The 41,146-nt window shown below is 59.4% G+C and carries 42 protein-coding genes, 1 tRNA gene, 2 pseudogenes and 1 other annotated feature; of the genes and pseudogenes, 19 read left to right on the top strand and 26 right to left on the bottom strand.

Translation table 11 applies throughout. From position 1 onward, the window contains the following. Nucleotides 1–156 precede the first annotated feature (156 nt). Both petD and petB read right to left on the bottom strand, forming a co-directional pair. Complete coding sequence (petD, locus tag NW845_RS04455) at nt 157–669, bottom strand: cytochrome b6-f complex subunit IV (RefSeq protein ID WP_414365321.1); 513 nt, start codon at nt 667–669, stop codon at nt 157–159. Nucleotides 670–736: 67 nt separating this feature from the next. After that, complete coding sequence (petB, locus tag NW845_RS04450) at nt 737–1,384, bottom strand: cytochrome b6 (protein ID WP_011430625.1); 648 nt, start codon at nt 1,382–1,384, stop codon at nt 737–739. 207 nt (nt 1,385–1,591) lie between these two features. Between petB and NW845_RS04445 the strand changes: the two genes are divergently transcribed. From NW845_RS04445 to NW845_RS04425, 5 genes are all read left to right on the top strand, one after another. Next, entirely contained in the window at nt 1,592–2,905 is a 1,314-nt protein-coding gene (locus NW845_RS04445) for a S41 family peptidase (RefSeq protein ID WP_414365324.1), read from the top strand. 105 nt (nt 2,906–3,010) lie between these two features. Continuing rightward, a complete protein-coding gene (locus NW845_RS04440) occupies nt 3,011–3,565 on the top strand; it encodes a phycobiliprotein lyase (protein WP_414365326.1) in 555 nt (184 codons plus the stop codon). A 12-nt stretch (nt 3,566–3,577) separates the two neighbouring features. Continuing rightward, nucleotides 3,578–4,099 (top strand): hypothetical protein, encoded by a 522-nt coding sequence (locus NW845_RS04435; RefSeq protein WP_414377064.1) that lies wholly within the window; start codon nt 3,578–3,580, stop codon nt 4,097–4,099. Nucleotides 4,100–4,281: 182 nt separating this feature from the next. Continuing rightward, the gene (locus NW845_RS04430) at nt 4,282–5,613 is read left to right on the top strand and encodes a hypothetical protein (protein WP_414377062.1); all 1,332 of its coding nucleotides are present in this window, start codon (nt 4,282–4,284) and stop codon (nt 5,611–5,613) included. Nucleotides 5,614–5,680: 67 nt separating this feature from the next. Then, nucleotides 5,681–7,726, top strand: a complete 2,046-nt coding sequence (locus tag NW845_RS04425) for a hydantoinase/oxoprolinase family protein (protein ID WP_414377060.1) — start codon at nt 5,681–5,683, stop codon at nt 7,724–7,726. 23 nt (nt 7,727–7,749) lie between these two features. Here the strand turns inward: NW845_RS04425 and NW845_RS04420 are convergent. Further along, nucleotides 7,750–7,822 (bottom strand) — tRNA-His (locus tag NW845_RS04420). 72 nt (nt 7,823–7,894) lie between these two features. On the opposite strand from NW845_RS04420, the gene NW845_RS04415 reads away from it, so the two are divergent. Then, nucleotides 7,895–8,683 carry a photosystem II S4 domain protein gene (locus NW845_RS04415; protein WP_414372176.1) on the top strand — a complete coding sequence of 263 codons (789 nt, stop codon included), beginning with the start codon at nt 7,895–7,897 and terminating at the stop codon, nt 8,681–8,683. Between the two features lie 46 nt (nt 8,684–8,729). Here NW845_RS04415 and NW845_RS04410 read toward each other — a convergent pair whose 3' ends face one another. The 14 genes from NW845_RS04410 to NW845_RS04345 all read right to left on the bottom strand — a co-directional run bounded on the left by NW845_RS04410 (nt 8,730) and on the right by NW845_RS04345 (nt 18,025). Beyond that, nucleotides 8,730–9,641 carry a homogentisate phytyltransferase gene (locus NW845_RS04410; protein ID WP_414377059.1) on the bottom strand — a complete coding sequence of 304 codons (912 nt, stop codon included), beginning with the start codon at nt 9,639–9,641 and terminating at the stop codon, nt 8,730–8,732. A gap of 53 nt (nt 9,642–9,694) precedes the next feature. After that, the gene (locus tag NW845_RS04405) at nt 9,695–10,198 is read right to left on the bottom strand and encodes a YceD family protein (protein ID WP_414365337.1); all 504 of its coding nucleotides are present in this window, start codon (nt 10,196–10,198) and stop codon (nt 9,695–9,697) included. Between the two features lie 72 nt (nt 10,199–10,270). Further along, nucleotides 10,271–10,906, bottom strand: a complete 636-nt coding sequence (locus tag NW845_RS04400) for a protein jag (protein ID WP_414377058.1) — start codon at nt 10,904–10,906, stop codon at nt 10,271–10,273. A gap of 77 nt (nt 10,907–10,983) precedes the next feature. Then, a complete protein-coding gene (gene yidC, locus NW845_RS04395; protein ID WP_414365341.1) occupies nt 10,984–12,174 on the bottom strand; it encodes a membrane protein insertase YidC in 1,191 nt (396 codons plus the stop codon). A 281-nt stretch (nt 12,175–12,455) separates the two neighbouring features. Then, on the bottom strand, nt 12,456–12,869 hold the full coding sequence (rplL, locus tag NW845_RS04390; RefSeq protein WP_414377056.1) for a 50S ribosomal protein L7/L12: 414 nt from the start codon (nt 12,867–12,869) through the stop codon (nt 12,456–12,458). 72 nt (nt 12,870–12,941) lie between these two features. Then, nucleotides 12,942–13,505 carry a 50S ribosomal protein L10 gene (rplJ, locus tag NW845_RS04385; RefSeq protein WP_414377055.1) on the bottom strand — a complete coding sequence of 188 codons (564 nt, stop codon included), beginning with the start codon at nt 13,503–13,505 and terminating at the stop codon, nt 12,942–12,944. Between the two features lie 73 nt (nt 13,506–13,578). After that, nucleotides 13,579–13,734: a sequence feature (ribosomal protein L10 leader region), on the bottom strand. 89 nt (nt 13,735–13,823) lie between these two features. Further along, complete coding sequence (gene rplA, locus NW845_RS04380) at nt 13,824–14,534, bottom strand: 50S ribosomal protein L1 (RefSeq protein ID WP_414365347.1); 711 nt, start codon at nt 14,532–14,534, stop codon at nt 13,824–13,826. 76 nt (nt 14,535–14,610) lie between these two features. Further along, nucleotides 14,611–15,036 (bottom strand): 50S ribosomal protein L11, encoded by a 426-nt coding sequence (gene rplK, locus NW845_RS04375; protein WP_011430609.1) that lies wholly within the window; start codon nt 15,034–15,036, stop codon nt 14,611–14,613. A 9-nt stretch (nt 15,037–15,045) separates the two neighbouring features. Further along, the gene (nusG, locus tag NW845_RS04370) at nt 15,046–15,717 is read right to left on the bottom strand and encodes a transcription termination/antitermination protein NusG (protein ID WP_414377053.1); all 672 of its coding nucleotides are present in this window, start codon (nt 15,715–15,717) and stop codon (nt 15,046–15,048) included. A gap of 95 nt (nt 15,718–15,812) precedes the next feature. Further along, nucleotides 15,813–16,040, bottom strand: a complete 228-nt coding sequence (secE, locus tag NW845_RS04365; protein WP_414365355.1) for a preprotein translocase subunit SecE — start codon at nt 16,038–16,040, stop codon at nt 15,813–15,815. 146 nt (nt 16,041–16,186) lie between these two features. Next, on the bottom strand, nt 16,187–16,534 hold the full coding sequence (locus NW845_RS04360) for a hypothetical protein (protein ID WP_414377052.1): 348 nt from the start codon (nt 16,532–16,534) through the stop codon (nt 16,187–16,189). Further along, nucleotides 16,525–17,286 (bottom strand): tRNA (guanosine(37)-N1)-methyltransferase TrmD, encoded by a 762-nt coding sequence (gene trmD / locus NW845_RS04355; RefSeq protein ID WP_414365353.1) that lies wholly within the window; start codon nt 17,284–17,286, stop codon nt 16,525–16,527. The genes NW845_RS04360 and trmD overlap by 10 nt, the downstream gene beginning before the upstream one ends. Before the next feature lie 5 nt (nt 17,287–17,291). Next, nucleotides 17,292–17,696, bottom strand: coding sequence for a hypothetical protein (locus NW845_RS04350; RefSeq protein ID WP_414377050.1), 405 nt, complete (start codon nt 17,694–17,696; stop codon nt 17,292–17,294). Nucleotides 17,697–17,830: 134 nt separating this feature from the next. Next, entirely contained in the window at nt 17,831–18,025 is a 195-nt protein-coding gene (locus NW845_RS04345; protein WP_414377048.1) for a hypothetical protein, read from the bottom strand. A gap of 99 nt (nt 18,026–18,124) precedes the next feature. Here NW845_RS04345 and NW845_RS04340 point away from each other — a divergent pair, with 99 nt between their 5' ends. From NW845_RS04340 to NW845_RS04325, 4 genes are all read left to right on the top strand, one after another. Next, on the top strand, nt 18,125–19,330 hold the full coding sequence (locus tag NW845_RS04340; RefSeq protein WP_414377046.1) for a 5-(carboxyamino)imidazole ribonucleotide synthase: 1,206 nt from the start codon (nt 18,125–18,127) through the stop codon (nt 19,328–19,330). Next, nucleotides 19,294–19,707, top strand: coding sequence for a hypothetical protein (locus NW845_RS04335; RefSeq protein ID WP_414370844.1), 414 nt, complete (start codon nt 19,294–19,296; stop codon nt 19,705–19,707). Before NW845_RS04340 ends, NW845_RS04335 begins: the two co-directional genes overlap by 37 nt. 6 nt (nt 19,708–19,713) lie before the next feature. Beyond that, nucleotides 19,714–20,250: a ribosomal protein S18-alanine N-acetyltransferase gene (gene rimI, locus NW845_RS04330; RefSeq protein ID WP_414377044.1), complete on the top strand. Its 537-nt coding sequence runs from the start codon at nt 19,714–19,716 to the stop codon at nt 20,248–20,250. A 340-nt stretch (nt 20,251–20,590) separates the two neighbouring features. Beyond that, nucleotides 20,591–22,117, top strand: a complete 1,527-nt coding sequence (locus NW845_RS04325; RefSeq protein WP_414377042.1) for a mechanosensitive ion channel — start codon at nt 20,591–20,593, stop codon at nt 22,115–22,117. A gap of 185 nt (nt 22,118–22,302) precedes the next feature. Here NW845_RS04325 and cydB read toward each other — a convergent pair whose 3' ends face one another. After that, nucleotides 22,303–23,352, bottom strand: a complete 1,050-nt coding sequence (gene cydB / locus NW845_RS04320; protein ID WP_414377041.1) for a cytochrome d ubiquinol oxidase subunit II — start codon at nt 23,350–23,352, stop codon at nt 22,303–22,305. A 193-nt stretch (nt 23,353–23,545) separates the two neighbouring features. Next, nucleotides 23,546–24,979: a cytochrome ubiquinol oxidase subunit I gene (locus NW845_RS04315; protein WP_414377039.1), complete on the bottom strand. Its 1,434-nt coding sequence runs from the start codon at nt 24,977–24,979 to the stop codon at nt 23,546–23,548. Nucleotides 24,980–25,382: 403 nt separating this feature from the next. On the opposite strand from NW845_RS04315, the gene mfd reads away from it, so the two are divergent. The 4 genes and pseudogenes from mfd (at nt 25,383) to NW845_RS04295 (ending at nt 31,539) form a co-directional block, all read left to right on the top strand. Next, nucleotides 25,383–28,850, top strand: coding sequence for a transcription-repair coupling factor (gene mfd / locus NW845_RS04310; protein ID WP_414377066.1), 3,468 nt, complete (start codon nt 25,383–25,385; stop codon nt 28,848–28,850). 230 nt (nt 28,851–29,080) lie between these two features. Beyond that, nucleotides 29,081–29,855, top strand: a pseudogene (locus NW845_RS04305) (RNA-guided endonuclease TnpB family protein); the annotation flags it as partial. A 112-nt stretch (nt 29,856–29,967) separates the two neighbouring features. Beyond that, nucleotides 29,968–30,960 carry a GntR family transcriptional regulator gene (locus NW845_RS04300; RefSeq protein ID WP_414370850.1) on the top strand — a complete coding sequence of 331 codons (993 nt, stop codon included), beginning with the start codon at nt 29,968–29,970 and terminating at the stop codon, nt 30,958–30,960. 144 nt (nt 30,961–31,104) lie between these two features. Next, nucleotides 31,105–31,539 (top strand): hypothetical protein, encoded by a 435-nt coding sequence (locus NW845_RS04295; RefSeq protein ID WP_414377038.1) that lies wholly within the window; start codon nt 31,105–31,107, stop codon nt 31,537–31,539. Between the two features lie 42 nt (nt 31,540–31,581). Here NW845_RS04295 and ribB read toward each other — a convergent pair. The 6 genes and pseudogenes from ribB to NW845_RS04265 all read right to left on the bottom strand — a co-directional run. Further along, nucleotides 31,582–32,730: pseudogene (gene ribB, locus NW845_RS04290) on the bottom strand (3,4-dihydroxy-2-butanone-4-phosphate synthase); the annotation flags it as partial. A gap of 123 nt (nt 32,731–32,853) precedes the next feature. Continuing rightward, nucleotides 32,854–34,011 (bottom strand): molybdopterin-synthase adenylyltransferase MoeB, encoded by a 1,158-nt coding sequence (moeB, locus tag NW845_RS04285; protein WP_414365096.1) that lies wholly within the window; start codon nt 34,009–34,011, stop codon nt 32,854–32,856. Between the two features lie 2 nt (nt 34,012–34,013). Further along, nucleotides 34,014–34,295, bottom strand: coding sequence for a MoaD/ThiS family protein (locus tag NW845_RS04280; protein ID WP_414377036.1), 282 nt, complete (start codon nt 34,293–34,295; stop codon nt 34,014–34,016). Nucleotides 34,296–34,513: 218 nt separating this feature from the next. Further along, the gene (locus NW845_RS04275) at nt 34,514–35,002 is read right to left on the bottom strand and encodes a M67 family metallopeptidase (protein WP_414377034.1); all 489 of its coding nucleotides are present in this window, start codon (nt 35,000–35,002) and stop codon (nt 34,514–34,516) included. A 129-nt stretch (nt 35,003–35,131) separates the two neighbouring features. Then, the gene (locus NW845_RS04270) at nt 35,132–35,254 is read right to left on the bottom strand and encodes a hypothetical protein (RefSeq protein ID WP_414377032.1); all 123 of its coding nucleotides are present in this window, start codon (nt 35,252–35,254) and stop codon (nt 35,132–35,134) included. Between the two features lie 80 nt (nt 35,255–35,334). Next, nucleotides 35,335–35,622, bottom strand: coding sequence for a DUF6464 family protein (locus NW845_RS04265; protein ID WP_414365101.1), 288 nt, complete (start codon nt 35,620–35,622; stop codon nt 35,335–35,337). Nucleotides 35,623–35,994: 372 nt separating this feature from the next. Between NW845_RS04265 and hslO the strand changes: the two genes are divergently transcribed. Together hslO and NW845_RS04255 are read left to right on the top strand one after the other, a co-directional pair. Next, nucleotides 35,995–36,954 (top strand): Hsp33 family molecular chaperone HslO, encoded by a 960-nt coding sequence (gene hslO / locus NW845_RS04260; protein ID WP_414377030.1) that lies wholly within the window; start codon nt 35,995–35,997, stop codon nt 36,952–36,954. A 60-nt stretch (nt 36,955–37,014) separates the two neighbouring features. Beyond that, the gene (locus NW845_RS04255) at nt 37,015–38,013 is read left to right on the top strand and encodes a glycosyltransferase family 2 protein (protein ID WP_414377029.1); all 999 of its coding nucleotides are present in this window, start codon (nt 37,015–37,017) and stop codon (nt 38,011–38,013) included. Here the strand turns inward: NW845_RS04255 and NW845_RS04250 are convergent. After that, nucleotides 38,006–39,229, bottom strand: a complete 1,224-nt coding sequence (locus NW845_RS04250) for a YcjF family protein (RefSeq protein ID WP_414377027.1) — start codon at nt 39,227–39,229, stop codon at nt 38,006–38,008. The genes NW845_RS04255 and NW845_RS04250 overlap by 8 nt on opposite strands. 240 nt (nt 39,230–39,469) lie before the next feature. Here NW845_RS04250 and NW845_RS04245 point away from each other — a divergent pair, with 240 nt between their 5' ends. The 3 genes from NW845_RS04245 to NW845_RS04235 all read left to right on the top strand — a co-directional run bounded on the left by NW845_RS04245 (nt 39,470) and on the right by NW845_RS04235 (nt 41,019). Further along, a complete protein-coding gene (locus NW845_RS04245) occupies nt 39,470–40,021 on the top strand; it encodes a Dps family protein (protein ID WP_414335135.1) in 552 nt (183 codons plus the stop codon). 139 nt (nt 40,022–40,160) lie between these two features. After that, on the top strand, nt 40,161–40,433 hold the full coding sequence (locus tag NW845_RS04240) for an Asr1405/Asl0597 family protein (protein WP_414377025.1): 273 nt from the start codon (nt 40,161–40,163) through the stop codon (nt 40,431–40,433). Then, nucleotides 40,417–41,019, top strand: coding sequence for a (2Fe-2S) ferredoxin domain-containing protein (locus NW845_RS04235; RefSeq protein WP_414377023.1), 603 nt, complete (start codon nt 40,417–40,419; stop codon nt 41,017–41,019). The genes NW845_RS04240 and NW845_RS04235 overlap by 17 nt, the downstream gene beginning before the upstream one ends. The last annotated feature ends 127 nt before the right edge of the window (nt 41,020–41,146 follow it).

Raw genomic sequence — 41,146 nt, 5'->3', positions numbered from 1 at the left:
GGGCAGAAGAAGAGACAAAAGCTCTGCTGTCAAGCGGGTGAGGAAACCCCACCCGCCTACGCGGTGGGGTAGTTCATTAAAAAAGTGCAGCTCGGCCATCAGCCTGCTGCACTTAGAGTTATCAACCCACAAAAACTAGAAAAGATATTCCGCTCTCTAGAACAGGCCCAGGGTGACCCACTTATCCAGAGGCAAGGTGGCTCCGATGCCCAAATAGAGGGTGACCAGGGTCCCGATCAAAAACACCGTCGTTGCTACGGGGCGGCGCAGCGGATTCTGGAACTTGTTGACGTTTTCGATGAAGGGCACAAACAGAAGGCCGACCGGAATGGCCGACATCAGGGCAATGCCCAGCAGCTTGTTGGGAGCAATGCGCAAAATGTGAAACGCGGGGTAGAGATACCACTCTGGCAGAATTTCCAGCGGCGTGGCAAAAGGATCCGCCGGCTCGCCCACCCCCGCCGGATCCATGACCGCCAGGCCGACAATCACGCCGATGGTGCCTAGGATCACCACCGGGAACATAAAGAGCAAGTCGTTGGGCCAAGCGGGCTCACCGTAGGTCATGTGGCCCATGTTCTTCTTCAGCTTGGCCAAAACTTTGGGGTTGTCCAGGTCAACTTTGCGTGTAATGACCTCAGTTGCTATTACTTGCTTCGAGACAGGCATAGCCGTTCTCCTTGTCTGGGGTAAAAAGGCTTAGCAAGAGGAACTTGGGGATCGAACCGGCCTGGGATCACAAGGGTCCAGAAATGCCCTGGCGGCGGATCATCAGAAAGTGCATAGTCATGAAGACCGCCGTCAGCCAAGGCAACACAAAGGTGTGCAGGCTGTAGAAACGGGTGAGGGTGGCTTGGCCAACGGCCTCGCCGCCCCGGATAAGCTGGACTAGGGCATCACCCACCACCGGAATGGCACTGGGCACGCCGGAGACGATCTTGACCGCCCAGTAGCCCACTTGATCCCAAGGCAGGGAGTAACCCGTAACCCCAAAGGAAACTGTCAGTACTGCCAAGATCACACCGGTTACCCAGGTCAGCTCGCGCGGCTTCTTAAACCCACCGGTTAGGTAAACCCGGAAGGTGTGTAGAATCATCATCAACACCATCATAGAAGCACTCCAGCGGTGGATGGAGCGCAGCAGCCAGCCAAAGTTGACCTGGGTCATGATGTAGTTGACCGATTCAAAAGCCTCGGCCACCGTCGGACGGTAGTAAAACGTCATGGCAAAGCCGGTGGCAAACTGAATGAGGAAGCACACCAGCGTGATGCCGCCGAGGCAGTAGAAGATGTTAACGTGGGGCGGAATAAATTTTCCGGTTGCGTCATCGACGAAAGGCGTGATCTCCAGCCGCTCGTCTAGCCAGTCGTAAACTTTGCTCATGATGCCTGCAATTTTTAGAGTTGGATATCCAGGGGGGGACGGGCCCACTCCACACAGCACTGTAACATAACTCGTTAACACGATCATGAAGTCGGGCTCAGCTTTGACACAGGGATCCCTATCCCAGCAGCCCAAACGCCTGCTGATGTCTCATCTTGTTCACGCTTCTTAGTATTTCTTAACTTCTTCCTTAGTCAAGATCCTCCGATGATTGCGCAGAAGCCGAGGTCTGGGGAAAGCAGTTGGAGAGGGTTGGGGATCGGATGGGCGTTACGCCAGGCTGTCCGAGTCTTGTTGTTGGGGTGCCTGCTCTGGGCGGGCCTGAGCCTTGGCGCCTGTCAGGTGCAGGCCAGCCGCTGGGGGGAAGAGCAGCAACTGCTGGCCCAGGCTTGGGCCTATGTGGATCGGGCCTATGTGGATCCGGAGTTCAACGGGCAGAACTGGTGGCAAGTGCGGCAGCGCTTTCTCTCTCGGCCCCTCCAGGATCGGCAAGAGACCTACCGGGCCATTGAGGAGATGCTGGCAACGCTGGGGGATCCCTACACGCGCTTTTTGGATCGGGAGCACTACCTCAGCCTGCAGACTTCTACGGCTGGGGAGCTGAGCGGTGTCGGCCTCCAGATTGCCATCGACGAGCAGGGAGCGGTGCGGGTTATTGCCCCGATGGAGGGGACTCCTGCCGAGCGGGCGGGGATCCAACCTCAGGATGAGATCCTGGCGGTGGATCAGGTGCCAGTAGCAGGCCTGAGCCTGGACGAGGTGGCCGAACGGATGCGGGGTCCCAGTGGCACTCCGGTCAGTCTGCGGCTGAAGCGGCAGGAGCGCATTTGGGAGGTGGAGCTGGTGCGCCAGTCCATCCTGATCAACCCGGTGCGCACCGGTTTTTTCAAGCTGCCCCAGGGGGAGGTAGCCTACATCCGCCTCAGCCAGTTTAACGGCAATGCCGCCGCTCAAGTGCGTCAGGCCATCCAGGCCGCAGAAGCGCGAGGAGTGCAGGGCTACATCCTCGATCTGCGCAACAACCCCGGAGGGCTATTGCAGGCGGCCATTGAGATCGCCCGCTTCTGGATCCCCAAAGGCGACATCGTGCGGGTGACGGATCGCTATGGCATTCAGGACAGCATTCCCGCCACTGGCGAAGTTCTCACAGCAGCCCCCTTGGTTGTCTTAGTAAACCAGGGCAGTGCCAGTGCCAGCGAAGTCTTGGCGGGGGCGTTGCAGGACAGCGGGCGGGCACAACTGGTGGGAACGCGCACCTTCGGCAAGGGGCTGATCCAATCCCTGCTGGAGCTGGCGGACGGCTCCGGGCTGGCCGTGACCACTGCCAAATACCTCACCCCCAACGGCCACGACATTCACCGCCAAGGGATCCAGCCGGATGTGATGGTGGCCGAGGGCCCTCTTCCCCTAACGGCAGAAACCCTGGGCGGCCCTGAGGATGGGCAGTTGCAGCGGGCTTTGGAGGTGTTGGGGTCAACTTTGGCCGTGGCCCAGGGGATCCCAGCGGCAGCCAATACCTGAGGTGAGGAAGGGGGGCAGGGGGGTCTATCGTCTCCGGCGGGGATGGGCGGGCCTATTTGTCTGCAATTCGTTTTAGGATTGGGTTGAGCTGTCAGTCGCTCTGGCATGAACGCCCTCCAGCAATTTCACTACTTCTTTAACTGTTGCATTGGCGCCTGGCACACCGAGCGCACCTACCACTACTTGGATCGCGGGGAGGTGGAGCGCTCCCGCACGGAGTTCACCATTCGCACCCTCACCCCTGAGCTTAAGGAGAAGGTGCTGAGGGACAACAACTACCCCAACCACGGCGTCGACGGCTTCTTGGGCTTCCACCTTGCCTTTGAGACTGTCTCTGAAAAGGGAGAGGAGGTGGGGCAAGAGCTGAACATGCTGTTTGTGCCCCGGCGAGAGAGCGCCCGCGGTCTTGAAGGCGACTATCTGCGCGATCGCGCCTATGAAGAGGAGCGGCCCATGGTGGCCGACTTCCGCTTCGATCCGCAATCCCTGCAACTGGTGATGACCACCACCTACACGCGCGTCGTTGCTGTGGATACCATCACCCTGCTTAACCCGCGCCTGCGCCTGCGGCAGATCCTCACCTACCAACGCCCCCCTCACGGTCAGCCCCTAGAGGAGCTGCTGCTGGTGGGGTTTGGGGTGGAGCAAAAGCTCACCTAGGGGGGTTCATCGGTGGAGCCGGAGTTGATCCCTCCCGAAGACTTGCGCCTGCCCCAGCATTTGGCCCGGATTCAGGCCAGCTTTGAGCGGGGACAATACCGCCAGGCTCTGGAACAGGTGAAACAGGCCCAAAGCCGCTACCCGCAAGCGGGCAAGCTGCGGCTCTGGCAGGCCTTGGCCCAGGAGGCCCTTGGAGAGACCCAGGAGGCGATCCGCTTGGTGCAAACCTTGCTGGGCAACCCGGATCCGGAGGTCGCTCAACAGGCCCGCTACGTGTTGGGCATCTGGCAGGCACCTCGTCTGCGGCGACCAGCAGAGTGGTTGCTCGAAATCCCAGATCTCAGCCACCTGGAAGAGGCCAAGCCGGGGGAACGCCGTCTGGTCTATGAGCGCCTCCGCCGTCCAGCTTCCCTGCCGAAAGTCGCTGATCCCAGCCGCAGCGAGACTGCTCCCCCCTTGAATACCCAACGGCTGACGTGGGTGTTGATCGGGATCCTCTTCGCTCTGCTGGTGGCGATGGCCTGGCTGCCCTAGCCCAGCCCTGGGTTGGTGCAGAGACAGGCCGCCTGACCCAAAAGCAGCAACAGCCGCCCTCGTCGCCCCTGAGTTGAAGAGAGATACTGGGAATAGGGATGGCTGTAACCCTTGGCTGCAGATGCTGGGCGAGCGTCCCAGTCGGATCCCGGGCAACAGTAGGTAACCAGCGGAGGTTGAGAGTGGCTACACAAACATTGGTCATGGATGCGGTAGAGCAGTTGGGCCTGCGGGTCACTCTGGGAGACATTGCCTCCAGCACAGGCCTGGCCCTAGAGGAGGCCAAACAGGAGTTGCTGCAGTTAGCCCAAAAGGCTGGGGGGCATCTCCAGGTTTCGCGGCAGGGGGAGATCGCCTACGTTTTCCCGCCCGACTTTCGCGACATTCTCAAGCGCAAGGAGCAGCAGGATCGGCTGGCGGTTTTGCGACGCAAGCTGTGGGGGGGGTTTCTCTACGGCCTACGCATCTCCTTTGGCATCCTGTTGGTGGTGTCGATTATCCTCATCACCCTGGCGTTGATGGCTCTGCAGATGGCCAGCAGCCGTGAGGAGGACAACCGCAGCCGCTCGCGGGGAGGGGGGGTCTTCTTCTATTTTCCCGACCTCTGGGTGGGCAACCCCTTCTGGAGTCCCTACCCCTACTACGGGGGCTATTCCGGTCGGGCGCAACCCCGCCGGGAAAAATCGGAGATGAACTTTTTGGAGGCGGTGTACAGCTTCCTGTTTGGGGACGGGGATCCCAACGCCAACCTGGAAGAGGAGCGCTATGCCTTGATTGGCCAGCTCATCCGCGCCAACGGGGGGGTGATCGCCGCCGAGCAGGTGCTGCCCTACCTGGACGTGGAGCCGGGATCCCCGGCCCTGGAGTATGAAGACTACATGCCGCCGATTCTGCTCAAGTTCGACGGCCAGCCGGAGGTAAGCGAGGACGGTGATATCGTCTATCGTTTCCCAGAGCTGCAGGTAACGGCCACAGAAAGCCCCCAACAGCAGCTTCCTGGGATGTTGCAGGAAAAACCCTGGGTGTTTAGCCGCGCCACCCCTGAGCAACTGACCCTGGCTGCTGGCCTAGGGGTGCTCAATTTCTTCCTGGCAGCCATTCTCTATGGGGCGCGGGAGGAGGTGGCCGCCGCCGGGAGCAACGCCTTTCTGGCGTTTATCTACCCGCTGATTGGATTCCTCTTCCTCTATGGCACGCTGTTTTTGGCGGTGCCTGCAGTGCGGTGGCTGACGTTGCAATTCCGCAACCAGGGGGTGGAGCGGCGCAACCGCATCCGGCGGTTCTGGCAAGAGCGGCTGAAGCGTCCCTCCGAGGTGCTGCTGCGCAAGCTCGACTTTGCCCGCCGCTTCCGCCGCCAAGAGGTGGTGCAGGAGGCGGACACCATCTACTCTACAGATCGGGATTTGATCGAGCAGCGGGACTACCGGCTGGACGAGCCGGCCTTTCGCCAGCTTTTGCAGCAGGAGCAACCCCTGGCAACTGAGTCGGAAGAGGTGCCCCGGCGTCGTCTCTAGGGAGGGGTTGAAATTAGAAGCGCAGGGGCGGGCCTGCACGAGAGCCTTACGAGAGCCTTATTGAGCAATGTCCAACACCAGGAGCGAGCAAGCCGAGCAACAGGATTGGAGGCAGGAGGGTTTGGTCCGTCTGGGGATCGATGTGGGGGGGACTTTCACCGATCTAGTGCTCCTTCAGGAAGGCCAGATCCGGACGGCCAAGGTGCTCTCCACCCCCAGCCCAGAAGAGGGGGTCTTTGCCGCCTTGGACAAGCTGGGCGCGGTCAAGGTAGACGTGTTCTGCCATGGTATGACGGTGGCCACCAACGCCCTCCTGGAGCGCAAGGGATCCCCTACCCTCTTTTTGACCACGGCGGGTTTCCGGGATGTGCTGGCCATTGGCCGCCAAAACCGCCCCTCCCTCTACGACCTCACCCAGCCCAAGCCGGAGCCGGTGGTGCCCCGCCACCACTGCCTAGAGGTAAAGGAGCGCTGCAGCGTAAGCGGCGTGTTGGAGCCGCTGACGGAGGAGGAGATCCAGCGCGTCATCCGGGAGGTGGGAGAGCGGGTACGGCGGGATGGGATCTGCGCGGTGGGGGTGGGGTTTTTGTTTTCTTTCCTCTACCCGGAGCACGAGCAGCGCCTGGGGGCGGCTTTGCGCGAGGCCTTGCCCGGCTTGCACGTTTCCCTCTCCTGCGAAGTGACACCGGAGTTTCGCGAATACGAGCGCTTCAGCACCACAGCCATTGATGCCTACCTCAGCCCGGCGCTGGCGGGCTACCTGCACCGCTTGGCCCAAGGTTGTCGGGAGAGAGGGATCCCCGCCCCCCTGATCATGCAATCCTCCGGCGGCGTCACCTCCCTTGCTCAGGCGGCAGCCCACGCCTCGGTGGCACTGCTTTCGGGGCCGGCGGGCGGCGTTTACGGAGCGGCCTATGTGGGCCGTCTGAGCGGCTATTCCCATCTGCTCAGCCTGGACATGGGAGGAACCAGCACCGATGTGGCCCTCATTCAAGACGGCCTCCCTCAGGTTACCTCGTCAGCGGTAGTGTGCGGCCTGCCGGTGCAGCAGCCCCAGATTGACATCCACACGGTCAGTGCCGGGGGCGGATCCCTGGCCTACCTGCTACCCGGCGGGGGGCTGCAGGTGGGGCCGGAAAGTGCCGGCTCCAACCCTGGGCCGGCCTGCTACGGGCGGGGAGGAACGGCTCCCACAGTAACCGACGCCAACCTTTGGCTGGGCTACCTGCCGGATGGGGGCTGGCTGGGGGACTCTGTTTGCCTGCGACGGGATCTGGCTGGCCAGGCTATTGCGACGCTGGCGGAGCCCTTGGGTTTGAGTTTGGAGGAGACAGCTGTCGGCATTCGCACCCTGGCCAATGGGGCCATGGCACGGGCCTTGCGGGTGATTAGCGTGGAGCGGGGCTTGGATCCCGCCGATTTTGCCCTGCTGGCCTTTGGCGGAGCCGGGCCTATGCATGCCTGTGCCCTGGCAGAGGAGCTGGGGATCCGCCGCATCTTGATCCCGGCCTTTGCCGGTGTCCTCTCAGCGCTAGGTATGGCTGTGGCCAACCTACAGCGGGATTACCGGCGGGCCATCCTGCAGCCGCTGCGGCAACTGGAGTCGGCTGCCGAGGGATCCCTTTTGGCCCCATGGGCGGCGCCCCTCATCCGCCAGGCGAAAGCTGACCTGCAGGAGCCGGAGCTGTACTTCAGCTTAGACCTGCGCTATCGCGGCCAGTCCTTTGAGCTGGAGATCCCGGCCCAGTTGTCGGATCCAGTTTCTCTCTTGGAACAGCGGTTTCACCAAGCCCACCAGCAGCGCCACGGCTGGCAGGATCCCAGCCAGGTGGTGGAAGCCATCCAGTTGCGCCTGCGGGCGGTGCAGGCCTTGCCCAGCGTCCCGCTGCAAGCCCCCCCACCCTTGCCAGGGGATCCCTTCAAGGGGGAGCGACAGGCCTGGATGGGCGGCCAAATGCGTTCAGTCCCGGTTTACGATCGGCGGCGCATGGATGTGGGGTTTCCGCTACGCGGGCCAGCGATTGTGGAGATGCCTGAGGCTACCGTAGTCATCGAAGCCGGTTGGACAGGCAGCATCGACGCCGTGGGCACCCTGGTTTTAAGCTGCGAATAGAGGCCCCTTTCTCTCTTTGGCAGGGCGGACGATGGGACTCGAACCCACGAATGGAGGAACCACAATCCTCTGCCTTAACCACTTGGCTACGCCCGCCAGGATCCTGGGGATCTAGCTTAGCATGGGACAAACAGAACGAAGCCGTAAAGAAGGTTGAAGCGTCCCAACATGCTGCCCAGAGTCGATCTACTGAAAGGAGCGGAGTATCGAGAAACCTTAGCGCGCATTCTGGATCTGGGGGAGCAAGCCCTCAAAACCTGGCAAGTGGTCTGGAGCGATTTTCTCTCCCCGCCAGAGGTAGCCGAGGTGCAAAGCCGGTTGCACAACTTGGCTGAACTGCAGGTGGTGGCCTGGGGGGGCTATGCCCAGGCGGAGCGGCAACGCCTAGCCCTGGCTCGCTCTGAGGTCAGCTTGAAGGTGGAAGGCGCAGAAGGGATCCCCTTGGCCGCTGTTCAGATACAGGGAAACTTTCTTTTCGACCCGGCCACTCACCGCGATTTTTTGGGAGCCCTGCTGGGAGCTGGCATTGCCCGGGAGAAAGTGGGAGACATCCTTGTTTTAGGTGACACGGGGGCCCAGGCCATCGTTGTGCCGGAATTGGTGGACTATCTCAGCCTCAACCTGACGCAGGTGCGCAGCGTGCCCGTCAAGGTCAGTCCCATCCCTCTCAACCAATTAAAGGTTCAACCGCCGCGGGTGAAGTCCATCACCAGCGTGGAAGCCTCTTTGCGCCTGGATGCAGTGGCCTCGGCGGGATTTGGCCTGTCCCGCAGCAAGATGGTGGAAGAGATCCAGCGGGGAGAGGTGCGGGTTAATTGGAAGCCGATTACCCAAGCCAGCTACACTGTCGGCCCCCAGGATTGGATTGCTATTCGTGGTCGCGGTCGGCTGCAAATTGAAGAGGTAGCCGAGACGAAAAAAGGCCGCTTTCGCATCCAGATGAAGCGGTATCTCTAGGTTTTTGGAGATCTACTGCCTGCCTGAGATCCAGGGCGAGAAATCGCTAGGAAAAAGGGAAGAAGGCCCAAGGATAGAGCAAGTACTCCAAGTAAAACAACTTCCAGATCAGTTGATAATAGGCCACGATCGCGTCGCGGCAACCCAGATCCAGGCGAACACCATAGCCTACAAGGATTCCTAGCCCCAGCCCATGCCCTAACAGCATCCAGGCACCCTGGCCCATGAGAAGAAAATAGCTTCCCAAAGCGATAAACGCTAGGTAACAAGCGGCCAAAATGCCAATGCAAAACTTTGAGATCCGCTCCTGGCCAAAGCGCAACGAAAAGGTGGCAATGGCAAACCGCCGATCCCCCTCCATGTCGGGAATATCTTTGAAAAGGGCGATCACCAGCCCAAAAATAGACATAAACCCTGTCAGAAAAACAATGGGAGCAGAAAGCTCGACTTCCCCCTGCATCAACTGCTGAAAATGGCTGTACAGGCCCAGATTGACGATCAACCCCCGCACACAATAGATACAAGCCGAGGCCGCCAGCGGAAATCGTTTCAACCGCAGGGGGGGCAAGGAATAGGCGGTGCCGATTCCGTTGCTCAAAAGCACCGTCAACAACAGGTACGGGATCCCTGTCAGGGCCAATAGGATGGATGCCACCCCGCAGACGGCGACGATCCCCACCCCCTGTCGCCAACTTAGGGAGCCGGCGGCCAGGGGCAGATAGGGTTTGTTGATGCGGTCGATCTCGATATCCGTGAGCTGGTTGAGGCCGACAATATAGACATTGGCCGCCAGACAAGCCACCCAAGCCACGCCCAACTGGGGAAGGACAGTTAGCAGGGCCGTTGGTTCAGCGGCCACGAACCCGGCCAGCAAGTAGAGGCCCAGCAGACTGGCACTGGTGCCGTAGACGGTGTGGGGCCGAGCAAAACGCCAGAGAACCTGCAAATATGGGGTCATTCTAGCCAGCAGCGATACAGCTCATGGCCCGGAGCCCCCCCCGTGGAGAGTGGCTAGGGATGGGGGGAGTCTTTAAGGAGGGCAGCCAGGGCCGACCAGCGGGGATCCACCGGAGGCGGCGCAGCCGATTCCACCACAATGCCCGGGCAATCGGGGCGACAGGGCAACTGGTGGGGCATCTCCAAATGCAGGTGTTGGTACATCCAGTCTTCGATATCCAGCTCGCCGTTGGGCGGCAGGCTCTCCAGCAGATCTTCTTCGTCCCGCAATTCCAGCTCTAGAGGCGGCGGTTCAGGACTGGGCTCCCGAATTAGGATGATCTCCTCAACCTGCAGGTGCAGCCGGTGGTTGAACTGCTGCAGGCAGCGGTGACAGGTGAGGGTGACGATGGTGCGGGCCTCGGCGCTCACCTCCAGGAAATGCCCCCGGTGGCTGGCCTGCAGGGATCCCTCCACAGGGGTCAAGCTCTCAAAACCTGAAAAAAACTGCCTAAACTGTACCTCTTGGGTTTGACCGGGCATCTGCCGCAGGTCGGATAGACGAATTGGCCTCAGCATGACATCCCCCTCTATACGTTCTGGGTAGCAGGGATCCCTAGAATCGCCCCTATCGGCAAGAGAGCCCCCAGGTCAGGGTCGAGAAGAGGCCCGCCGGATCACCAGACGACGGTCAGGCTCTTTGCCACGGCTGAAGGTTTCCAGATCGGCGTAGGCAGGGTCTTTCAGGAGCGTGTGGATCTGCCGCCGCTCGGCAGCAGAAAGATCGGGAAACTCGTATTCCCGACCACTGGTTCTCACCTTTTGCACCGCGACAGCAACCAAGGCTTTGAGCTCCTGCAAACGGCGCTGACGATAGCCATCCAGATCCAGGATATAGGGCTGCTGTTGGTCTTCTGGCTGGTTGAGGTTGAGAAGGGTGTTGGCCAGATACTGCAACGCATCCAAAACCACCGGGGAGCGCTCTTCCTCAGGGCCAGCTTCTTTGGACGACGGCAAGGGCAATGCAGGCGCTTTTGAGAGCAGCATTTGCTTCTGGGCCGGAGTTAGAGAATCGGCCTCAATTTCGATTATCTCCCCCACCACACGCACCACTGCCGGGATTCCCATCGCCGCCAGCACCTGCTGCAACCACTGCCTGGCCCGTTCTCGATGTTCGGCAGGAGAAAGCTTGCCCTGGGAAGGCGCAACGGTTCCCTCAGACTTCTGATGCGATTTTTTGGCGGCGGATCCCTTCAAAGATCCCGTAGAGGACTCAGAGGGGCTCATCCTGGGCAGCTTCCAATTCTGAAGAGGTATCAAGCACTCGACCGTAAGCTCACCCCACGCCAAGCAGCAAGGACTGCCTAGGGCTCAAAGGGCAGGGATTCGCGCCCTCCCCCAGCTGCCTTTGGCTTGGCCGGTCGGTCAACCTCCTTGGCTTCCACCGTGATCACCTGGGCAGCGCGGCGGCGCTCCTCTTCCACCAACCGCTGCAAGTTCTCCGGCAACGGCTCCCGCGAGAGCAAGAAGGTTTGCACAGTTTGGAAGATGTTGGAGACAAGGATATAGAGCAAAACTCCAGCCGGCAAGGGGAAGAACAGGAACATTGCTGAGAACAGCACAGGGGTGATGCGAGCCATCGAGCTCTGGCTGGGATCCTCTTGGCCTGTCTCCTGGCCAGCGTTGGTCAGGGATTGGTTCAGGTAAATGGAGACGCCGAAAAGGACAATCATGCCGATGATGTCCCAGTGGATGGTGCCATCCGGGTCAAAGGCGCCGACACGGCCTAACTTGTCGATAAACAGAAAGCCCGTGTCAGAGGCTAGGCCCGGGATCGCAACCTCCACAGTCACTTCCCCTGGCTGCAGGGCCAGCAAGGTGCCATCCGGCTGGATCTGGGCCCGCTCTTCTCCTTTGGTGATCTTCCAGGTGGGCTGCAACAGGCTGGGATCCCCGCCCGCTTCTGCCACCAACTGCTCAAAGGGCTTGCCCCCCGGCCCCTGCAGCAGAAACTGCACCTGCTCCCCTACGGCAATCTTGGTGCCTTTGGGCTCCACCAGCACCACTGGCTTGTGTACCGAGTCGGCGACGAAGATGTTCTTACTGGGGCTGACGTAGGGGGTGGGCACCACCTCTGCCGCCACCTCTGCTGGCAAGATCTGCAGGTTGACGTCGTAGGTAACCGCTGCAAAGGGGGATCCCCGCAGCGTGGCAAAGAGAGCAAAGAGCACCGGCATTTGAATCAAAAGCGGCAGACAACCCGACAGCGGGTTGACTCCCAGCTCGCTGTACAGTTTGGCCTGGGCGTCGCGCAGCTTTTGTGGGTCATCCCGGTACTTCTCCTGGATTTCTTGCATCCGCCGCCGCATCAAAGGGTTAATCACCTTCATGCGCCGCATGTTGCGGATAGATCCGACGTTGAGCGGGTAGAGGGCAAAGCGGATCACCAACGTCAGGAAGATGATGGCCAGTCCATAGCTGGGCACGATCCCGTAGAAAAAATCCAGGATCGGCAGCATGACGTTGTTGGAAAGAAATCCGACTCCGAAGTCCATGGGGGGTGCTGGCGAACGTCCGTAACCCATTGTAATGGTTTCCGACCGGCTGACGAGGGCGTTTTCAGGGTTTAACCGCCCCAATCGGCAAGGGGGATCAGCCCAGCAATTTCCCTGCCTCTCCGAGGGAGAGGGGCAGAGCGCGGCGGCGTATCAGCGAAAAAGGAGGAGCTGCTTTGCCCCTCCTTCATCGTTCTGGTTAAACTTGGAGCTCTGGCAGCTCCCTTGTGCTGGGAGCAAGAGACGCTCTGAATGAGGATCCCTTTCCCCTGCTGATGGAACTACTTGACCTTGACCGTAGCACCAGCTTCCTCCAGCTTCTTCTTGATCTCGTTGGCTTCCTCTTTGGGGATCCCTTCCTTGACCGGTTTGGGAGCGGCCTCCACAAGATCTTTGGCATCTTTCAGGCCCAAGCCGGTCAACTCGCGCACCACCTTGAGGACGGCGATCTTCTTATCCGCAGGGACAGCCTCGAGAATGACATCAAAGGCCGTTTGCTCTTCCACCGGTTCAGCCGCCGCTGCTGGCGCCGGTGCCGCTGCCGCTGCCACGGGAGCAGCCATAACCATGCCACCTGCTGGGGCAGCCGCATTGACGCCAAAGGTTTCTTCGATGGCTTTCACCAACTCGGCAGCCTCCAACAAGCTCAATGCTTTCAACTCTTCCAGGATCTTTTGAACACGCTCCGAAGCCATGGTCTTGTCTCCTCAGGGTAACGAAGTGGATAGGTGGAATTGGGTTGATGAACCCAACACAGGTCGATCCCGTCAGGCCGCCTCCTTGTCGGCAATAGCCCGGATGGCCCTTGCCAGGGAGGCCGGGATCTCATAGATACCGCGAGCCACTTGCGTGGGCACTGCATTGAGCCCCACTGCCAGTCGGGTGGCCACCGACTTGAGGCTGCCCGCCACTTGGGCCATGAGCACCTCCTTGGGCGGCAGCTCGGCGATGGCCTTGGCCTGATCCAAGGTCAGGGATAGCCCCTCGGCAGCGGCGCCGCGGAATTCGGTCTTCTTGGTTTGCTTGGCGAAATCTTGATACGCCTTCAGGGCCGCTGGAATATCACCCCGGATCATGATAAAGGCCGTCGGCCCTGACAGGAAGGGAAGAATCCCTGCCCAAGCCTTTTGGTCGGCGACAGCCCGCCGCATCAAGGTATTTTTAACCACCATGCAGACAGCATCCGCCTTGCGCAGCTCCGCCCGCAGTTGGTTCATCTCGGAAACGGTCAGCCCCTTGTAGTCGATGACCAGCACCATTTGGCTGGCTTGCAACAGGGATCGAACTTCATCGACCACCTCCGCTTTTTTCGCTACAGGTTGCTTGCCCATGCGCTCACCTCCTTTGTTGTCACTGGCTTACTGAGGGCCGAACAGGTGTTGCCGTCGGAAGGGGGTATCTAGAGCCGCCAAATAGAATGCGTCCCAGCCAGAGCCGAGACGCATTGAGGCAGGCATAACCCAGCAATCCACAACGGGATCCCTTTGCACTCCACTCAAACCTCGGCAGGACATTAAGCCCCTAGGCACCTGCTGTCTTCGGCTTGCTATTCAACTGTGGGAAGCTCTTCTCTGCCCAGATCCTCCAGAAAAATAGTCAATTCAAACGGCAAACAACTGCCTTTTTCCCTTTGCAGCGCCGAAGCAGCCTTAGGCAACCAACTTTAGCTCTCGCAGGGCATTGATGTCAACCTCAATCGAGGGGCCCATTGTAGCACAAACATGTAGGGCTCGCCAATACTTGCCCTTGGCTCCAGGGGGACGGTTGCGGTCAACAGACTCTTGCACGGCTTTCAAGTTTTCCAGCAGTGCTTCGACAGGGAACTTGCACTTGCCGAAAATCAAATGCACAATGCCGGTTTTGTCCGCCCGGTACTCCAGCTTGCCGGCTTTGAACTCCTTGATGGCTTGGGCCAAATCCATGGTGACCGTCCCACCCTTGGGAGAGGGCATGAGGCCACGCGGCCCCAATAGGCGCCCCAGCTTAGCAACCTGGGGCATCACATCGGGGGTGGCAATCAGCAGGTCGAAATCGATCATGCCCTTGCCGATCTCCTCGATTAGGTCTTCAAAGCCCACCCGGTCGGCTCCTGCGTTCTGGGCTTCCGTAACCTTCTCGCCACGGGCAATCACCGCCACCCGAATCTCCTGCCCGGTGCCGCGGGGCAAGACGACGGTGGTGCGCAACTGCTGGTCGGCATACTTGGGATCGATCCCCAGGCGGATGTGAACCTCTGCCGCCTCGTCAAATTTGGCAGTGGCCGTCTCCTTCATCAGAGCCAGGGCTTCTGCGGGGGGATAGGCAATGGGCTTGACCTTCTCCCGCAAAGCCTGCATACGTTTGGACAGTTTTCGAGCCATCGTTTCTCCTCGGGGTGCTGGCGAGAACCTCTCTCCCCCAAAACTTCAAGACAACAATCAGACTAAAGATCCTTCATCAATCGACGATTGTCACCCCCATGCTGCGGGCAGTGCCGGCGATGATTTTCATAGCCGCCTCCACATCACGGGCATTCAAATCGGGCAACTTCTGCTCGGCAATCTGACGCAGTTGCGCTCGCGTCAGGGATCCCACCTTGACTTTGTGGGGCTCACTGGATCCCGACTCAATGCCGAGGGCTTTTTTGATCAACACCGAAGCCGGCGGCGTCTTGAGGACGAAGGTGAAGCTGCGATCCTCGTAAATCGAGATCTCGACCGGCACCACCATCCCGGCTTGATCCGCCGTTTTGGCGTTATATTCCTTGCAGAAGGCCATGATGTTAACCCCGTGCTGGCCCAGCGCCGGGCCGATGGGGGGGGCGGGGGTGGCTTTGCCCGCCTGGATGGCCAGCTTGACCACTGCCACCAGTTTCTTAGCCATGAAACGCAGTTACACCTCTTTTCGCACTTGACCAAACTCTAATTCTACCGGAGTATCGCGCCCGAAAATCGAGATCAAGGCCTTGAGCTTGCCCCGCTCTGGGCTGACATCCACCACTTCGCCGTAAAATCCTTGGAAGGGGCCGGAGAGCACCTCGATGCGATCCCCAGGTGCCATGTCGATCTTGAGGGGCACTTCCTCCACCTCAACGCTGCTGAAGATGCGCTGGACTTCGCTTGGGCTGAGGGGCCGTGGCGTCACATGGCCCCGACCACGACCGTAGGCCCGCTTTTCTTCCGTGCCAACGAAGTTGATCACGTTGGGGGTAGTTTTCACCACCATCCAGGTGTCGTCGTTGAGATCCATGCGCACCAGCACATAGCCGGGAAAAATCTTTTCCTCTTGTTCCTGGCGCTTGCCGGATCGATCTAGCTTGAAGCCCGTCCGCTTCGGGATCACCACCTCGACAATCTGATCTGCCACATCCAGAGCCGCCGCCCGTTGCATCAGGGTGCTTTTGACTTTGTTTTCGCAGCCTGAGGCCACCTGCACAGCGTACCAGCGCAGGTTGCGACGACCTTGACTTTCGCCTTCTTCCCCTTCTGGCGCCGTGTCTACAGTCTCTAGGGGCTCAGGGTGGCCCCCACGGCGTTTCCACCGCTGCTCTGGCTTTGGGCTCATCACCTCACCTCCTCTCTCTGTCTGTCTGTATGCATGGGCCTCCCGTCCCCAAAAATGAATAGGGATCCCTGGCAGGGGCCATCTGAGAAAGGACCTCACGAGAACAGTTGAGTGGCCAGCCAGCCAAACAGTTGATCGACCAGGTAGATGAACGAGGCGAAGGCCAACACAATCAGTAAGACGCCCACCGATTCGCTAATCAGTTGCTGGCGGCTCGGCCAAACAATTTTGGCCAATTCCGCGCGGGTCTCCTGGAGGAAGCCGAGAATCCCCTTGGACTCAGGGGAGTTGTCCCTGGAGTGGCCCCGGCTGGCGGGATCCAAACGTTGTTCCGTATCGGCCTTGCTGGAAGAGGTGCTTTTAACCACGGCGGTATCTCCTGCTGGATCCCGAAAACGGTGCGCCACCTTTTGGCGCACTCAAGATCGGCTTAGCGATCTTAACAGATCTGTTGGGGGTGGGATCCCTCTCAAGGGGTGGGAGTGGGCTCAGGCGTCAGCACCCTCGGGGAGAGCACCAAAGGGCGGCGGGAGCGGTTGAATTGCTCTACCGCTGCGTCGATCCCGGCCTTGCTGTCCCAACGCGAGGCGGCATTTTGCCGGGAGAGAAACTCGGCGGCTCGCAGGAGGTCGTTCATGTCAATGCTGGTGCCGTCGAACAACTGGACGTTGCGGTCGCGGCGGATGGCCTCGTTGACATCTCCCCTTTGGGCCAAGGCAACCTCGGCGCTGGCCAGGATCCCCAGCAGAAGCAGACCCAGGGCCGCAGGGATCCCGCGCCGGGGGTTGAGGGGGGAGCGGAGACGGTTTACAAACATTGATCCTGTTCCTCCGCATCGGTGTGCTGCTCAGCTAGCCCCTCTGCCAGCAACTGTTGTTCTTCGGGCGTGAGGGGGCGTTTGGCCAACAGGTCTGGCCGCCTTTGCCAGGTGCGAACCAACTGCTGTTGCAGACGCCAACGGGCAATGGCTCGGTGGTCGCCTGAGAGAAGCACCGGCGGCACCTTGTGCCCTTGGAACTCCGGTGGACGGGTGTACTGGGGATACTCCAGCAGCCCCGTCTCGAAACTTTCGCTCCTCAGCGAGTCCATTTTACCAACTGTGCCCGGCAAGAGCCGCACCACGCCGTTGATCAAGGCCAGCGCCGGGATCTCCCCCCCCGTCAAGACAAAATCGCCCAGCGACACCTCGCGGGTGGCCAGATATTGGCGGATCCGCTCGTCAAAGCCCTCGTACTGGCCACAGAGCAGGATGAGCTGCGCCTTTTGGGCCAGCTCCCGCAGCAGCGCCTGGTTCAGCGGTTGCCCCTGCGGCGTGAGCAAGATGATCTCGTAGGGATCCAGGCGGGGCAGGGAGGCAACGGCAGCAAAAAAGGGCTCTGGCTTGAGCACCATGCCCACCCCACCCCCGTAGGGCTCATCATCGACCCGGCGGTGCTTGTCGGTGGCAAAGTCCCGCGGGTTGGTGCAGTGAACCTCGGCAATCCCCTGCTCCAGGGCTTTGCCCACCAGCCCGATGCGCAGCGGCGTTGCAAAAAATTCTGGGAAGAGGGTGATGACGTCGAACCGCACAAGACTTAGGACGAGGCAGAGGGAGGCTCGGTGCGCAGCCGCTCCAGATCCAGGCGCAAAGACTCGATCTGGTGGATCAGCTCCATCAGCTCGGCCATTTCTTCTTTGGAGATAGGGGCAGGGGAAGCCGTGGTCGGGGGGGCGCTTTCAGCAGGGGCGGGCCTCTCGCTCTCTGCGGCGGGGGCGTTGGCGGCTGGATCCCTGAGACTTTCAACGTAGCGAACGGCTTCCTGTTCGATCAGCTCCCCCTTTTGCTCCAGTTCTGCTGCCAGTTGCGCCAGATCCATCGAGAGGCGGTTGAGGTTTTCGGCCCGCTTTTCCGGGTCTTGGAGGATCTCCACCAGGGCAGTGGCCGCGCCGTAGAAAAGGTGGCGAGCCCGCGTGAACCAATCTGAAGAGCGAGAACTCATGGCAGCAGAAACAGGTGGGTTCTGAATTATTCTAGGCGATCCGCCCACCGGAACTGGCCCAGGACGACAGAGTGCCCGGCAGCCCAAGTAGGGATCCGTTCTCTGAAGTTTTGAGGAGAACCTGGGGATGGGGCTCAATCCACAGCTTGGATCTCGCCGCTGCTGAGGCGCTCCACAACCAATTCCAGCAGCTCGTGCTCTTCTGGGGAAATCTCTTGATCGGCCATGACGGCATTGAGGATCTGCTGTTGTTCAGCGCGGGTTAGGACCTTATCTGCCAAGGCCCGGTCAATCAAAGCTCTGAGCTCAGAGGGTTGAGGGGATTGCACTGTTTTGCTCCTAGCGCTCGAGGGCAAGGGATCCCATAATGATTTCTGGATCCAAGATGCAACAGATAGCAGCATACCCGTCAGTATAGCGAGACAGTGGTGGAACCCCAGGTATCCCCAAAAACCCAGAGCTTCCAACCGGTGGGGGTGATCGGCGGCGGGCAGTTGGCGCAGATGTTGGCTTTGGCGGCCCGCCCCTTGGGGATCCCGCTGATCGTGCAGGCCGCTGCCCCCACCGATCCGGCGGTGGCAGTAGCCGACGGTGTGGTCTGGGGTGCTGTGACGGACATTCAGGCCACAGCCCAGTTGCTGCAACGCTGCCCGGTGGTAACTTTTGAGAACGAGTTCATCCCGCTGCCGGAGCTGCGCAAGTTGGATCCGCAGGGATCCCGCTTTCGCCCTCGCCTGAGCACCCTAGAGCCGCTGCTGGACAAGTTGCACCAACGACAGTTCTTGGCGGAGTTGGGGGTGCCGGTGCCGGCCTTTTGCCCTGCGGAGACGGCAGACCTATCTGGGTTGGGCTTTCCGGTAGTGCTCAAGCGGCGGCGGCAGGGCTACGATGGCCAGGGCACCCGCATCCTGCCCGACCGAGCAACCTTGCAACAGGCTCTGGCCGAGTATGCCGGGATCCCGCTGCTGCTGGAAGAGTGGATCCCGTTTGAGCGGGAGCTGGCGGTGATCGTGGCCCGCGGGCTGGCGGGGGAGATCCAACTCTACCCCGTGGTGGAAACTGTGCAGATCGAGCAGGTCTGCCGCTATGTGCTGGCGCCCGCCCGCATTCCCCCGACTGTCGAGGCCGAGATTCGCGACCTGGCGGTCAAGGTGATGGACAAGTTGGACGCGGTGGGTGTGTTCGCCATCGAGCTCTTCTGGGTGCCGCCGCCCCACCCCAAGGCCGGGATCTGGATCAACGAGATCTCACCGCGGGTTCACAACTCCGGCCACTACACCCTGGAAGCCTGCCACACCTCGCAATTTGAGCAGCACCTGCGGGCCATCACTGGCCTTCCCTTGGGGGATCCCTCCCTCAAGTGTGGGGGGGCAGTGATGGTGAACCTCTTGGGTTATGAGCACTCCAGCAGTGACTATGCCCAAAAGCGGCAGCGTCTGGCGGGGATCCCCAATGCCACGCTGCACTGGTACCACAAAACCCCTGCCCGCCCCGGGCGCAAGCTGGGCCATGTCACGGTCTGTCTACCCCATCCTCCTTCTCCTGCGGAAGCGGCAGACCTTGTCCATACCCTCGAAGCCCTCTGGTATCCCCAGCCATGGATCCCACCTTTTCTCCAGCCATCCAAGCCCTGATCGCGGCCCTGCAACGGCGGGATGTGCCCGCGGTGGCGCAGCAGGTCAACAGCCTCTCTCCCCAAGAGCGTTCCGCGGTGTTGACCCCCGCTCTCCAATACCTTGCCGAGGTGGATCCCGACAGCGCCCGCTGGTTTGTTCGCCACCTCATGGCCCCCGCCGTCAAAGCCCAACTGCGAGCAGGGATCCTCAAAGCCGCCCAAGATTACCTACAAGAGGCCGGCTTCCAAGAAGGGATCGACTACGAGCTCAAGCCCCATCCCCAATCGGGGGGCCAGATCTTGAGCCTTAGCCGCCGAGCCCTGCCCTACGCCGCCCCGGATGACGATCCCTTTGGGCAGTTGTTGCTATCGGAGTTCTGCGAATTGCGGGACTAGACCACCATGGGTAGCACAAGTTATCGGCTGCAGATGCTCGACATCACCGCCCTGCCCCAATTGCTGGAGCTAGATCGACGCTGCTACGGCGGACACTGGGGGGAACAGGGGTATCGCGCGGAGCTGGAACGGCCCACCAGCACGGTGATTGGGGTTGTGGCGGAACCGGTTGCCGTTGGCGCTTCCTGTGGCTCGGGCCGAACAGAGTTCTCCCTTCCCTCTCCAGACCTCGCGACGCCGACGCAAACAGCACCAGCGCTGGTGGGCTTTGGCATCCTCTGGCGCATCGAAGAAGAAGGCCACATCATCTCGCTGGCGGTGGATCCCGGTCACCGGCGACAAGGCTTGGGCCGGAGGATCCTAGAAGCGCTCCTAGACCAAGCTAGAGCAGCAGGCTGTCGCTGGGCCACGTTGGAAGTGAGGGCTTCCAACCACGCCGCCATCCACCTCTATGAATCGGCAGGGTTTCAATTGCTGGGACGCCGCAAGGGCTATTACAACAACGGAGAAGATGGTCTGGTGTATTGGAAGAAACCGATTTAAGCTTAGGAAAAACCAACACTAAAGAACTGCAAAAGTTTTCCCCTATACACCTAAACCTTAAATTTTCTTGGGCAGAACCCCTGCAGCTTGGCTCAACCCTTGCCGCCTGTGGATAGATGTAAAGCTTTGTTTCAAGACCTGCCGTTTCTTTTGACATTTGAGGCTTTCTCCCAGACAAACCCAGCTTGCCCAAGGAAGCGCTTCAGGCTAACCTACTCTTATCATTTGTGCATCCTGAGCATTTCAGGCTGTGAGGGTAATTATGGACACCCCTGTAAACACTTTTAGAGATGAGACTGTCTCTTTTTTTGTCAATCTTTGGTCCAGGCTTGTCGATTTTATGCCCAATCTGCTGGCGGCGGTTTTCATCCTAATTCTGGGTTGGTTCGTGGCCACGGCGGTGGCCTTCGGCGTTCGGGGGCTGCTCAAGCGGACGCAGCTCGATAACCGCCTGGCTGCTTGGATTATGGGCCAAAAGCCTGGGGAGAAGCTGCCGCAAACGGAGCGTTGGGTGGCCGCTGCTGTTTACTGGATCATCCTGGCTTTTGTGTTGGTGGCGGTGCTGAATGCCCTACAGCTTCAGGCCGTCTCCGATCCGCTCAATCGGTTTTTAGGCGAAATCTTTGTCTATCTGCCGCGGCTGGGTGGAGCCCTGGTGCTGCTGGTGGTGGGCTGGGCGGTGGCCACGGTTGCCCGCCTAGCGGTCATTCGGGGGCTGCGGCGCTTTAACTTGGACGAGCGGCTGGCTCAGCCTCTCCAACAGGAGAGCGCTGCCGGTGAGGTGGGTACAGAAGCGGCCACAGAAGGAACGGCTGCAAAGTCAGAGGGGGGGGCTGAGGTCGCTCCTTTTCTCTTGAATGAAGCTCTGGGTGACGCCCTCTACTGGTTGATTCTCTTGTTCTTTTTGCCGCTCATCCTGGATACGCTGAACCTGCGGGGGCCGCTGCGGCCGGTGCAAAACCTGCTGGATCAAATCCTGTCGATGGTGCCGCGCATTTTGGGAGCGCTCATCATCGGTGGGGTGGGCTGGTTTTTGGCCCGCATTGTGCGCGGCCTCATCTCGAATTTGCTGGCGGCAGCAGGAGCCAACCGCTTGGGGGCCCGCTTTGGCATTCCCCAGTTGGCCCAGATTGTCGGGACGGTGGCCTACATCTTGGTGTTGATCCCGGCGGTGATTGCGGCTCTCAATGCTCTGGAAATCCGGGCCATCTCGGATCCGGCGGTGGCGATGCTGGAGCAGGTGTTGCGGGCCATTCCCCGAATGGCAGGATCGGCTCTGATTCTGGCCGTCTTTTACTGGCTGGGGCAGTTTTTGGCGGGCTTGGTGACCCAGTTGCTGCAGGCGGTGGGCTTTGACCGCTTGGCTGCTGGCCTGGGCTTGCCCTTGGCCCCTGCTCCTGAAGCGCCTGCCGCTGAAGGGGAGTTGGTGAAGCGGCGCACCCCCTCTGAAATTGCCGGCCTGGTGGTCTGGGTGGGCGTGGTCTTGTTCGGGGCGGTGCCGGCGGTGGAGCTGTTGCAGTTTGCTGCTTTAACCGACATCGTAGAGGGGCTGTTGCTGATTTCTGGGCGGGTGCTCATCGGCGCCTTGGTGTTCGGGATCGGCCTTTACCTGGCCAATTTGGCCCATTCCATGATCAAGAGCTTGGGCAACCCCTCTGCAGGCGTGCTGGCGCAGGCGGCGCGGGTGGCCATCTTGGTTTTCGTCGGCGCCATGGCCTTACAACAGATGGGTGTAGCCACCGACATTGTGGTGCTAGCTTTTGGCCTAGTGCTGGGCGCGATTGCCGTCGCGGTGGCTTTGGCTTTTGGTTTGGGAGGTCGCGATGTGGCTGCCGAGCAGATCCGGCAGTGGCTGAAGCGGGAGTGAAGAGGCCAAATCTGCTGGAGGAATTGCTCTTCCTACCCAAAGAGAGCAGCGCTTCTTAAGGAGTGGCCATGCCACCCATCCGATGGCCCCCTCAAGGTTAACCCTGTTTTGCTTGCAAATGTACCCCGCCTGGCAAAACGCTCGGCGGGGTCTTGATTTAAAAGTTGAGACTTTTTGCTTTGGGTTTAAGCTGCCTCCGAAACTTTGGCCTCTTCTGGCGTTGCTTCCTGCACCACGATCTTACCCCGGAACACCACATAGTTGTAGATGTTGTAGGACAAAATAACCGGGATCAAAAAGCCAATAAAGGTGAGCATAAACACCAGTGAACTGGGAGAAGCGGCTGCTTCGTAGATGGTGACGCTGGGAGGAATAATGTTGGGGAAAACCATAAACCCCAGGCCGATAAAAGAAAGGGCAAAGATTAAAAAAGTGTAAACCAAAACGCTATTTTCTTCTCGCCGCCGCAGGCTGCGCAGCAACAGAGCCACCAACAAAAGTCCCAAAACGGGGATGGCAGCAAAGATATAGAAAAGAGGAGGCGAGAAAAGCTGAGCGCGCGCCTGCTCCGACATGATGGGGGTGCTGATGGTGATAAACACTGCCCCCAGCAACGTTGTCCAGGTGGCAATGGTTGCTGTCTTGTAGTAGGTTTTCTGCAGCTCGCCGGTGGTCTTAACGATCAGATAGGCCGAGCCGATTAACACGTAGCCCTGGATCAAGGTAAGAGCCACCAACACTGTGCGCCAGGTCAGCCAATCCCAAGGGCTGCCGGCAAAGTGGCCGGCTTCGTCGACGCGGATCCCTTCGAAGACGCTGCCCAAGGCAAACCCCTGGCCCAAGGCCGCCAAAAAGCTGCCCACCCCGAAGGCGAGGTTCCACACCAGCTTGTTGTCGGCGTTCTCCCGAAACTCGAAAGAGACAGCCCGCAAGATCAGGCCCACCACCATGATCACCAGCGGAATGTAGAGAGCGTTGAGAATAGTGGCGTAGGCGAGGGGAAAGGATCCAAATAAGGATCCCCCCATCAACACCAGCCAGGTCTCGTTGGCATCCCAGACATTGCCCAGGCTGGTCATGAGAATGCTGCGGCGGGTCTCGCTAGAAGCCGTCAGGGAGAGGATGCCAACCCCCAAGTCAAATCCATCTAGCAGAACATAAAGGAAGAGGAAGAGACCGAGGATAAAAAACCAGACTTGCGGTAAAAACTGCTGTAAAGGCTCGAAAGATTCCATCGTCGTTCTCTGTAGTTTATTTCCGACCAGTTCGAGACATGATCCCCCTCACCCCCAGCCCCTCTTCTTCTGGGCCCTCACCCCCAACCCCTCTCCCTCTGGGAGAGGGGAGTTGGAAATCGACAAGTGGCTTGGCTGCTGTTGGATGAGGAGCCTGCGGTGTTGTCTGGGTTCTGTTAGGGCTGCACCGGTGCTAGCGAGCTTCTGCAGGACGGCGATCCGGCTCGTGGCGGGCAGGCTCGATCACGATCACCGGCTGGGTTGCCGGAACGGGGGCAGGCAGCTCCAGGTCAGGCCCTCTGCGGATGATGCGGCTGCCAAAGTAAAGGGCAGCCACGAAAAACACCGTATACAAAGCAGTCAGGCCGACCAAAGAAAACAGCACCTCTCCCGGCGGCAGCGGCGAAACGGATTCCGCGGTGCGCAGTTGTCCATACACAATCCAGGGCTGCCGGCCAACGCAGCGGACAATCCAGCCAGCCTCGACGGCAATGTATCCCAGGGGGCCAGCAAAGACCCAGGCCCACATCAGCCACTTCTGCTGGGAGAGGGCCTCCGCCGAGAGCTTGCCCCTCAACCACTGAATCAAGGTCACCCCCATAAGCCCGGCCAGAAACAGGCCAATGGCCACCATTGTCCTAAAGGAGTAGTAGATAAGGCCAATCATGTGGGGACGATTTTGGGGATCCCAAGCTTTCAGGCCCTGCACCGGTCGATCCAGCCTGGGCTTAAACTCCAGCAGATAGCCCAGCACACCGGGGATCTTCACCTCCCACTCGTTGCGCTCTTCTCGGTCGTTGGGCAGGGCTAGCAGGCTCCAATCGGCTCGTTCGCCGGCAGGGATCGTCTCCCACTGGGCCTCCATGGCCGCCAGCTTGGCCGGCTGATAGCGATACACTTGCTCTGCGCTCAAGTGGCCGATAAACACCTGCAAGGGGGCTACCACCAGAGCCATTGCCAAGACCACTTTGAGGGAACGGGAAAAAAACTCGCCGTGCCGCCGCTTGAGAATGTACCAGGCGCTGATGCCACCGATTACAAACAAAGAGGTCTCCAAAGTGGCAAAAAACATGTGCAGAAAGCTATTGACCATGAAGGGATTGACAATGGCTTGCAGGTAGTCGCGCACCACAAACTTTCCATTGACAAATACTCCCCCTGCCGGCGTCTGTAGCCAAGAGTTAGCCGTCAGGATCCAAAAGGTAGAGAGGTTGGCGCCGAAGGCCACCAGGATTGTCGAGATCCAGTGAATCACCGGCGGCACCCGCTCCCAGCCAAAGAGCATGATCCCCAAAAAGCTGGCCTCCAGCATAAAGGCCATCGTGCCCTCAAACCCAAGAACGGTTCCAAAGAAGTCGCCCACCGCCTCAGAAAAAGGGGCCCAGTTCATGCCAAATTGAAAGGCCATCGGCAACCCTGAGGCCACGCCGATACCAAAGTTCAACACATAGATCTTTGACCAGAAACGAGCGTGGCGATAGTAATCTAGATTGCGAGTTTTCAGCCAAAGGCCCTCTATAACAACAAGATAAATAGCCAGTCCCGTTGTTAAAACCGGCCATAGCATATGGAAAATGGCCGTGAGGGCAAACTGTAGTCGAGAAAGCGCGACGGTGTCTAGAAACATGATTGGCACCCAGTTTGGATGGATAAACTCAACTTTTCCCAACCCTCTCTGCTGCAGTTTGTGCAGGCCCACCTCCAGGTATGTTCGCTGCAGACATCCGTAGCCATTTGGATAAGGTGGGGAAGGCTATCTTTTTTGCTCCTCCTAGGATTGCATCTTGACCAGGATCAGCGATGGGCTGCTCGACTCTAAAGGTTAACTTTAGGATCCCGGGAGAAGAGGTTTTCTCCGTGTAAAGCGGACTACAGAATAAAGAGGGTTGCGAACTTGGCAGCCTGGGGATCCGCAATCCCGAAATAGCCCGTTGAGGGGCGGGGATAACGCCATGCAAATTTTCCTCAGGGCCTGCCAGAATTGGGATCCCGGCTTGTTGGAGATCCCAGTTGGCAGTGGGGGGTGGAAGATGTCGTTTGTCCCGCTGGTGCACTTTCTCGCCCAATCCGGCTTGGTACAAGAGTTGGCCGCCCGCTTGAGATCGCGGCAACAGGCAGCCATTCAGGGGGCAGGTCGGATCGCCAAGGGGTTGATGGCCTCGGCTTTGGCCCAGCAGGAGGGGAGATCCCTGCTGGTGGTGACTGCCACTTTGGAAGAAGCAGGCCGCTGGACGGCGCAACTGGAGGGCATGGGCTGGGAGAGCGTGTACCTTTATCCCACTTCTGAGGCTTCCCCCTATGAGCCGTTTGACCTGGAGCCGGAACTGGTGTGGGGACAATTGCAGGTGCTGGCTGATTGTCTCCAGGGCAGAAAGGGCATGGCCGTTGTGGCCACGGAGCGGGCCCTGCAACCCCATCTTCCCCCCCCAGAAGTGTTTCAGGCCTTCTGCCTCAAGCTGGAACCTGGCCTGGAGCTGTCGCCGCAGCAGTTGGGGCAGCAGTTGGCCCGGCTGGGCTACCAGCGGGTAAGCCTGGTGGAAAGCGAGGGGCAGTGGAGCCAAAGGGGCGATATTCTCGACATTTTCCCGGTGGCCTGCGAGTGGCCGGTGCGCCTGGAGTGGTTTGGCAATGAGCTGGAACGGCTGCGGGAGTTCGACCCGGTAAGCCAGCGCTCCCAAGATGGGATCCCTTCTGTCTGGCTGACCCCCACCGGCTATGGGCCCATGCTCTGGCCAGCGCTGCAGGAAAAGATGGAGCAGCTCTCCCCCGCCCTGCAGCAGCAGGGATCGCCTCCCCCAGAAGGCCTGCGCCGTTTTCTCGGCCTGCTCTACAATCCACCGGCCAACCTGCTGAGCTACTTGGATCCCAATACCTTGATCCTGATCGACGAGCCGGAGCAGTGCCAGGCCCACAGCCGGCAGTGGCTAGCCCACGCCGAGGAGCAGTGGCAATTGGCCCAGGCTGCTGAGCCGGCTCTAGTGCCCTTCCACCGCCCCTTTGATCTTGAGGCCGCTGAGTGGGATCCCTTCCCCCGCCTGTTGGCCCGTGCCTTTGCCCCTGCTGGCGAGGGGGAAGCTGTCCTCGACCTCAAAAGCCGGCCTGTCCCTGCCACTCCCCACCAGTTTGGATCCCTGGCCAAAACCCTGCGCGAGTACCGCAAGCAACACTTGCAGGTGTGGATCCTCTCCGCCCAGCCCTCCCGCACCGTGGCTCTGCTGCAGGAACACGACTGCCCGGCCCAGTACGTGCCCAACCCCAAAGATTTTCCGACTATCGAGCGCCAGCTCCAGTCCTACACGCCGGTGGCCCTGAAGTACTCCGGCCTAGCGGATCTGGAGGGGTTTCTCCTGCCCACGCTGGGGTGGGTGGTGCTGACCGACCGCGAGTTTTTCGGCCAGCACAGCCTGGCCACCCCCACCTATGTGCGCAAGCGCCGCCAGGCCAGCTCCCGCCAGGTGGATCCCAACCTGCTCAAGCCGGGGGATTTTGTTGTTCACAGGGCCCATGGCATTGGCCAGTTCCTGCGGCTGGAAAGCCTCACCATCGGCGGCGAAACCCGAGAATATCTGGTCATTCAATACAGCGATGGCCTGCTGCGGGTGGCTGCCGACCAGGTCAACTCCCTCTCCCGCTACCGGGCTAGCGGTGATGGCCCCCCCGCGCTGCACAAAATGTCCGGCAGCACCTGGGAAAAGACCAAGCAAAAAGTTAAAAAGAGCCTGCAAAAAGTGGCCCTTGACCTGTTGGAACTCTATGCCAAGCGTGCCCAACAGGAGGGCTATGCCTTCCCGCCCGATTCTCCTTGGCAACAGGAGCTGGAAGACTCTTTTCCCTATCCTCTGACACCGGATCAAATTCGCGCCGTCCAGGAGATCAAGCGGGATATGGAGTCTCCCCGCCCCATGGATCGGCTGCTGTGCGGGGATGTGGGTTTTGGCAAAACGGAAGTGGCTATCCGTGCCATTTTTAAAGCCGTAACCGCTGGCAAACAAGTAGCTCTTTTGGCGCCAACCACCATTCTCACTCAGCAGCACTACCACACTCTCAAAGAGCGCTTTGCCCCCTATCCCATTCAAGTGGGCTTACTCAACCGCTTCCGCACTCCCGACGAGAAAAAAGAGATCCTGGCCCGCCTCAAAAGTGGTGAACTGGATGTCATTGTGGGCACCCACCAGCTTTTGGGCAAGGATGTACAGTTTCGCGATTTGGGCCTTTTGGTCATTGACGAAGAACAGCGCTTTGGTGTCAACCAAAAAGAGAAAATTAAACTCCTCAAAACCCAGGTGGATGTGCTCACCCTTACGGCTACTCCTATTCCCCGCACGCTGTATATGGCCTTGTCGGGGTTGAGGGAAATGAGCTTGATCCAAACTCCCCCGCCCTCGCGGCGCCCGATTAAAACTCACCTCTCCCCCTACAATCCTGAGGTCATTCGCACGGCTATCCGCCAAGAGTTGGATCGCGGCGGGCAAGTCTTTTATGTTGTCAACCGCATTGAAGGGATCGAAGAGACCAGTGCCAAATTGCGGGAATGGGTGCCCGGCGCCCGCATTGCCATTGCCCATGGGCAAATGCCGGAAGGAGAGCTGGAAGCGACGATGCTGGCTTTTAACAACGGGGAAATCGATATCCTGGTCTGCACCACCATTATTGAGTCGGGTTTGGATATTCCCCGTGTCAACACCATTTTGATCGAAAATGCCCAGGAGTTTGGGCTGGCTCAGCTTTACCAATTGCGAGGGCGGGTGGGCCGGGCTGGGATCCAAGCCCATGCTTGGCTGTTCTACCGAGAAGATGGCATCCTCACCGAAGAGGCCCGCAAACGCCTGCAGGCCATTCAGGAATTTACCCAACTGGGATCTGGGTATCAATTGGCGATGCGGGATATGGAGATTCGCGGCATTGGCAACCTGTTGGGCACGCAGCAATCGGGGCAGGTCAATGCTGTGGGCTTCGATCTTTATTTGGAGATGCTGCAAGAGGCCATTCGCGAAATTCGTGGCCAAGAGATCCCGCAGGTGGAAGATACGCAAATCGACCTCAATGTCACCGCCATGATCCCGCAAAGCTATATCCCCGACGAAGATCAAAAGATGCAGGCCTATCGCCAATTGGCTGCTGCCGGCTCTCGGGTCGAGCTGTTGCAAATTGCCCAGGAATGGCAGGATCGCTTTGGCCCCCTGCCCAGGCCTACCCAGGAGCTGCTGCGGGTGATGGAGCTGAAGATTTTGGCCCGCAGGCTGGGCTTTTCCCGTATCAGGCCGGCCAAGGAGCATGTCCTTTTGGAAACTCCCATGGAGGAGCCCGCCTGGAACCGCCTCAAGGAAGCGCTGCCCACTCACCTACAGCCTCGCTTTGTTTACCAGCCGGGCAAGGTGACGGTGCGGGGCCTGGGGATGGTGCCTGCGGCGCAGCAACTGGAGAACCTTTTGCAGTGGCTGGACAAAATGAGCTTAGCCCTGAGCCGGATAGAGGCCGGGATCCCAACAGCCACTTAGTCCTGGCTGCGGGGCGGGGCTTCTGCTGTGAGAAACTGGGATGGGTGCCCGGCCTTCCTCGGGTTAGACTTTCGCACTCGCTGTTGCCTTGCATTTGCGTCATCTGAATGCGCGGGATACCCCACCGTCTATACAGCGAGGAGGGATAATGCCTAACATACTCAGCATGACCCAAGTTCTGACTATCTCTTGCAAGCTCAAGGTGTCTGCGTCGCAAGCCACAAAGCTGGATGCAACCAAGGCTCCGGCTCGCTGGCGCGAGTGGTAACTATCAGCGTGGCATGTTGACAGGTTCTCATCTCAAAGTAGCCACGTTGGTCAAACGCCAAGATGGTTCCTACTCCATCCAGATTGGCGTGGAATCTGAGGTGCCGGAACCCCAAAACACCGGCAAGGTCATCGGTGTAGACTTGGGCAGGACAGATATTGCCCACACATAAGGACTCCGTCCCGCTGACGCGAGCAGAGGGTGACAACTGGAATGGAGAGCAGTTGAACCAGGAAAAAGACCCCTACTCCCAGTTGAGGGCGATTCTCCAGCGTAAAGCCAGTCAGGGCACACATAGTTCTCGGCCCAGGTGCCGTCAACTGCTGCAACGGCTGTCTGGTAGGAAGAGACGCTTTCAAGCTTGGGTGAATTACTGCATCTTCAAAGCCATTGTTTCTAGGGCCAAAGCTGCCTGTAGCACCATTGCCCTGGAAGACTTGGCTGGGATGAGGTCTCTGGCCCGCTGACGCGGGCGGGAGCGTGTCAACCAGCAGCCGCGCAGCAAGCCAGAGCAGCGGCGGTCGAATAGTTGGGCGTTCTACCCGTTGAGGCAGTTTGTGCGCTACAAGGCAGTAAGAGCAGGAGTCAAGGTTGTGGTGGTTCCGCCTGCCTACAGTTCGCAGACCTGTCACCGGTGCTTGTGGCTTGGTCAGCGGGAAGGGAAGCGTTTTCGTTGTGTGAACCCGGCTTGTGGTTGGGAAGGGGATGGAGATTTTAACGCTGCCACTCGCGTTAGCGGGACGGAGTTCTTGTGAGCGAGCTTCAGGGCTACTAAAAACCCCATCCGCCTACGCGGTGGGGTAGCTTATGGAAGCTGGATTTGCTTCCTTATAAGGAGAAAAGTGCGTCATGATGCGCATTTCTATTCAGCCGGAGAGCAGGATCCCTGGCTCTGTCCAGCTCTTCAACTTGCTCTGTTTTGGCATTGCCTGCGGGCAATTTCCTCCCGGCTATCGCCTGCCCAGCACCCGTCAATTGGCCATGCAAACGGGCCTGCACCGCAACACCATCCACAAGGTTTACCACCAACTGGAGGCCATGGGTCTGGTGGAAACGCGCGCTGGATCTGGCATTTACGTCAGCGGCTCCGCCCGCCAGGCGGTTAACCGCTCTTCTTGTAGTCTGGGCGAAAACCTGGATCGATCCCAACAAGCCCTGCAGCAGGTGCGCCAGGGCATCGATCAGCTTCAGCAACAGGGCTTTTCTCTGGAGCAGGTGCGGGATCTGCTGCTGGCGGAGATCGACTGGCGGTTGCGCTGCAGTGCCCAAGTGCTGGTGTGCGTGCCCAATCGGGATCTGGGCACAGGACAACTGATGGCCCAACAAATCCAACAGACTTTGGGCATCCGGGTGCAGTTGGTGCCCCTAGAGGATCTGGCCGCCGTGCTGGATCAAATCCATTCCGGCACTGTGGTGACGCTCCACTATTTTCTCAGCGCCGTCGAGGCCATTGCCCAGCCGCGGGGGGCCCGTGTTCTCCCGGTGGAGGTATCTGACTACGCCCGCGAAATTGCCCTGATCCGCCAATTGCCTCCCCACGCCTGTCTAGGGCTGGTGAGCATCAGCACCGCCCTTCTGGAAGTTGCCGAGGTGATTGTCCACAGCCTGCGGGGAGACCTGCTGGTGCTGACGGCGGTGATTTCCGATGCCGAGCGGGTGGGATCCCTAATCCGCCGTGCCCACACCCTCATCTGCGACGAGGCCAGCTACCCCACCCTGCGCGCCCTAGTGCGCCAAGCCCGCCCCGACCTGATCCGCACGCCCCACCTGGTCTGCACCGCCCCCCACATCGGAGAAGCAGCCATGGCCGAGCTGCGACGGGAATTGGGCGGGATCCCATGAGCAGCAAGGGCGAGAAAACGCCTTAAGTCAGTCTTGTTGCAAGCAGGCCATTTCGCGGATGACGGGCTGTGCAATGGTGTGCTTAAGTGGAAATACGGTAAAAGCCACCCTAATCTGATCCATCGCTAGTCAGTCTTTACACGTATGGTGATCCTCGACTACACCTCCGCCGATCGCGACCATGTGGCGGTGACACGGGAAGGTTTCTGGGAAGCCATCAGCTTCCAGGGCCATTTTTACGTCTTTAACCGCAGCTTTTCTCGGCTGCAGGACGCCATCGACAGTTGCCGCTACGACATGGATCGCGGCTCCCTGATCAGCATTGTGGTGGTGCGATCCCAGAGCTACGAGGTGTGGTCGCAGGTGGGATCCGACATTCCCGTCTTGCCAAAGCCCCTCTTGAGCCCCACGGCCAGGGACTCTGTCTTGCCAGCGCGTATGGCTCCATCTTTGCCCAAACGTCCTTCCTGGTCGTTCTGGCACTGGGGATGCAAGGCTTATGGGGTCGAGGACGAACCGGCTGCACCGCGGCCCCTGTTCCACCACACCGCCCGGCCCTACAACGCTCTACAGGCTTAAGCCGGAATGGGTCGCGTTTTCTAGAGAACAGGATGGCTGCACGTGCAAATTGAGATCCGGCTCTTCCACCAGCAAGGGCACCCGCTCGGCCACTTCCAGGCCAAATCCTTTCAAGCCGCTGATGTGGCGAGAGGTGTTGCTGATCAAGCGCATTTGGCGCACCCCCACATCGCGTAGGATCTGGGCGCCAATGCCGTAATCCCGCAGATCCATCGCTGCCGGCGGCGCGGTTTCAGCTAGCCCCAGATCCTGCAGGGCATAGGACTGAATTTGCCGGATGAGGCTAAGCTCCTGCTCTTGCCGGCGCAGGTACACCAGCACCCCCTTGCCCTGGTGGTCGATCATCTTCAGGGCGGCGGTCAATTGGCGGCGGCAGTCGCAGCGCAGGGATCCCAGCGCATCCCCCAGGGGGCATTCCACATGCACGCGCACCAGGACGGGCTCGGCAGCAAATTGGGTCGGATCCCCCTTCACCAGCGCCAGGTGCTCCACCTGGTTGAGGGTGTCGCGGTAGCCGTAGACCTGAAACCGGCCAAACTCCGTCGGCAAGGTGGCAGTAGCCCCCCGATGCACCAGCCGTTCGGTGCGCAGGCGGTACTCGATCAGATGGGCGATGGTGATGATCTTCAGATTGTGCTGGCGGGCATAGTCGATCAACTGGGGCAGGCGGGCCATCGAGCCATCCGGGTTTTGGATCTCGCAGATCACCCCTGCCGGGTACAGCCCCGCCAGCAGCGCCAGATCCACCGCCGCTTCCGTGTGGCCGGCCCGTTTGAGTACCCCACCCTCCCGCGCCCGCAGCGGAAAGACATGCCCAGGGCGACGCAAATCTTCCGGTCGCGTATGGGGGTGGATGGCCGCCTGGATGGTCCGAGCGCGATCGGCAGCGGAAATGCCCGTCGAAACCCCTAACTCTGGCCCAGCATCGATGCTGACGGTAAAGGCAGTCTGGTTGCTGTCGGTGTTTTGCCCCACCATCAGCGGGATCTTCAGCTCGTCCAGACGGGATCCCTGCATGGCTAGACAAATGAGGCCCCGCCCATGGGTGGCCATGAAGTTGATCACCTCTGGCGTGGCAAACTGGGCAGCACAGATCAGATCCCCTTCGTTTTCCCGATTTTCGTCATCGACCACGATGACCATGCGGCCACACTTGAGGTCTTCCAGGGCTTCGGGGATGGAGTGAAAGATGGTTTCTGTCTCTGCCGGCAAAGTGGCACTCATGGAAAAAGGGACGCAAAAGGGAGATATTGGGCACAGCCGGCTCTGGGCAGCGGAGCCATCATATCCTGGACCAGGGATCCGGAAGTTGTCTCAGTACTTGGGAATCGAGGGATCGTAAGCCTCAGCCCAGGCGAGGATGCCACCGCGTAGATTTTTCCCCTCGATCCCGGCAGTTTGTAGGATCTTCAAGGCCTTGGCCGAGCGCACTCCACTCTTGCAGTGGACGATCAGCTCCGAGCCGTTGAGCAGCTTGCGCACCTGCTCCACCCCATCACCATTTTCGATTTGCGGCAACGGGATCAGGTGGGCGCCAGGGATCCGACCGATCTCCCACTCGTTGGGGTTGCGCACGTCGATCAACACAAAATCTTTGCCGGCATCCATCCGCGCCTTCAGCTCGGCCACACTGATCTCCGGGATCTCCGCTTGGCTAGCTTGCGCTTGCGGGATCCCGCAGAACTGCTCATAGTCGATAAGTTGAGTGATGGGCGGGGTGGCGGGGTTTTTGCGCAGCTTTAGCTCGCGGAAGCTCATTTTTAGAGCATCGTAGAGCAGCAGCCGCCCGCTCAGGGTCGTGCCGATGCCCAACAGGATCTTCACAGTCTCCGTAGCTTGAATGAGGCCGATGATGCCGGGCAGGATCCCCAGCACTCCCCCCTCGGCACAGGAGGGAACCAGCCCCGGTGGGGGTGGCTCGGGGTAGAGATCGCGGTAGTTGGGCCCATCCTCGTAGTTGAAGACCGTCGCCTGCCCTTCAAAGCGGAAGATCGAGCCGTAGACATTGGGCTTGCCCGTCAGCACACAGGCATCGTTGACCAGGTAGCGGGTGGGAAAATTATCGGTACCGTCCACGATCACGTCGTAGTTGGCAAACAGCTCCAGGGCGTTGTGGGCCTTCAGAGCAGTGTTGTAAACGTCCACCTGGCAATAGGGGTTGATCTCCAGGATGCGATTTTTGGCCGATTCCACCTTGGGCTTGCCCACCCAGGAAGTGCCGTGGATCACCTGCCGCTGCAGGTTCGACACGTCCACCACATCGAAATCGACGATGCCGATCCGCCCCACGCCGGCTGCCGCCAAGTACAACAACAGGGGCGAGCCGAGGCCGCCTGTGCCGATGCAGAGCACCTTGCCTGCTTTCAGCCGCTTCTGCCCCTCCAGGCCCACCTCCGGCAGGATCAAATGGCGAGAAAACCGCTCCATCTCCTCGCGGGAGAGGCTGACTTGGCTGGTGTCTAGGTGCAACATAGTCAAAACCCTCCGGCAATGGCAGGAACGATGCTGATGGTGGCTTTCTCTCCCACAGGAGTGTCGTCGCCTTGGGCCAAAGTGCGCACATCCTCGTCGTTGAGGTAAACGTTGACGAAATTGCGCAACTTGCCGTCTTCGGTGTAGAGGTGGCGCTTTAGCTCGCCATAGCGGGCGATCAGATTGCGCATTACTTCGCCAACGCTGTTGCCCTCGATCTCGACAGCTTCCAGGTTGTCGGTGTAGGGACGCAAGGGGGAGGGAATCAGGACTTTGGTTGCCATGGGAGTTCGGGGAAGGGTTCTAGCGATCTGGTTGATCTACACCTTGAGGTTCTGAGCTGAACTATTCCAAGTGTCACCTCATCAAGTTCAGAGTACCGCTTTTTCCGACAACCCTCACCACAGTCATTGCCCAACAGGGATCCCAAAGCTTCTCAGCCATAAGCCTCACTTTTGGAGGGAAGGTTGGCGGGAAAACAGCAGTCAGCTCCGCCCAGGCTCTAGCCAGCCCGAGCCACAAGCGAGGGCAGAGATTTGTCTTCCCAAATCTGCATCGGCTCCCGTTGGGGCTGCTCCTGCTTATCCAAAATCCAGCTTGCCACCTCCTCTGCCTTGCCCTCGCGCACGCTAACAATCACGCAGGAAAAGCCCCAAGGAAAAGCGTGCTGCCGGTCGAACTCCGAAGGAACAGCCGCGTGGTTGGGGTGGGAATGGTAGGTGCCCAGGATCCCCAGGCCTTTGCGCATGGCATGGTCGTTGGCCCGCTTGAAATCCGCCGGGTCGATCAAGAAGCGGCGGCGGCTGGATTCCCCGTCTGCCAAGGGGTTTTCGGCTTGATCCCAGGTGTTGGCCACTGCCCAGAGTTCATGGACGATCTTGTCCGATCCCTTGAGCTCGCCGATCAAAATACCGCAGCCCTCGTAGGGAAAGGCTTGCTCGCCATGCTGGCGGATGGCGCGAAGATGCTCTGCCGAGAGGTAAAGGGCCATGAATCTCGCTTTTGCCGATGGAGTTACCGTTCTTTCTCTTTCATTTTGACACGAAAAGAGGCTTGCTAGCCTCCTACTTAGGTGCGGGCAGAGCCCTGGGCTGATGAACTGGGGAACTGCGCAGAGTCCCTAGCGCTCCGGGAAAACAGCCATGCCGTTGCCTTGGCGTTTAGCCAGCCGGTCGGCAGGGGGAGTGGCAACGGTTGACCGGAGATAGGATCCCTTATCTTGCCGCCGGTCTTCCTTTGGCATAAGTGGGAGTGTAAACCCAGCGCAACCTGGGGATACGGTAGGATGCAGAAGTCCATCTGAACAGATTTGGATGCGGCAAACTAACCGGGAACATTAGGGTGACGAGCCGGCAGCGGAGGAACAAGCGGAGAATAGTGGGGGCAGCCCTGGCAGGGCCCTTGCGGGTTGACGGCACAGCGCAACCAAGCCGACTGGGCGCTGAAAACACAGGAGGGATCCCCTAGCGGCTGGCCGAATTCACCGGCCCGTTGGCGGCGCAGCAGTACCACTTGTCGTCGCCAATCCTGCAAAAAGCGGCTGTAGGCACGTTCCCGCCAGCGACGCTTGGCCGCATGTTCCGAGACATAGGCAGTGAGGTTATCCAACATGGAACAGTCACCCAGGGAGTAAGGCCAACAGGCTGGGGGTCGCGTTGGATCAGTCTAGATCCTCAGGATGGCACACTCTGGCAAGAGAGGAAGAAATTGCAGAAGAATTGCAAACTCTCCCTACCTTACTGAGGATGAAGCACCACTTTGCCAACTGGAGGGCGGGGCGGCAGCATGGGCAAGGTGATTGGTTTGAGCCGAAAAACTAGCGGAGCAAGCTGCCGGCTAGTGGGCAGGGGGATAAGCCGCCTATGATGGTATGGTGCAGGCTAGCTCCGACTTATAGCGAAGTTGCAGCGAGCCCACGGGGAAAGAAGTAAGTCGCCAGGGGATCCCTGCAGGCTTGCTTTCGAGACGTGAGTTGAGGTTGTGATGACGGATACCTCTGGGTCAGAGCAATGGAAAAGCTTGAAAGCCATCTCTGAGGGTTCTCCCCTCTCCCTTCCGGATCACCTGATCCGAGCTACGGCGGCAGAAGGCAAGATCCGCGTGGTGGGCTTAGTGTCCACCCAGGCAGTCCAGGAAGCGCGGGAGCGGCACAAGCTCTCCTACGTGGCGACAGTGGCGCTGGGGCGGGCCATGAGTGCAGCCCTGTTGCTGGCAGCTAACCTGAAGCGACGCCAGGCGCGGATCAACCTGCAACTGAAGGGGAATGGCCCCTTGGGCAGCATCTACGTAGATGCCGGCATGGACGGCACGGTACGCGGCTATGTGAGCAACCCTGCCGTTGAACTTCCTCTCACCCCTGAGAGCAAGTTAGATGTGGGTCAGGCCGTTGGGCGTTACGGCTATTTGCATGTGCTGCGGGACTTGGGCTACGGCCAGCCTTACACCAGTGCTGTGGAACTGGTTTCAGGGGAGGTGGGAGACGATATCAGCTACTACCTCTCCTCCTCGGAGCAGATCCCCTCGGCAGTTCTTTTGGGGGTCAACCTCGATTCCCAGCGGGTGCGCGCCGCCGGTGGATTGTTGATGCAGCTCATGCCGGGAGCACCAGCCAGTCTGATCCCGGAGATGGAGGCCCGTTTGGCCAAAGTAGAGGAATTCAGTCCAATGCTGGCCTACGGCGGCGGTTTGCTGGAGCTGTTGCAAATTTGTCTGGGCGACCTGGATCTGAAGATCACGCCGGAGGTGCGCACCATCCGCTTCTATTGCCAGTGCAACTCCGACCGGGTGAAGGGGGCGTTGCGTATGTTGGGGCGGGACGAGCTCATCGACATGATCCGTACTGATAAGGGAGCAGAGGCGGTTTGCCAGTTCTGTAACGAGGTCTATCGCATCTCGGAGGACGAGCTGCGCTCGATTGTGGCAGAGATGTCGGCAAACCCATAGCACCCCCTGATGGCAGAATAATCGCCAGCTACGGGATCCCTGTTCTTCTGTCATCCTCCTATGTCCTCTGCGCCTGCTCCCCCTGAGCTCTCGGTTGTCATCCCCTGCAAAAATGAGGCGGAGAACCTGGATCACCTGTTCGAGCGCCTGCGCCTAACCTTGGATCCATTGGGGATCCCCTACGAGATCATCTGTGTCAACGACGGCAGCCAGGACGACACGCTGGAAAAGCTCATTGCCTTCCATCGCCAGGATCCCCGCATCAAGGTGGTGAACCTCTCCCGCTGTTTTGGCAAGGAGATTGCCCTCACAGCGGGTCTGGATTATGCCTCTGGCAGAGCCGTTGTCCCCATCGACGCCGACCTGCAGGATCCCCCAGAGTTGATCCCGGAAATGCTGCAGCAGTGGCGGCAGGGCTACCAGGTGGTGTACGCTGTGCGCCGCAGCCGCCAAGGGGAAAGCTGGCTAAAACGCTTCACCGCCAACGGGTTTTATTGGGTCATTGACCAGCTCAGCCAGGTGCGGATCCCGCGCAATACAGGAGATTTTCGGCTGTTGGATCGGCAGGTGGTAGACGCCATCAAGCAACTGCGGGAGCGCACTCGCTTTATGAAAGGGATCTTTGCCTGGGTAGGCTACCGGCAGGTGGCCATTTTTTACGACCGCGCCCCCCGTTTTCGCGGCAAAACCCAGTGGAACTACTGGCGGCTGTGGAACCTAGCCATAGAAGGCATCACCTCTTTTAGCTCTTGGCCCTTGCGGGTGTGGAGCTATCTGGGCTTGGCGATCTCGCTGGCGGCTCTGCTGTATGGCCTTTTCCTCGTCATTCGTACTTTGCTGTTTGGCTCCGATGTGCCCGGCTACGCCTCTTTGGCGGTGATGACCTTGTTTTTGGGCGGGATCCAGTTGATTAGCCTGGGCGTGATTGGAGAGTATCTGGGCCGCATTTTTGAAGAAGTGAAAGGCCGCCCCTTGTACCTAGTCAATGGCTCCTTTGGGTTCGAGACCCTGCAGCCTTCCCCTGCTCCAGAATCAGATCCAATGTCCACTCCTATTTGAGGGTTTTGCGTCCCGAAGCGGCATATTCTCGGTACTCGCGCACAAAGATCTCCTGCATCTGGGCCTGGGAAAGCTGGATCCCTTGGATTTCGGCGCGGGCGATGGCCTTCATCAGCTCGATATAGGCCAGGCCAAGGGAAAGGGTCAGGGTAGCCGCTGTGGTGGACTGGATGATGCCGCCTGCCAGGGATCCCACGCCGGGGATCAACTTCAGCAGGTTTGAGACAATGGCCCGCCCAGTGACTACTGCGCCCCCAATTCCCGCCAAAGCCGCCATCAAAGAGTAGTAAAAAGAAGGGGAGGCTTTATAGCCAAAGATAAAGCTGATATTGGCAATCATGCCCACTTGTGCTGCTGCCAGTAGAGGAGCATCGGCAAAAGGAAGAGGTGCGGCGCCGATGAACGCTGCGCTGGCCACATAGCCCGATACATACTTAAAAGCAGCATCGGCCTTGAGATCCACCCGCAGCAATTGCTGGCGGATAAAGGCAAGGCGGGCTACCTCTGGCAGCAGCTCCGAGGTGCAGCCGATTAGGTGCTCTAGCCCGTGGGCGGGGATGGTGAGTTGCCGGTTAATGACCTTGTCCTTAGCCAAAAGAGGAACAATGTAGCGAACAGGGAGATTTTGGCGCTGCAAGTACTGAAAAAACTCGCTCTCTTCGGGATTGGGATATTCCAGGCATTGAGTCAAGACTAAGATGACCGGTACATCTTTGAGTTCTAACTCTCTCAGCCACTCACGCTCGGTTTCCTCCAGCCGCTTCAGTTCGTGGTGGATGCAATACCAAACAATGTGAATGTGATGTTCGGGATCCTTGAGGCGCAGCTCGTCGATCAGTTGGGACACCTCGAGGCGGATCTGGATATTCTGGTCTCCCGCCAATTCCATGCCAGGTGTATCGTAGATGGTGATTGGGCAGCCTTGCTTAGAATATTGGCGAATGTGGCGGGTAACAGGGCTGCCAACACCAGTGCGGGCCAGCTCATCTTTAAACACCGCGTTGACCAAGGTGCTTTTGCCCACCCCACTTTTGCCAATCACCAGGACATTACAGTGGCCCATTTCTGCCTCTGCTTCCAGCAGGCTCTCTTTGAACAGGTGGCTGGCCCAATCCCAAGGTTCCTGCGGTTTCCCCCCAGCCCGCGCAACTGTTTGATGGGTTAGGCGAATCAGTTTTTCTATCCAGGAGTGGCTTTCTGGCTCCGTTTGCGACATGCTCCATCTCCAGGTACGGGATCAACTGGGCTAACGCTCCCAGTCCAGTGTAAATCGGGAAGATGCGGCTACTCTCTGACCAGCCCACCGGTTCTGCTGCAACAAGCACTTTGTTGAGAGCTATTCACAAGAACTGTTGAGTTAGACTATGCTGGGGTGAGGATAGCCCCAAGAAACCCTGGATCTGTCCACTCGAGTAGGCTGGACAATTAGCTCTCTTACTTCGGAGAACCTTGCCCTATGTCTGAAACCTCAACCTTGCGCCAGTCCTTCAACAGCGTGCGCAACAACCCTGTCTCCCTCGGCCTGGAGGTGACCCAGCCGATCTGCGAGGGGATGAACGCCCTTCTGGCCAGCTTCCAAGGGCTGTACTTGCAGTACCAGAAGCATCACTTCGTAGTAGAGGGCACCGAGTTCTACCCGCTACACCAATTGTTCAAGGATCACTACGAGCAGGTGAGGGAACATGTCCACGACCTGGGAGAACGCCTCGAAGGTCTGGGGGGTGTGCCGGTAGCCACCTTCGCCACCTTGGCCCGCCTCTGCTGCTTTACCCCTGAGCCGGATGGCGCTTTTGAGGCGCGGCAAATGTTGCAAAATGACCTGGCGGCAGAGCAGGCCATCATCGATTTGCTGCGGCGCCAAGCCGCCCAAGCGGAAAGCCTAGGGGATCGCGCCACCCGCTACCTCTACGAGCAGATTCTGCTCAAGACGGAAGACCGGGCCTTCCACCTCAACCACTTCCTGGCCAACGACAGCCTAGTGTTTGGCTTGATGGACGGCAGAGCCTAGTCAGGATCTGGGGCAGGTTCGCCGGCCAGGTGACCTGTCCTTAGGCCTGAGGGCTTATTTTTGTAAGCATTTGTTGAAAATTCATATCATTACTGCCCGATTGGGTTTAGATTTATTTGCCGAGGTTTTGCTCCTAGCCATGAACCCTGTATCTTTTGAGGGCAACTATTGTTTGCAGATCCCCTTAGGGGAACGCTGGCGCATTGGGCGGCGGCTGGTGGAGTTGGGGATCCCGGCGGTCTGTGCAGGAGATGGCCATTTACAGGTGCAGGTGGACACGCCTCTGGCCCTGTTGCAGGTGCGCAGCGTGATCCGCCAATACACGGCGCGGCGGCGGGAGTTATTGGACAGCCTAGAGACGTGTTGGCAGCTCAACACCGAGCCTGGGGGACAAGATGAGCAAGTTGGCTAAGCAAAGGATCCCGTTTGAGTCAGAGGGTCGGTTCCTGGGATTTCTTCCCGATAAGGATGGCAAGCTCAAGTATTTGCGCTGGCAGGCCGGAGCGGAAGTGTTTGCCGGCAAGATCCCCAAGCCGCTGCGCTCTGAGCTCTACCGCAGCCTCAAGCCAGGGGATAGGGTGCAGATTGCGGGGGAGCGGGAAGTGGATCTGCTCAAGGGGCGGGAGAAATGGGTGCTCTACCGCGTGGTTCCTGTCCAGGCAGGGATCCCAGCCACATCTCCCCCAAAAGCTGCTCCAGAATCGGAGGAAAAGAGAAAAGGGGTCGTCTTGGTCTGCCAGAAGTCCGACTGCTGTCGGCGGGGGGCGCTGGAGGTGATACAGGCTCTGCAGGCACACTTGGCAGCCTACCCGGAGACCATTCGGGTGCAGGGGGTGGGCTGCATGAAGGACTGCAAACGGGGGCCGAACGTGGTGTTCCTGCCCGACAAGGCTCGCTACAGCGGCGTTTCTCCGCAAGGGATCCCGGCTTTGTTGGAGCGGCATTTTCCGATTGCTTCGTTGCAGGTACAGCAGGTTGAGACGGCGGCTTCCTCCTGACGCTCATGCTGATCCCCCCACGGGCGAGCGGATTTCCCTTGACTTTTCGCATGAACTACCCCACCGCGCAGGCGGGTGGGGTTTCCCCATCCGCTTTACGGTGAGATTTTTGTCTCTTCCTCTGCCC

The sequence above is a fragment of the Synechococcus sp. H60.2 genome (assembly GCF_047462315.1).
Lineage (GTDB): Bacteria > Cyanobacteriota > Cyanobacteriia > Thermostichales > Thermostichaceae > Thermostichus.
Note: the sequence above shows the minus strand (reverse complement) of the source record. Positions and strands in the feature narration are given on the sequence as shown.

Bases quoted from the DNA above. Each gene is read 5' to 3' on its own strand.
- petD (WP_414365321.1), bottom strand. From the start codon at position 669: ATGCCTGTCTCGAAGCAAGTAATAGCAACTGAGGTCATTACACGCAAA.
- petB (WP_011430625.1), bottom strand. From the start codon at position 1,384: ATGAGCAAAGTTTACGACTGGCTAGACGAGCGGCTGGAGATCACGCCT.
- NW845_RS04445 (WP_414365324.1), top strand. From the start codon at position 1,592: ATGATTGCGCAGAAGCCGAGGTCTGGGGAAAGCAGTTGGAGAGGGTTG.
- NW845_RS04440 (WP_414365326.1), top strand. From the start codon at position 3,011: ATGAACGCCCTCCAGCAATTTCACTACTTCTTTAACTGTTGCATTGGC.
- NW845_RS04425 (WP_414377060.1), top strand. From the start codon at position 5,681: ATGTCCAACACCAGGAGCGAGCAAGCCGAGCAACAGGATTGGAGGCAG.
- NW845_RS04415 (WP_414372176.1), top strand. From the start codon at position 7,895: ATGCTGCCCAGAGTCGATCTACTGAAAGGAGCGGAGTATCGAGAAACC.
- NW845_RS04410 (WP_414377059.1), bottom strand. From the start codon at position 9,641: ATGACCCCATATTTGCAGGTTCTCTGGCGTTTTGCTCGGCCCCACACC.
- NW845_RS04405 (WP_414365337.1), bottom strand. From the start codon at position 10,198: ATGCTGAGGCCAATTCGTCTATCCGACCTGCGGCAGATGCCCGGTCAA.
- NW845_RS04400 (WP_414377058.1), bottom strand. From the start codon at position 10,906: ATGAGCCCCTCTGAGTCCTCTACGGGATCTTTGAAGGGATCCGCCGCC.
- yidC (WP_414365341.1), bottom strand. From the start codon at position 12,174: ATGGACTTCGGAGTCGGATTTCTTTCCAACAACGTCATGCTGCCGATC.
- rplL (WP_414377056.1), bottom strand. From the start codon at position 12,869: ATGGCTTCGGAGCGTGTTCAAAAGATCCTGGAAGAGTTGAAAGCATTG.
- rplJ (WP_414377055.1), bottom strand. From the start codon at position 13,505: ATGGGCAAGCAACCTGTAGCGAAAAAAGCGGAGGTGGTCGATGAAGTT.
- rplA (WP_414365347.1), bottom strand. From the start codon at position 14,534: ATGGCTCGAAAACTGTCCAAACGTATGCAGGCTTTGCGGGAGAAGGTC.
- rplK (WP_011430609.1), bottom strand. From the start codon at position 15,036: ATGGCTAAGAAACTGGTGGCAGTGGTCAAGCTGGCCATCCAGGCGGGC.
- nusG (WP_414377053.1), bottom strand. From the start codon at position 15,717: ATGAGCCCAAAGCCAGAGCAGCGGTGGAAACGCCGTGGGGGCCACCCT.
- NW845_RS04360 (WP_414377052.1), bottom strand. From the start codon at position 16,534: ATGTTTGTAAACCGTCTCCGCTCCCCCCTCAACCCCCGGCGCGGGATC.
- NW845_RS04350 (WP_414377050.1), bottom strand. From the start codon at position 17,696: ATGAGTTCTCGCTCTTCAGATTGGTTCACGCGGGCTCGCCACCTTTTC.
- NW845_RS04335 (WP_414370844.1), top strand. From the start codon at position 19,294: ATGGATCCCACCTTTTCTCCAGCCATCCAAGCCCTGATCGCGGCCCTG.
- rimI (WP_414377044.1), top strand. From the start codon at position 19,714: ATGGGTAGCACAAGTTATCGGCTGCAGATGCTCGACATCACCGCCCTG.
- NW845_RS04325 (WP_414377042.1), top strand. From the start codon at position 20,591: ATGCCCAATCTGCTGGCGGCGGTTTTCATCCTAATTCTGGGTTGGTTC.
- cydB (WP_414377041.1), bottom strand. From the start codon at position 23,352: ATGGAATCTTTCGAGCCTTTACAGCAGTTTTTACCGCAAGTCTGGTTT.
- NW845_RS04315 (WP_414377039.1), bottom strand. From the start codon at position 24,979: ATGTTTCTAGACACCGTCGCGCTTTCTCGACTACAGTTTGCCCTCACG.
- mfd (WP_414377066.1), top strand. From the start codon at position 25,383: ATGTCGTTTGTCCCGCTGGTGCACTTTCTCGCCCAATCCGGCTTGGTA.
- NW845_RS04300 (WP_414370850.1), top strand. From the start codon at position 29,968: ATGATGCGCATTTCTATTCAGCCGGAGAGCAGGATCCCTGGCTCTGTC.
- NW845_RS04295 (WP_414377038.1), top strand. From the start codon at position 31,105: ATGGTGATCCTCGACTACACCTCCGCCGATCGCGACCATGTGGCGGTG.
- moeB (WP_414365096.1), bottom strand. From the start codon at position 34,011: ATGTTGCACCTAGACACCAGCCAAGTCAGCCTCTCCCGCGAGGAGATG.
- NW845_RS04280 (WP_414377036.1), bottom strand. From the start codon at position 34,295: ATGGCAACCAAAGTCCTGATTCCCTCCCCCTTGCGTCCCTACACCGAC.
- NW845_RS04275 (WP_414377034.1), bottom strand. From the start codon at position 35,002: ATGGCCCTTTACCTCTCGGCAGAGCATCTTCGCGCCATCCGCCAGCAT.
- NW845_RS04270 (WP_414377032.1), bottom strand. From the start codon at position 35,254: ATGCCAAAGGAAGACCGGCGGCAAGATAAGGGATCCTATCTCCGGTCA.
- NW845_RS04265 (WP_414365101.1), bottom strand. From the start codon at position 35,622: ATGTTGGATAACCTCACTGCCTATGTCTCGGAACATGCGGCCAAGCGT.
- hslO (WP_414377030.1), top strand. From the start codon at position 35,995: ATGACGGATACCTCTGGGTCAGAGCAATGGAAAAGCTTGAAAGCCATC.
- NW845_RS04255 (WP_414377029.1), top strand. From the start codon at position 37,015: ATGTCCTCTGCGCCTGCTCCCCCTGAGCTCTCGGTTGTCATCCCCTGC.
- NW845_RS04250 (WP_414377027.1), bottom strand. From the start codon at position 39,229: ATGTCGCAAACGGAGCCAGAAAGCCACTCCTGGATAGAAAAACTGATT.
- NW845_RS04245 (WP_414335135.1), top strand. From the start codon at position 39,470: ATGTCTGAAACCTCAACCTTGCGCCAGTCCTTCAACAGCGTGCGCAAC.
- NW845_RS04240 (WP_414377025.1), top strand. From the start codon at position 40,161: ATGAACCCTGTATCTTTTGAGGGCAACTATTGTTTGCAGATCCCCTTA.
- NW845_RS04235 (WP_414377023.1), top strand. From the start codon at position 40,417: ATGAGCAAGTTGGCTAAGCAAAGGATCCCGTTTGAGTCAGAGGGTCGG.